This is a genomic window from Pseudomonas sp. 44 R 15, from assembly GCF_900004965.1.
Taxonomy (GTDB): domain Bacteria; phylum Pseudomonadota; class Gammaproteobacteria; order Pseudomonadales; family Pseudomonadaceae; genus Aquipseudomonas; species Aquipseudomonas orientalis_A.
In genome coordinates, this window is the sequence record NZ_CVTU01000098.1 from 42,600 (window position 1) to 100,270 (window position 57,671).

General features: G+C 60.5%; 49 protein-coding genes and 1 tRNA gene (1 of these 50 only partly in view). 16 read left to right on the forward strand and 34 right to left on the reverse strand.

Features of this window, described 5'->3' with window-relative positions; genetic code table 11:
* Positions 1-111: 111 nt before the first annotated feature.
* From BFP93_RS15860 to BFP93_RS15930, 15 genes are all read right to left on the reverse strand, one after another.
* A complete protein-coding gene (locus tag BFP93_RS15860; protein ID WP_065893809.1) occupies positions 112-2,313 on the reverse strand; it encodes a glycoside hydrolase in 2,202 nt (733 codons plus the stop codon).
* A 147-nt stretch (positions 2,314-2,460) separates the two neighbouring features.
* Positions 2,461-5,526 carry an efflux RND transporter permease subunit gene (locus tag BFP93_RS15865; protein WP_065893810.1) on the reverse strand — a complete coding sequence of 1,022 codons (3,066 nt, stop codon included), beginning with the start codon at positions 5,524-5,526 and terminating at the stop codon, positions 2,461-2,463.
* Entirely contained in the window at positions 5,523-6,593 is a 1,071-nt protein-coding gene (locus tag BFP93_RS15870; RefSeq protein ID WP_065893811.1) for an efflux RND transporter periplasmic adaptor subunit, read from the reverse strand. Before BFP93_RS15870 ends, BFP93_RS15865 begins: the two co-directional genes overlap by 4 nt.
* Positions 6,590-7,672, reverse strand: a complete 1,083-nt coding sequence (locus tag BFP93_RS15875) for an efflux RND transporter periplasmic adaptor subunit (protein ID WP_065893812.1) — start codon at positions 7,670-7,672, stop codon at positions 6,590-6,592. The genes BFP93_RS15870 and BFP93_RS15875 overlap by 4 nt, the downstream gene beginning before the upstream one ends.
* Before the next feature lie 229 nt (positions 7,673-7,901).
* A complete protein-coding gene (locus tag BFP93_RS15880; RefSeq protein ID WP_065893813.1) occupies positions 7,902-8,750 on the reverse strand; it encodes a transporter substrate-binding domain-containing protein in 849 nt (282 codons plus the stop codon).
* Positions 8,747-9,523 (reverse strand): amino acid ABC transporter ATP-binding protein, encoded by a 777-nt coding sequence (locus BFP93_RS15885; RefSeq protein WP_065893814.1) that lies wholly within the window; start codon positions 9,521-9,523, stop codon positions 8,747-8,749. Before BFP93_RS15885 ends, BFP93_RS15880 begins: the two co-directional genes overlap by 4 nt.
* Positions 9,520-10,179, reverse strand: coding sequence for an amino acid ABC transporter permease (locus tag BFP93_RS15890; RefSeq protein WP_065893815.1), 660 nt, complete (start codon positions 10,177-10,179; stop codon positions 9,520-9,522). Before BFP93_RS15890 ends, BFP93_RS15885 begins: the two co-directional genes overlap by 4 nt.
* Entirely contained in the window at positions 10,160-10,825 is a 666-nt protein-coding gene (locus BFP93_RS15895; RefSeq protein WP_065893816.1) for an amino acid ABC transporter permease, read from the reverse strand. The genes BFP93_RS15890 and BFP93_RS15895 overlap by 20 nt, the downstream gene beginning before the upstream one ends.
* 355 nt (positions 10,826-11,180) lie before the next feature.
* Positions 11,181-11,963, reverse strand: a complete 783-nt coding sequence (locus tag BFP93_RS15900) for a MetQ/NlpA family ABC transporter substrate-binding protein (protein WP_065893817.1) — start codon at positions 11,961-11,963, stop codon at positions 11,181-11,183.
* Between the two features lie 106 nt (positions 11,964-12,069).
* Positions 12,070-12,996 carry a sigma 54-interacting transcriptional regulator gene (locus BFP93_RS15905; RefSeq protein ID WP_065893818.1) on the reverse strand — a complete coding sequence of 309 codons (927 nt, stop codon included), beginning with the start codon at positions 12,994-12,996 and terminating at the stop codon, positions 12,070-12,072.
* Between the two features lie 47 nt (positions 12,997-13,043).
* Complete coding sequence (locus BFP93_RS15910) at positions 13,044-13,625, reverse strand: alpha/beta hydrolase (protein ID WP_065893819.1); 582 nt, start codon at positions 13,623-13,625, stop codon at positions 13,044-13,046.
* Between the two features lie 649 nt (positions 13,626-14,274).
* A complete protein-coding gene (locus BFP93_RS15915) occupies positions 14,275-14,676 on the reverse strand; it encodes an ExbD/TolR family protein (protein ID WP_065893820.1) in 402 nt (133 codons plus the stop codon).
* Position 14,677: 1 nt separating this feature from the next.
* Positions 14,678-15,397: a MotA/TolQ/ExbB proton channel family protein gene (locus BFP93_RS15920; RefSeq protein ID WP_065893821.1), complete on the reverse strand. Its 720-nt coding sequence runs from the start codon at positions 15,395-15,397 to the stop codon at positions 14,678-14,680.
* A 28-nt stretch (positions 15,398-15,425) separates the two neighbouring features.
* The gene (locus BFP93_RS15925) at positions 15,426-16,232 is read right to left on the reverse strand and encodes an energy transducer TonB (RefSeq protein WP_065893822.1); all 807 of its coding nucleotides are present in this window, start codon (positions 16,230-16,232) and stop codon (positions 15,426-15,428) included.
* A 223-nt stretch (positions 16,233-16,455) separates the two neighbouring features.
* Positions 16,456-17,322, reverse strand: coding sequence for a LysR family transcriptional regulator (locus tag BFP93_RS15930; RefSeq protein ID WP_065893823.1), 867 nt, complete (start codon positions 17,320-17,322; stop codon positions 16,456-16,458).
* Positions 17,323-17,424: 102 nt separating this feature from the next.
* Between BFP93_RS15930 and BFP93_RS15935 the strand changes: the two genes are divergently transcribed.
* Positions 17,425-18,612 (forward strand): CynX/NimT family MFS transporter, encoded by a 1,188-nt coding sequence (locus tag BFP93_RS15935; RefSeq protein ID WP_065893824.1) that lies wholly within the window; start codon positions 17,425-17,427, stop codon positions 18,610-18,612.
* Here the strand turns inward: BFP93_RS15935 and BFP93_RS15940 are convergent.
* Positions 18,583-20,907, reverse strand: coding sequence for a TonB-dependent receptor (locus tag BFP93_RS15940; RefSeq protein WP_065893825.1), 2,325 nt, complete (start codon positions 20,905-20,907; stop codon positions 18,583-18,585). The two genes, BFP93_RS15935 and BFP93_RS15940, sit on opposite strands and share 30 nt — an antisense overlap.
* 155 nt (positions 20,908-21,062) lie before the next feature.
* Here BFP93_RS15940 and BFP93_RS15945 point away from each other — a divergent pair, with 155 nt between their 5' ends.
* Both BFP93_RS15945 and BFP93_RS15950 read left to right on the forward strand, forming a co-directional pair.
* Positions 21,063-22,007: a LysR family transcriptional regulator gene (locus BFP93_RS15945; protein ID WP_065893826.1), complete on the forward strand. Its 945-nt coding sequence runs from the start codon at positions 21,063-21,065 to the stop codon at positions 22,005-22,007.
* 192 nt (positions 22,008-22,199) lie between these two features.
* The gene (locus BFP93_RS15950) at positions 22,200-23,807 is read left to right on the forward strand and encodes an alkaline phosphatase family protein (protein ID WP_065893827.1); all 1,608 of its coding nucleotides are present in this window, start codon (positions 22,200-22,202) and stop codon (positions 23,805-23,807) included.
* Between the two features lie 123 nt (positions 23,808-23,930).
* On the opposite strand, the gene BFP93_RS15955 is transcribed toward BFP93_RS15950, so the two are convergent.
* The gene (locus BFP93_RS15955) at positions 23,931-24,836 is read right to left on the reverse strand and encodes a TauD/TfdA dioxygenase family protein (protein WP_065893828.1); all 906 of its coding nucleotides are present in this window, start codon (positions 24,834-24,836) and stop codon (positions 23,931-23,933) included.
* 181 nt (positions 24,837-25,017) lie between these two features.
* Here BFP93_RS15955 and BFP93_RS15960 point away from each other — a divergent pair, with 181 nt between their 5' ends.
* Complete coding sequence (locus BFP93_RS15960) at positions 25,018-25,938, forward strand: LysR family transcriptional regulator (protein WP_065893829.1); 921 nt, start codon at positions 25,018-25,020, stop codon at positions 25,936-25,938.
* Between the two features lie 497 nt (positions 25,939-26,435).
* Here BFP93_RS15960 and BFP93_RS15965 read toward each other — a convergent pair whose 3' ends face one another.
* The gene (locus BFP93_RS15965) at positions 26,436-27,437 is read right to left on the reverse strand and encodes an ABC transporter substrate-binding protein (protein ID WP_065884686.1); all 1,002 of its coding nucleotides are present in this window, start codon (positions 27,435-27,437) and stop codon (positions 26,436-26,438) included.
* 278 nt (positions 27,438-27,715) lie between these two features.
* Between BFP93_RS15965 and BFP93_RS15970 the strand changes: the two genes are divergently transcribed.
* Together BFP93_RS15970 and BFP93_RS15975 are read left to right on the forward strand one after the other, a co-directional pair.
* On the forward strand, positions 27,716-29,290 hold the full coding sequence (locus tag BFP93_RS15970; RefSeq protein WP_065893830.1) for an ABC transporter permease: 1,575 nt from the start codon (positions 27,716-27,718) through the stop codon (positions 29,288-29,290).
* Positions 29,287-30,102, forward strand: coding sequence for an ABC transporter ATP-binding protein (locus BFP93_RS15975; protein WP_065893831.1), 816 nt, complete (start codon positions 29,287-29,289; stop codon positions 30,100-30,102). Before BFP93_RS15970 ends, BFP93_RS15975 begins: the two co-directional genes overlap by 4 nt.
* Here the strand turns inward: BFP93_RS15975 and BFP93_RS15980 are convergent.
* Positions 30,089-31,159 (reverse strand): fatty acid desaturase, encoded by a 1,071-nt coding sequence (locus tag BFP93_RS15980; RefSeq protein ID WP_065893832.1) that lies wholly within the window; start codon positions 31,157-31,159, stop codon positions 30,089-30,091. The two genes, BFP93_RS15975 and BFP93_RS15980, sit on opposite strands and share 14 nt — an antisense overlap.
* Positions 31,160-31,260: 101 nt before the next feature.
* Here BFP93_RS15980 and BFP93_RS15985 point away from each other — a divergent pair, with 101 nt between their 5' ends.
* A complete protein-coding gene (locus BFP93_RS15985; RefSeq protein ID WP_065893833.1) occupies positions 31,261-32,265 on the forward strand; it encodes an AraC family transcriptional regulator in 1,005 nt (334 codons plus the stop codon).
* 148 nt (positions 32,266-32,413) lie between these two features.
* Here BFP93_RS15985 and BFP93_RS15990 read toward each other — a convergent pair whose 3' ends face one another.
* Positions 32,414-32,779 (reverse strand): response regulator, encoded by a 366-nt coding sequence (locus tag BFP93_RS15990; protein WP_057725354.1) that lies wholly within the window; start codon positions 32,777-32,779, stop codon positions 32,414-32,416.
* Positions 32,780-32,879: 100 nt separating this feature from the next.
* On the opposite strand from BFP93_RS15990, the gene BFP93_RS15995 reads away from it, so the two are divergent.
* Both BFP93_RS15995 and uraH read left to right on the forward strand, forming a co-directional pair.
* Entirely contained in the window at positions 32,880-33,353 is a 474-nt protein-coding gene (locus BFP93_RS15995; protein WP_057725353.1) for a GlcG/HbpS family heme-binding protein, read from the forward strand.
* A 26-nt stretch (positions 33,354-33,379) separates the two neighbouring features.
* Positions 33,380-33,790 (forward strand): hydroxyisourate hydrolase, encoded by a 411-nt coding sequence (gene uraH, locus BFP93_RS16000; protein ID WP_065893859.1) that lies wholly within the window; start codon positions 33,380-33,382, stop codon positions 33,788-33,790.
* Here uraH and BFP93_RS16005 read toward each other — a convergent pair.
* Positions 33,785-34,471 (reverse strand): Crp/Fnr family transcriptional regulator, encoded by a 687-nt coding sequence (locus tag BFP93_RS16005; protein ID WP_065893834.1) that lies wholly within the window; start codon positions 34,469-34,471, stop codon positions 33,785-33,787. The two genes, uraH and BFP93_RS16005, sit on opposite strands and share 6 nt — an antisense overlap.
* 83 nt (positions 34,472-34,554) lie before the next feature.
* Between BFP93_RS16005 and BFP93_RS16010 the strand changes: the two genes are divergently transcribed.
* Positions 34,555-35,082: an Mpo1 family 2-hydroxy fatty acid dioxygenase gene (locus tag BFP93_RS16010; protein WP_065893835.1), complete on the forward strand. Its 528-nt coding sequence runs from the start codon at positions 34,555-34,557 to the stop codon at positions 35,080-35,082.
* Positions 35,083-35,229: 147 nt separating this feature from the next.
* Here the strand turns inward: BFP93_RS16010 and BFP93_RS16015 are convergent, their stop codons facing one another.
* From BFP93_RS16015 to dibA, 6 genes are all read right to left on the reverse strand, one after another.
* On the reverse strand, positions 35,230-36,210 hold the full coding sequence (locus tag BFP93_RS16015) for a sulfate/molybdate ABC transporter ATP-binding protein (protein ID WP_057725349.1): 981 nt from the start codon (positions 36,208-36,210) through the stop codon (positions 35,230-35,232).
* Positions 36,211-36,213: 3 nt separating this feature from the next.
* Positions 36,214-37,086: a sulfate ABC transporter permease subunit CysW gene (gene cysW / locus BFP93_RS16020; RefSeq protein ID WP_065883110.1), complete on the reverse strand. Its 873-nt coding sequence runs from the start codon at positions 37,084-37,086 to the stop codon at positions 36,214-36,216.
* A 13-nt stretch (positions 37,087-37,099) separates the two neighbouring features.
* Positions 37,100-37,918: a sulfate ABC transporter permease subunit CysT gene (cysT, locus tag BFP93_RS16025; protein WP_057725347.1), complete on the reverse strand. Its 819-nt coding sequence runs from the start codon at positions 37,916-37,918 to the stop codon at positions 37,100-37,102.
* Between the two features lie 141 nt (positions 37,919-38,059).
* Positions 38,060-39,070 (reverse strand): sulfate ABC transporter substrate-binding protein, encoded by a 1,011-nt coding sequence (locus BFP93_RS16030; protein ID WP_065893836.1) that lies wholly within the window; start codon positions 39,068-39,070, stop codon positions 38,060-38,062.
* Positions 39,071-39,135: 65 nt separating this feature from the next.
* Entirely contained in the window at positions 39,136-39,318 is a 183-nt protein-coding gene (gene oscA, locus BFP93_RS16035) for a sulfur starvation response protein OscA (protein ID WP_003170956.1), read from the reverse strand.
* Positions 39,319-39,618: 300 nt separating this feature from the next.
* The gene (gene dibA / locus BFP93_RS16040; RefSeq protein ID WP_065893837.1) at positions 39,619-41,532 is read right to left on the reverse strand and encodes a phosphodiesterase DibA; all 1,914 of its coding nucleotides are present in this window, start codon (positions 41,530-41,532) and stop codon (positions 39,619-39,621) included.
* Between the two features lie 165 nt (positions 41,533-41,697).
* Here dibA and desA point away from each other — a divergent pair, with 165 nt between their 5' ends.
* From desA to BFP93_RS16065, 5 genes are all read left to right on the forward strand, one after another.
* A complete protein-coding gene (desA, locus tag BFP93_RS16045) occupies positions 41,698-42,882 on the forward strand; it encodes a delta-9 fatty acid desaturase DesA (protein ID WP_057725344.1) in 1,185 nt (394 codons plus the stop codon).
* A 188-nt stretch (positions 42,883-43,070) separates the two neighbouring features.
* Positions 43,071-44,072 carry a sensor domain-containing diguanylate cyclase gene (locus tag BFP93_RS16050; protein ID WP_065883120.1) on the forward strand — a complete coding sequence of 334 codons (1,002 nt, stop codon included), beginning with the start codon at positions 43,071-43,073 and terminating at the stop codon, positions 44,070-44,072.
* A 277-nt stretch (positions 44,073-44,349) separates the two neighbouring features.
* A complete protein-coding gene (locus tag BFP93_RS16055) occupies positions 44,350-46,293 on the forward strand; it encodes a flavin monoamine oxidase family protein (RefSeq protein WP_065893838.1) in 1,944 nt (647 codons plus the stop codon).
* 115 nt (positions 46,294-46,408) lie between these two features.
* Positions 46,409-47,296 (forward strand): nitrilase family protein, encoded by an 888-nt coding sequence (locus BFP93_RS16060; RefSeq protein WP_065893839.1) that lies wholly within the window; start codon positions 46,409-46,411, stop codon positions 47,294-47,296.
* A 13-nt stretch (positions 47,297-47,309) separates the two neighbouring features.
* Positions 47,310-48,506, forward strand: a complete 1,197-nt coding sequence (locus BFP93_RS16065) for a hypothetical protein (protein WP_065893840.1) — start codon at positions 47,310-47,312, stop codon at positions 48,504-48,506.
* Between the two features lie 4 nt (positions 48,507-48,510).
* On the opposite strand, the gene BFP93_RS16070 is transcribed toward BFP93_RS16065, so the two are convergent.
* The 4 genes from BFP93_RS16070 to gabD form a co-directional block, all read right to left on the reverse strand.
* Complete coding sequence (locus tag BFP93_RS16070) at positions 48,511-48,699, reverse strand: hypothetical protein (RefSeq protein ID WP_065893841.1); 189 nt, start codon at positions 48,697-48,699, stop codon at positions 48,511-48,513.
* Between the two features lie 16 nt (positions 48,700-48,715).
* The gene (locus BFP93_RS16075; protein WP_065893842.1) at positions 48,716-50,050 is read right to left on the reverse strand and encodes an amidase; all 1,335 of its coding nucleotides are present in this window, start codon (positions 50,048-50,050) and stop codon (positions 48,716-48,718) included.
* A 356-nt stretch (positions 50,051-50,406) separates the two neighbouring features.
* Entirely contained in the window at positions 50,407-51,684 is a 1,278-nt protein-coding gene (gene gabT, locus BFP93_RS16080; protein WP_065883128.1) for a 4-aminobutyrate--2-oxoglutarate transaminase, read from the reverse strand.
* Between the two features lie 181 nt (positions 51,685-51,865).
* Positions 51,866-53,308 carry an NADP-dependent succinate-semialdehyde dehydrogenase gene (gene gabD / locus BFP93_RS16085; protein WP_065893843.1) on the reverse strand — a complete coding sequence of 481 codons (1,443 nt, stop codon included), beginning with the start codon at positions 53,306-53,308 and terminating at the stop codon, positions 51,866-51,868.
* Between the two features lie 370 nt (positions 53,309-53,678).
* Between gabD and BFP93_RS16090 the strand changes: the two genes are divergently transcribed.
* Positions 53,679-53,755: transfer RNA gene (locus tag BFP93_RS16090), tRNA-Arg, on the forward strand.
* A gap of 242 nt (positions 53,756-53,997) precedes the next feature.
* On the opposite strand, the gene BFP93_RS16095 is transcribed toward BFP93_RS16090, so the two are convergent.
* The 3 genes from BFP93_RS16095 to BFP93_RS16100 all read right to left on the reverse strand — a co-directional run.
* A complete protein-coding gene (locus BFP93_RS16095; RefSeq protein ID WP_065893844.1) occupies positions 53,998-55,101 on the reverse strand; it encodes a hypothetical protein in 1,104 nt (367 codons plus the stop codon).
* Between the two features lie 192 nt (positions 55,102-55,293).
* Positions 55,294-57,036, reverse strand: coding sequence for a UvrD-helicase domain-containing protein (locus tag BFP93_RS27540; RefSeq protein ID WP_083205675.1), 1,743 nt, complete (start codon positions 57,034-57,036; stop codon positions 55,294-55,296).
* A protein-coding gene (locus tag BFP93_RS16100) for an ATP-dependent nuclease (protein WP_065893845.1) crosses the window boundary here: on the reverse strand, positions 57,029-57,671 show its final stretch. 1,427 nt of this gene lie beyond the right edge of the window; the window shows 643 of its 2,070 coding nt (coding positions 1,428-2,070); the start codon falls outside the window, past its right edge; it ends in the stop codon at positions 57,029-57,031. The genes BFP93_RS27540 and BFP93_RS16100 overlap by 8 nt, the downstream gene beginning before the upstream one ends.

A 57,671-nucleotide genomic window follows, 5' to 3' on the forward strand; every position in this document is an offset into this window, starting at 1 on the left:
GGGGCGCCTGAGATCAAAAGCAGATCAAGATCAAGAGCGGCTCGCTTCGCATCGTGGTTACGGTGGGTGCTACGGAGTTGTGTAGATACCTATGGCTTGCCCCCGATGATCTTAAGGGCCCTGCTGATCCACCTGATACACCACCGGCTTTTCACCCTCCACCAGCGCCGTCACACTATGCGCGGCATACCCATCTTTTTGCGCGTCCGAAAAATTCGCCACCAACCGCGTCCCATCAGCGAACGTCGTTTGCTGGAGCAGTTTGTCCGCCGTCAGCCAGCGAAAATCAGTCATCGCCCGCGTCGCCAACCGCTCATGCAGCGGGCGGAAAAACCGGTCCTGGCGCTCAATCACCGGCAGCCGTTCCTTGAGCGTTGCTGCACTGACGTGATACAGCGGCGGCACGTTGTAGAGCAGTTGGGCCAGCTCATTCTCCGCCTGCACATTGCTTAACTTCAGGCTGTCGAACAACCAGTGATGGGTGGTAATCACCGAGCCGTGGAACACCGCCTGATACAGCGGCAGGCGCATCGTCGGATCGAAATACACCGTGCGCAGCGGCGCTTTCAAGGGCACCCGTTTGAAGAACACGGCCGGTTGCTCCGGCGGGTACCACTTGCCGACGTAGTTGGGTGACTGCAGGTCCTGGGTCATCTCCCGGTCACCCCAGCCGATCACCGGTGTTTGCATGCCATGGGCAAACAGGATGCCCTGGGCGGTGATGGCGTTGCCGTCTTCGGAGCCTGTGGGCAGTTTGAGCGAGGTGTTGATCCAGCGCGACGCGTCGATATTGGCCTGGGCATTTTGCGCCTGGGTCATCGGCGCACCGTCGCGGTAACTGTCATACAGCATGCTGGTGGCATAGGCATCGAGGAACCAAGCGTTGTAGCCCGCCGCGCCCTGCACCGCCTTTACCCGTGCCTCCAGCAAAGGCCGCACACAGCGCGGATCGGTGTAGTGACCGGACTGCTGGAAGCCGGTTTTCAACGTGCCGTCTTTCAACATGATTGCGCAGTCGCGGTAGGCCTTGCCGCCCAGATGGGCCGTGGTCCAGTCGGGATTTTCCGTAGCCGAAAGCGCCGTTCCATAGGAATCATAGGGGGCGACCAGGTAACCGGCATCCACCCCCGCGCGAATCGCTTCGGGATGCCACAGGCCGCCTTCCCAGCCTTCGCCGAGTGTCAGCATCAAGCGCTTGAGCCCAGCGTCGCGCAAGGCCTGGATGCTCGAATTGCCCCAGGTTTCGGGGCGATCAGCCAACGCGCCGGCGAAATCCACGGCCAGTTCGCGACGCAACTCGCCGTAGCGAGCGGCAAGGCGATTCATGTCGGGTTCCGCCACCTGCCAAGCCTGCCGGGCCTTCTTGTTGATAGCCCCATTGAAGCCGCGCAACAGCACGGTTTGCTCGTAGCGATTCAACGCGCCTGCCTGCGCGAGCACCTGTGCGGATTCCTTGCCCATCAGCTCACTGAGCTCGTGCGTGCGCAGGCGTTTGATCAACGCGGGCCAATCACGTACATCATCGAGCGTGAGCAAGTCGTTGCCCCACAGGTAAACGTGACTGGCGCCGAGCAATTTTACCGCCTCGGGGGTTTGCCGCAGCTTGTCCGCCAGTGACTCGTAACGGCCCTGCTCGACCAGCCACTGACGATAACGCCTGGCGCCGGCCAACGGGTCGGCCTCGCCCAGATGCAAGCGCAGGGTCATCGGTGTCGAAGGCTCGAGCGAGGTAAATTCATGGGACACGGACAGCGCCATACCCTGGCCGTCCGCCTGCCATTCGAGGCGATTGTTATAGGGGTTGGTCAGCAGCCAGTTGAACGTGAAGCGCCCATGATCCACGCCCCATAACGGCAGGCTGAGGTCCTGGGTGGTACTGAACTCGCCCCACCCGATCAGGAAATCTTTCCACACGGCATTAGCGGCAGGCACGTAATGCCCCTCGGCCAACGGCCAGATCAGCCCCTGGCCCATGGCGCTGGCCGGCTGGCGCAGCAGGCCCAGCTTACCCGCTGCACGGGCAGTGATCGTCAGGGACAATTCGCGCTGTTCAAGCCGGGCCGTCAGGCGATACGCGCCGTTGTCCCACTGCCAGGAGACCTGTTCGGCATCGGCTTGCAGCGCGTTGACCGCATGGGCGGCGACACCGCTGGACGCTTGTACCGAAGCTTCGCCCGCGGGGGTGACGCGCAACGCCAGGGTGGCGGGATCGAGTTCGATACGCCACTGGGTATTTTTCAGCACGTTGGTGGCGAAGGTCGGCGGCGCAAGCACAAGCGCGCAGAGTAAAAGGAGTGGACGCAGGCACTGCATGGGAATCGACCTGGATAAGAAGAAGGCCGAAAGAGTAGAACATGCTCAGGCTCGCCGGGGCGGCAAGCGGCGGTTTCGGAAGCTTCCCACAGCCTGACAAGATGCAGATCCAAATGTAGGAGGGGGCAAGCCCCCTCCCACATTTTTTTAACCGCGTTGTTCCTGAGATTCCTGCTTGGGTTCGCGGATTTTGTACCAGGCCACATACAGGGCCGGCAGGAACAACAGCGTCAGCAACGTGGCGATGATAATCCCGCCAATCATCGCGTAGGCCATCGGCCCCCAGAACACTTCCCGGGCAATCGGAATCATGCCCAGGCTGGCGGCCGCAGCCGTGAGCAGGATCGGCCGGCGCCGATGCTCGGTGGCTTCCACCACCGCATCCCACGGCGTGTAACCGGCCACTTCGTACTCATGAATCTGCGTCACCAGAATCACCGAGTTGCGGATGATGATGCCAATCAGCGCCAGGATGCCCAGGATCGCCACGAAGCCCATGGGCGTGCCCGTGGGAATCAGCGCCAGCACCACGCCGATCAAACCCAGCGGGGCGACACTGGCCACCAGGAACATCTTCTGCACGCTGTGCAACTGGATCATCAGGAAGGTCGCCATCAGGAACAGCATCAACGGCACCACGCTGGCGATCGGGCCCTGGGCCTTGCCGCTTTCTTCCACGGTACCGCCGGTGGCGACTTTGTAGCCCACCGGCAAACCGTCGCTGAACTTCTGGATAGTCGGCGCCAGCTGCTTGACCAGGTCGGTCGGCTGCATCTCGTCACGCACTGCGGCCTTGATGGTAATCGTCGGCTTGCGGTCGCGGCGCCACACCAGCGGTTGCTCCAGTTCGTAGCGCACCGTGGCGAAGGCCAGCAACGGAATCGAGGTGCCGTTGGGTGTGACGATCTGCAGGTTCTGCAGGGTTTCCGGCGTACCACGCTCGGCGTCTTCAGCACGGCCGACCACATTGATCAGGTAAATATCGTCATGCACCTGGGTGACCGACGCGCCGCTGACCACGCTGTTCATCAATTGCGCGACGTCTTCGGACGACAACCCCAATTGCCGCGCCTTGTCCTGGGCGATGTCGATGCGCAAGACTTTGCCCGGCTCGTTCCAGTCGTAGATGATTTCGCCCAAGTGGGTGTTCTGGTCGAGCAAGGTCGCCAGTTCGATGGCGTGCTTGCGCACCTGGTCGGTGTCCTTGCCGGACACGCGGTACTGGATCGGCCGGCCCACCGGCGGGCCCATTTCCAGCGGCTGCACGAAGCTGCCGATACCGACGAAATCATCGCGCAGGCGCTTCTGCAGACGCGTAATCAACTCGCCGCGCTCTTCCAGGCCTTTGCTGACGATCACCAGCTGCGCGTAGTAGGGGTTCTCCAACTGCTGGTCCAGCGGCAGGTAGAAACGGATCGCACCCTGGCCGATGTAGGTGCTCCAGCGCGCGATGTCCGGGTCGTCCTTGATGATGGCTTCGAGGCGGTCGACCGCCTTGCGCGTCTCGTTGATCGAGGCGTTCTGCGGCAGGTTCAGGTCAACCAGGATTTCCGGGCGATCCGACGACGGGAAGAACTGGTTCTGCACGAACTGCATGGAAAACACCGAGGCCACGAACAGCGCCACGGTGATGCCGATGGCCCACCAGCGGTTGCGCATGGCCCAGAGCATGCCGCCATTGAAGGCGCGGCCGATGCGCCCCGGCTCGGCGTCGTGCGGCTTCACCTTGGCGCTGAGGATATGCACGCCGATCACCGGCGCAAACAGCACTGCCACGACCCACGACACCAGCATGGCCACGGCGATCACCGCGAACAGCGTAAAGGTGTACTCGCCCGCCGAGCTGGCGTTAAGACCAATCGGCACAAAACCGGCCACGGTCACCAGCGTGCCGGTAAGCATCGGAAACGCCGTGGAGGTATAGGCGTAGGTCGCGGCCTGCTCCTTGGTTTCGCCTTTTTCCAGGCGTGTGATCATCATCTCCACGGTGATCATCGCATCGTCCACCAGCAGGCCGAGGGCGATGATCAAGGCGCCCAACGACACCCGCTGCATGGTGATGCCGCTGTATTCCATGAACACGAACACCAACGCCAGCACCAGCGGAATCGAGCACGCCACCACCAGCCCGGCGCGCATGCCCAGGCTGATAAAGCTCACCACCAGTACGATGATCACCGCTTCGAACAGCGCACTGGTAAAGCCGCCGACGGCCTCTTCCACCACTTCGGCCTGATCCGACACCTTGTGCACGCCGACGCCCACCGGCAGGTCGGCGGTCAGCTCATCCATGCGCCCGTGCAGCGCCTTGCCGAACGACTGGATATTGCCGCCCTTCTGCATCGCAATCGCCAGGCCGATCGCCGGCTTGCCGTTGAAACGGAACATCGGCCGTGCCGGGTCGACGTAGCCACGGCTGATCTCGGCAATGTCGGCCAGGCGATAGAAGCGGTCATTGAGGCGCAGGTTGACGTTGGCCAGGTCCTTCTCCGAGGCGAACTGCCCGGAGGTGCGCACTGAAATCCGCTCCGGCCCGGCCTCGATCACCCCGGCGGGCGTGACCGCGTTCTGCGACTGCAGGCTTTGCACCACCTGGCGCTGATCGATGCCCAGCGCGGCCAGTTTGCGCGTGGAAAAATTCAGGTAAATCACTTCGTCCTGCTGGCCGATCATCTCGACCTTGCCCAGCCCCGGCACCGAGCGGATCTCGGCGCGCACCTGCTCCACGTAATCGCGCAGCTGGCGCATCGACAGGCCGTCGCCGGTAAAGGCGTATACCGAACCGAACACATCACCGAACTCGTCGTTGAAGGACGGCCCCTGCAAGCCTTGGGGGAAGGTGCCGCGAATATCGTCGATCTTCTTGCGAACCTGGTACCAGATCTCCGGGATGGCCTTGGCGCTGGTGGTGTCCTTAAGGAACACGAACACCGTGGACTCGCCCGGCCGGGTGTAGCTCTTCACGTAGTCGAGGGAGTCGAGTTCTTCGAGCTTTTTCTCGATGCGGTCAGTGACCTGCTTGAGGGTTTCTTCCTGGGTCGCGCCCGGCCAGCGGGTCTGGATCACCATGGTCTTGATGGTGAACGAGGGGTCTTCCTCGCGCCCCAGGTTCATGTACGAAAACACGCCCATCAAAAGCGCGACGAACATCAGGTACCACACGAAGGACTGATGCTTGAGGGCCCAGTCGGATAAGTTGAAGCTCCCTTTCATCGCGGGCTGTCCTCGTCGATTTTGACTTTTTGCCCGGGTTTCAGGCTGTTCACACCGGCGGTGACAATGCGTTCACCGGGTTTGACGCTGCCGTTGAGCACGGCGCTGTCGGCATCCCGGCTGACGACCGTGACGTCACGCGGCTGCACCGTCTGGCTCTGGGTGTCGAGCAGCCAGATGCGGGTCTTGCCGTCGACGTCCTGCAGAGCGCTCAGGGGCAGTTCGATACGCGGCGCGATGGCGCTGCTCAAGGTGACGCTGATGGCGGTACCCAGGCGGAACGCGGCGGGCGTTTCGGTCAGGCTCAGGCGTGCGCGACGGGTACGCGTGGCGCTTTGGGCCTGAGGCTCGATCTCGCGCACGATGGCGGTGGTCTGCACGCTCGGGTCCAGTTGCCCGGCGACGAGGAACACCACATCTGCGGGCAAGCGTTCGGCCAGCCCGGCGGGCAGGTCGATCACCGCTTCCTTGACGTCCGGGCGCGCAAGCGTCACCACTTGCTGACCGGCGCTGACCACCTGGCCGGCCTCGGCATTCCAGGCGGTGACGATGCCGGCGTGGTCGGTGCGCAGTTCGGCGTAGTTGAGCTGGTCCTTGGCCTGGTTGACCGATGCGCGCGCCTGATCGAGGGTGGCCTGGGTGGTTTTCAGGTCAGTCTGGGCCACGTCGAGCTGGGCCTGGGCACCGACGCCACGGTTGAACAGTTCCTGCTGGCGGCGGGCATTGGCCTGGGCATTGATGAACTGCGCCTGTACGCGCGCCAGGTCGCCCTGGGCGGCGCGCAATTGGTTCTGCTGGTCGGTGGGGTCGAGCACTGCAAGCAGGGCGCCCTTCTCCACCTCAGCGCCCACGTCCACGGCGCGACGCGCAATACGCCCGGGGACACGGAAACCCAGGTTACTTTCGTAGCGCGCCTGAATGGTGCCGGCAAAGCGACCGAGGTTTTCCTGGTCTTCGGCCTTCACCTCCATGGACAACACCGGACGCACCGGTTCGGGCGGCGCTTCTTCTTTGGAGCAGGCCATCAGCAACAGGCTGGCGGCGACGATTACCGTCAGTTGCCTCATGGCTGGGCTCCTTGCTGGGCGATTTCAACCGGCATGCCGGGGTGCAGCAATTGCCCACCGGCCACCACAACTTTTTCGCCGCCTTTGAGGCCATCGCCGATGATCACTTTGCCGGTGAGGTAACGCGCCACCGTGACTTTATGCAATTGCGCCTTGCCGTCACCGTCCACCAGCCACACGGCGGGTTCACTGAGGTCCTTGGTCAAGGCCGACCACGGCAACTCGATGCTGGCCCTGGCCGGGCCATTGGCGGTGGCGCTGACCACCGAGCCCAACTCCATGCCAGTGGGCAGGCTTTGCAGGGCGATCTTCACCTGCACGGTGCCGGTATTGGCGGCCACGGCCGGGGTGACTTCGCGGACCTTGCCCACGGCCTTGATACTCGGGTTGTCCAGCAGACTGACGGTAATCGGCGCATCCGACGGTGGTTCCACCAGCAAGGACTCATAGACGTTGAACACCGCATCACGCTCGCCATCTCGGGCCAGGCTGAAGATCGGCATGGTGGCCTGGACCACCTGGCCGACTTCGGCCTGGCGCGCGGTGATGATGCCCGGCGCGTCGGCGATCAGCGCGGTATAGCCGAGTTGCTCACGGGCGTTGGCCAACTGGGCCTGGGCGGCGGCCAGGGCGCTCTGGCTGCCGCGCAGCGCGGCCTGGGCGGAATCGTATTCGCTGCGGCTGGTGTAGCCCTTGGGCAAGAGTTTTTCCTGGCGCACGAAGGCAGCGGCAGTCTGCTTGACCCGCGCCTGCTCGGCCACGACCTGGGCCTGGGCGGAGTCGACGTTGGTCTGCAGGTCCTTGGGATCGAGTTTGGCCAGCACCTGCCTGGCCGTCACCCGGTCGCCCACATCGACCATGCGCTGGATGATCTTGCCACCCACGCGAAAGGACAAATCGGTTTGCACCCGCGCCTGGATATCGCCGGTCAGCGTGACCGCCGCAGCGAAATCCGCAGGCTGCACGGTTTGCACGAACACCCGGGAATGGGCTTTGGGTTCGGTCTTTTCCTCACCACAGCCGCCAAGCAGCGTCAGTAAGCCAAATCCGAGTAAAAATGCCGAAATGCGACCGCCCATGCAGGCTCCTTTTGCGTGATGCCGACTTGCCAGTGTCTATGCGACTGTGAGCTTAGTTCAGGGTTCCTTATGTGCATGGAGGATCCCATACTCCAATGGAGGCCGCCATCGGGGGCAAGCCCCCTCCCACACTGAATTGGGTTCACACGTTCTGGCGTGTGAATACAGTCAAATGTGGGAGGGGGCTTGCCCCCGATGAGGCCGGTACAGTCAGCACAAAAGCCAGGAATCAGCCCTGCCACTTGCCGCCTTCAACAATCACACTCTCAGGCTTGGTGTCATCACTCAGCTCTTTACGCACATATTGGTCATACAGCTTGAGCAAGAACTTCTCTTCGCCCAGCTTCGCCAACTCCGCATTCACCCAGTCGCGCAGTTCGATATTGCCCTTCTTCACCGCCGGGGCAATCGGCGCTTCATCACCGAGTTTCTGCTCCAGCACACGGTAGCCCGGGTTCTGCTTGGCCCAGCTGAACAGCACCAGGTTGTCCTGCGCGTAGGCATCGCCACGGCCGGCCGACAGCGCTTGCAGCGACTCGGAGTTTTTCTCGAACTTGAGCAGTTTCCAGTCCGGGTGGTTCTTGGTCAGCCAGATATCGGCAGTGGTGCCCGTGGTGACGATGGTGGTGCGGGTCGCCAGGTCATCCAGGCTTTTGACCGCGCTGTCATTCGGCACCAGGGCCTGTACCGCGACTTTCAGGTTGGGATTGGTGAAGTCCACCGCTTGCTTGCGCTCCGGCGTGACCGTCATGTTGGCCAGGATCAGGTCGACCTTGTCGCTCTGCAGGAACGGGATACGGCTGGCGGGCTCCACGGCGACGAACTCGACTTTGTTCTCATCGCCCAGCAGGTCCTTGGCGAATTGGCGGCCAATGTCGGTATCGAAGCCCACATAGCGGCCAGCCTCGTCGACGAAGCCGAACGGTGGTTTGTCGGTGAAGACACCAACGATCAGCTTGTCCCGCGCCTTGATCTTGTCGATGTAGCTGACAGCCGCAGGTTTTACCGGCTCTTCGGCCTTTTTATCGCAGCCGGCCAGTAAGGCGACGGCCAACAGTGGCAGCAGTAACTTTTTCATATCAGCTCTGGTTCCTTGCTCTTTTTGGGCAGTGTTGAAACAAAGGAGAACTTCTCCAGGAACTGCTGCGCGCGTGCGGTCTGCGGGTTCGTAAAGAATGCCTCGGGGGTGTTGTGTTCGAGGATGCGACCGGCCTCCATAAACACCACGCGGTCGGCGACGGCGCGGGCGAAGGCCATTTCGTGGGTGACGATCAGCAGGGTCATGCCATCGCGGGCCAGGCCCTGGATGACTTCCAGCACTTCCTTGACCATCTCCGGGTCAAGGGCGGCTGTGACTTCATCAAACAGCATGACCTGTGGGTTCATGCACAACGACCGCACGATGGCGATGCGTTGCTGCTGGCCACCGGAGAGCTGGCGCGGGAAGGCGTCGCGCTTGTCGGCCAGGCCCACGCGTTCGAGTAATTGTTCAGCTTGCGCGCGGGCTTCACGCGGGTCGCGTTTTTGCACCTTGAGCGGGCCGAGCAAAATATTGTCGAGCACACTCATGTGCGGGAACAGGTGGTAACTCTGGAACACCATGCCAATGTCCTGGCGCACCTGGCGCCAGTCGGTGTGCTTGTCCAGAAGCTCACTGCCGGCAAACCGCAGGCTGCCGCTGTGAGCGACTTCCAGCCCATTGAGGCAGCGCAGCAAGGTACTTTTGCCGCAACCGCTGGGGCCGAGGATCACCACCACTTCGCCGCTTTGCACACTCAGGTCGATGCCCTTGAGCACCTGCGCCTGGCCGAAGAATTTGTTGAAACCCTGAAACTCGATCAATGCGCTCATGCTTGGGCCCAGCGCCGTTCCAGCACCTTGGAGGCAGCCGACAACGGGTAGCAGATAAAGAAGAAAAACAGGAACAGCGCGCCGTAGATCAATACCGACTCGTAGGTGCGCTCGATGATTTGCTGGCCGACCTTGATCACATCCACCACACCGATCAGCACCGCCAGCGAACTGGTCTTGATGATGCGCGTGTAGACGTTGATGGTCGGCGGCGTCATGCGCTTGAGCGCCTGGGGCAGCAGTACGTAGCCGTACAGCTGCGGGGCGGACAACCCAATCGACAAGCCCGCTTCACGCTGACCGCGCGGCAGTGAATGCAACGCGCCGCGCACCACTTCACCGACCTCACTGGCGCCCCACAGCGACAACACCAATACCGCGCACCAGAAACTCGGCAGGCTCAGACCAAAGAAGATCGGCAGGCCGAAAAACAGCAGGTACAACCACACCAGCACCGGAATCGCCCGGAACAGCTCCAGGTACACCCGCAGCACAGCGTTGATCACCCTGCTGTTCAGCGTTCGCAGTACGCCATACAGCACGCCGCCGACCGTACTGAAGGCGATGCTCAAAAACGAAATCGACAGGGTTTGCGCAGCGCCCTTGCCCAGTTGCGGCAACGACACCCACAACAACTCAAGACCCGAACTGGCCATGCTGGAGCCTCCTTTCCAGGCGGCTGAGCAGCAGCGACAACGGCAGGAACAGCAGCACGCAAATCAGTGTCAGCACGGCGAGCATTTCATAGGTCTTGTAGTAGAGCGCGATGTAGCTCTTGGTGGTGTACAGAATCTCCGGCACCGCCACGGCGGAAACCACCGTGGTCTCCTTGAGCAGAAAAATGAAATTGGCGAACAACGCCGGCAGGCTGAGAATGCCGGCCTGGGGCAAAATCACATGGCGCAGCAGTTGCCAGTCGGACAGGCCGATGGACTTGCCCGACTCGATCTGCGCCTGCGGCACCGCCTCCACGCCGGCGCGCAGCACTTCGGTGAGGTAGGCGCCGCCGAGAAAGGTCATGGTGATGATCGCCGCCCAGAACCCGGAGATATTCAGGCCCAGGGCCGGCAGCGCGAAGTACACGAAAAACAGTTGGATCAGCAGCGGCGTGTTACGCGCCAGCTCCACGTACAACGCCACCAGGCGTGACAGGTACGGCGTGCGAAAGACCAACAGCGCCGCATTGATCAGCGCCACCAGCATGGAGGTGGCAATCGCGATCAAGCCGACTTGCAGCGTCACCCCGACCGCCTTCAGAAACGCGGGCAAGGTGCTGATGATAAAAGCGAAATCGAAGGTCATGTGCAGTCCATATCGCCGCATGGATAATGCCGCGAGCGCAGTCCGTTCCGGCGTGGATAACGTCGGGTAGCGCGAACTTTAAAGGTATAAAAAGCAAACTTTAAATACCGAAATAGCATATTGATATCACCCAAAAAGCTAACCTGTGGATTTCTGGTTCGCAGCGCTCCCAATGTGGGAGGGGGCTTGCCCCCGATGGCGGAGTGTCAGTGACAAATATGCCGGCTGATACACCGCTATCGGGGGCAAGCCCCCTCCCACAGTTTTGGTTGCGTTAAAAAATTCAGCGCCAAAAAAAACGCCGACGCTGTAATAGCCGCCGGCGTTGAAACCTTGAAGGGGGTTTTGGCTTACATCAGAACGCCGGCACGACCGCGCCGCTGTACTTCTTCTCGATGAAGGCTTTGACTTCCGGGCTGGTCAGCGCCTTGGACAGTTTCTGGATAGCGTCGCTGTCCTTGTTGTCCGGGCGGGCGACCAGGAAGTTCACGTAAGGTGACTTGGCGTCTTCGATGATCAGCGCATCTTTGGCCGGATTCAGGCCGGCTTCCAGCGCGTAGTTGGTGTTGATCACGTCCAGGTCAACCTGGTCGAGTACGCGTGGCAGCAGAGCCGATTCCAGCTCCTTGAATTTGAGGTTTTTCGGGTTGTCCTTGATGTCCTTCGGCGTGGACAACGCGTTGGTCGGGTCTTTCAGGGTGATCAGACCGCTCTTCTGCAGCAGCAACAGGGCGCGGCCACTGTTGGAGCCTTCGTTCGGGATGGCCACGGTGGCGCCATCTTTGAGCTCGGAAATATTCTTGATTTTTTTCGAGTAACCACCGATGGGCTCGACGTGTACGCCGACCACGGTCACCAGGTTGGTGCCTTTACCTTTGTTGAAGTTTTCCAGGTACGGCAGGGTCTGGAAGTAGTTGGCGTCCAGGCGCTTCTCGGCCACTTGCACGTTGGGCTGTACGTAGTCGGTGAAGACTTTGATCTGCAGGTCCACGCCTTCCTTGGCCAGGGTTGGCTTGATCAGCTCGAGGATTTCGGCGTGCGGGATCGGGGTGGCGGCCACCACCAGTTTCTCGTTGGCCTGGGCGAAGCTGGCCGTCAGGGCAGCCGCCAGTGCGGTAAACAACAGAACCTTTTTCATGCAATGTCCTTTTAACGACCGTTTTCATGTGAGGTGCCAGCGAAGTGCTATCGCGGCGTGGAGTGGACAATACCTAGATTTTTTATTCCCGAACAATATCTTTTATTCACGTTGATATTCCATTTTGCTCATACAGGAATGTTCGCAGCGTCTCCTGTTCCGCAGGGCTGGCACTCGCGAAAATCCGCTGCACCTGCTCCAACGGCGAGCCGGCGCTGGGCAAGTTCAGATGCTCGGGCAGAATTTCATCGCCGCTGCTCACCAACAGCGCAAAGTGAATGACGTTTTCCAGCTCACGGGTGTTGCCCGGCCAGCTGTGATGCTCCAGCACTCGCTGGGCGGCGTCGCTGATCAGCGGCACCGGCAGGTCCAGGCGCTGGCTGTAGATGCCCAGGAAGTATTCGGCCAGGGACAGGATGTCGCCGACCCGCTCGCGCAGCGCCGGCAGGTCCAATTGACCTTCGCTCAAATAATGGAACAGGCGCTCATGAAACTTGCCCGCCGCCACCGCCTGGGCCAGGTCGATGCTGGTGGCTGCCACCAGGCGCACGTCCACCGGGCTTGGCTGCTGGGCACCGACGCGGGTGACTTCGTGGTTTTCCAGGGCGGCGAGTAACTTGACCTGGATCGGCAACGGCAAATCGCCGATTTCATCCAGGTACAAGGTGCCGCCATTGGCCGAACCGAACCACCCGGCCCGGCTGCTCGCCGCGCCGCTGTGGCTGCCGGCGGCATAGCCGAACAATTCCGCGTCGGCGTACGTCGGGCTGATCGCACCGCAGTTGACCGACACAAACAGGCCCGTGCGGTCACTGCCCCGGTGGATATGCCGCGCCAGCAGCTCTTTGCCGCTCCCCGTCTCGCCATGAATCAACACGGGCAACGCACGCGGTGCCAGATTTTCCAGGTCTTCGCGCAGCTGCCGCGAACGTGGATCGACGAACACCAACGCTTTGGCGCGGATGCTCAGTGGGCTTTTTTCGGCGTCGGGGAAGGTCAGCAACGGCTGGCCGTAGGTTTCATGCAGACTCATGGCAGGCTCCCGCCCCATCCACTCAAGGGACGGGGCGTTGAAATATTTTATGCGCGGCGTCGCGCGTGATGCTCGAGGCGACTTTGCAGGCGATAGAGGTAGGCAAATCCCTGCTCCCAGCGCTGATGGCCGGACTTCACATTGATATGCCCGGCGTCCGACAATATGCCGGCTTCAGCCCCCCAATGACGCGCCAGCTCCAATGCCCGTGGCGCACTGACGGCACTGTCGTTGTCGGAGCTGACCACCTGGCTGGGAAACGGCAACAGGTCGGTAGGAATCGGCGCAAAGTTGCGCAGGGCGGGGGCACAGGCCGGACGTTCGACATCCGCCGGCGCCACCAGCAAAGCACCGCGCACCTGGCGGAGGAACTGCACAGGCGCGGTGGCCGCCCAGTGCGCCACGGTGATGCAACCCAGGCTATGGGCGATCAGGATCACCGGCGTGCTGTCGGCGGCGATGGCCTCGGCCAGCGCGGCCACCCAGTCTTCACGGCGCGGGGTCAGCCAATCGTCCTGCTCCACGCGCGCACTGTTGGGCAGGCTGTTCTGCCAGTGACTTTGCCAATGTTCTTCTGGCGATCCTTGCCAGCCCGGCACGATCAGGTAACGAATCGACTCGCTGTGCATGGGTGTGCCCTCCTGCAGCGTTTAACGTTGCTGACCAGTATAGGGATGCGGTTTATATTCGTTAAGGAATAAGAAGCTATTTATTAATAACCAAAACCCCAATCCCGCATGCAGTCAGTGTGTGAGGGGGCTTGCCCCCGATAGTCATAAGTATCTACACAACTCAGCAACGCCCAACCGTAACCACGATGCGAAGCGAGTCGCTCTTGATCTTGATCTGCTTATGATCTCAGGCGCCCCGTTAAACCACGCTGGCCGAACGCAGGCTTGAATCCGTGGGTAACCCGGCAGGACGCCGGGTTAGCCGCACTGGGCCATGGATGGCCCATTGCGGCGGCCCACGGATTCAAGCCGGAGAGAGGGCACACCGAGCCTAGGCGAGGTGCCGAGTGGTGGGGCAAGAGGGTTTTGCTTACTTTTGCGCTTTTCAAAAGTGAGCCGCCGTCAGGGCGGAACCCTAAGTGGCCGTGACCGCAGTAACGGATATGTACTCGTTCCAATCCAACATCCTGGTCGGCCCAGAGGCCGCCATCGGGGGCAAGTCGAATCGTCGCACCGCCCCTCCCACATTTACCTCATCGGCCATACATAAAAAAAGGCCGCACCCTGCCAAGGAAACGGCCCAAAAATCGTCGAGGCTGTTGTGCAACTAACGAGCGGTTATCACCGACAGCTTGGTAATCCCCGCGCGCTCGATAGACGCCATGGCTCGCGCCACTTCGCCGTAGTTCACTCCATCGTCAGCCTGCAGTTGCACCCGCACATCGGGGTCCTTGGCCTTGGCCGCCTGCAGGTTGAATTCCAGCAGGTCCGGCTGGATTTCGTCCTTGTTGATAAACAGCTTGCCGGCACCGTCGATGCTCACCACCAACGGGTCTTTCTGCTCGACCGGGGCCACGGCCTCGGTCTTGGGCAGGTTGATCGGGATCGAGTTGGTCAGCAGCGGCGCGGTGACGATAAATACCACCAGCAGCACCAGCATCACGTCCACCAGCGGCGTGACGTTGATCTCGCTCAGCACCTCATCACTGTCTTGCGTGGAAAAGGCCATCTCAGGACGCCTCCTTCACTTTCTGCGGGTTGCCGACGCTGGCTTTGTTCAGCGCCGGATGCAGCAGCACACGGAAGGCGTTCTTTTGCGCCAGGCTGTAGAAGTCGTGGGCAAAGTCGTCAAGGTCGGCAGCCGTCAGCTTCAGGCGGCGCAGGAAATAGTTGTAGACCAGCACCGCCGGCACCGCGACGGCAATCCCCACCCCCGTTGCGACCAGCGCCGCACCGATGGGCCCGGCCACGGTTTCCAGGCTGGCTGAACCGGCGGCGCTGATGCCCTTGAGCGCCTCCATGATGCCCCACACGGTGCCGAACAGGCCGATAAACGGCGAGGTACTGCCGATACTGGCGACCACCGCCAAGCCGGTTTCCAGGGAGCGGCGCTCACGCACGATTTGCTGGCGCAAGGCCCGCTCGAGGCGGTCCTGGTGATTGATGGCCTGGCTCAGGTCAGCCGCGTGCTGCGTATCGCCAACCTGGATCGCGGCATACCCGGCCCGAGCCACCCGTGCCGCCGCACCCGGTTGGGTGTCGGCCAACTCGGCGGCGGCGTCGAGGCTCGATGCGGCCCAGAACTGTTTATGAAACTTGCGATCCTGGGCCTTGAGACGCCCGAACTGCACGCCCTTCAACAATGCCAAGCCCCAGGTGGCGACTGAAAAGACCACCAGCAACCAGATCACCGCGCTTTCGATGGATTCAAGTGGAGATGCCAAAGCCATGATGTTTTCCCTCTGTGCCGCTGAATAATTAATGAATCTTGAAATCGATCGGTACGCTGACCCAGCCGTCCTGGGCTACTTCACCCTGCTTGGCCGGCACGAAGTTCCAACGCTTCACGGCGGCCAATGCGGCGTCATCGAGTTGCTGGCGACCGCTGCTTTTCTGCAGCTGGATCTCACCGGGTTTGCCGCTGGCCAATACGTGTACCCGCAGCAACACAGTGCCTTCCCAACCCCGCCGCTGAGCCAGTGACGGGTATTCCGGCGCCGGATTTTTCAAGTACGCGGCGTTGGCCGAAGCGGGCGTTACCGGTGCCGGCGCTGGTGGTGCAACCGGTGCCGGGGGCGCCGGTACCGGTGGCGCGGGCGGTTGTTCGACGGCCTTGGGTGCCGGCTTGGGCTCAGGTTTGGGCACAGGCTTGGGTTTGGGCTTTACTAGCGGTTTCGGCGGCGCCGGCTTGGCGGCCAACTCATCCACCACCGGCGGCGGTGGCTCGACCACGGGAGGTGGCGGCGGCACTGGCGGCGGCGGTGCAACCACCGGCGGCGCCGGCCGGGAAAACTCGATGGTCATCGGCGGGATTTCCGGCGGCACCACCGGCAGCACCGGGGTGGGCTTCTGGCTCACCCAATAGATCACCGCGCCGTGCAAGGCCAGCACCAACAAGCCCAACAGAATGCCTTCGCGCCGGCTGGAAAATCGCTTGGGGGTCTGCTGCAGGCGCAGCTGCCCCAACGGCGCGCGGTGCGGCCGGCCAAGGTCGACCAACTCACCGCTCGGTGCCAGGCGCCCTTGCGCCTCAGTGGCACGGGCGGCGGTCTGGACATTGCCCATTAATTCACTCCCTACGATTTTCAAACCTAAAAACCGACGGGCCTGCGTGGCAGGCCGTCCAGGGTTGAATCATCGGGCTGGGTGCTTATCTCTTAAAGTAATCTTTAAAGTTATGCTTATGCCTAATTTGAATAAATAAAACTGACTCATACGCCAAAGCCACGGTCTGCGCGGCCTGGCGCCGAGGTGGCATTTTTCAATGCGTTTCAGGCATGCAAAATATTCAGTAGAGGCATGGCCCAACGGGGCTGTTGGCGCACAAATCGAACAGTTCAGCCTGTAAGCACTGCCCTGCCGCACTGAGGCCGCTGCGGGCATACAACGCCAGGCGCACGCCTTGCACCACGGGCAAACCGCTCTCTGCGCCCAGCACCACATGCCCGGCCTGCACCACCCGCAGCGGCAACAGACTCACGCCCAACCCCGCCGCCACGGCCGAACACACGCTGGCCAGGCTCGCGCTGGAATAGCCGATACGCCAGCGCCAGCCGCCCACTTCAAGGTGGTGCAGCATTTCATTGCGGTACAGGCCGCCCACGGGAAACGCCACCAGCGGCAACGGGTCGCGTCCCAGGCACGGCGTGCTGCGGCTGTCCACCCAGCACAGCGGCTCGGGCCACGAGGCCAGGCAGTCATCGCTGCTGCCCATCTGCTTGACCAGCAACACGTCGAACTCACCGCTGCGGTATTGGCGCTGCAGCTCGGGGCCCAGGCCGCTGGTGACCTCCAGGCGCACCCGTGGATAGGCCAGCACAAACGCCGAGAGCAACGGCATCAACCGCTGCGCTGCGAAATCCTCCGGCACACCGAGGCGCAACACGCCGTCGCTTTGCTGGTTGATCAACACATCGGCGGCTTCTTCATGCAGCGCCAGGATGCGTCGTGCATAGCCCAGCAGGCGCTCGCCTTCGGCAGTGGCGACGACACGGCGTTGATCGCGGTCCAGCAACTGGCACGCCACGGCATCTTCCAGGCGGCGGATCTGCTGGCTGACGGTGGATTGGGTCAAGTGCAGGCGCTCGGCGGCGCGGGTGAAGTTGCCGCAATCGACCACAGCGACAAAGCTGCGCAGTAATACGGGATCGAACATGGTCATTCTCTTTGCCACTGGCTGGCATGGTTATATTTAATTTCAGAATACCCGGGGCGCTGGCCATACTCACGCCACATTTACCGGGTGCACAGGCGCTGCATGACCCTCAATAAGTCCTTTGCAGGCTGGTGCCTGCTGGTAGTGCTCGGCCTCAACCTGCGGCCGATCCTCAGTTCCATCAGCCCGTTGCTCGGCGAAATTCGCCAGGCCACCGGCCTGAGCTTCCAGAGCAGCGCCCTGCTGACCAGCCTGCCGGTCATCTGCATGGGCCTGGTGGCGCTGGTGGGCGTGCGCGTGGAAGCGCGGCTCGGTGAACGGCGCGGTATCGCCCTGGGCCTGGTGATGATTCTGCTGGCGTGCCTGGCGCGCTGGCTGATGGGCCAGGCGTCGGCGCTGCTGGTCACCGCGTTGCTCGGTGGTGCGGGCGTGGCGCTGATCCAGGCGCTGGTGCCGGCGATGATCAAGCGCGAGTTTCATCAGCGCGTACCGGTGGCGATGGGCGTGTATTCGGCCTCACTGATGGCCGGCGGCGGCCTGGCGGCGTTGCTCAGCCCGGTGGTGGCGACGCACTTCCAGCAGTGGCAGGCCGGGTTGGGTGTGTGGCTGTTGCCGGCGCTCGCAGCCTTGTTGCTATGGACGTGGCTGCCGCTGGGCGCCGCCAGGAGTCCACACGTGGCGCCCGCCTTCAAGGGGCTGCGCAACCGTCGCGCGTGGTTGCTCGCGCTGTATTTCGGCCTGGTCAACTGCGGCTACATGAGCATGGTGGCCTGGCTGCCTGCCTACTATCAGCAACTGGGGTGGGGCGTGCTGCCCAGCGGCTCGCTGCTGGCGTTCATGACCATTTTCCAGGTGATCGCCGCGCTGCTGATGCCGGTGCTGGCACAACGCGGCATCGACCGCCGCCCACTGCTCGGCATCAGCCTGGTGGCGCAGACCCTCGGCTACCTCGGCCTGATCATCGCGCCGCAGGCCTTTCCCCATGTGTGGGTGGCCCTGTGCGGCTTCGGCCTGGGCGCGTGCTTCGCCCTGAGCCTGCTGCTGACCCTCGACCATCACCGCGACCCGCGCCAGGCCGGGCAACTGGCCGCCTTCGTCCAGGGCGTGGGCTTTTTGATCAACGCCGTTTCGCCCTGGCTGACCGGTTGGCTGCGCGAACTGACCGGCAACTTTGTCAGCGCCTGGATCGTGCTGACACTGACCGTGCTGGCCATGCTGCTGGTGACGCGGGTGTTCAGCCCGGCCACCTACCGCACCGGGCTAGAAGTCGTAGCGCCCGGTCACGCCTAGGGTACGCGGGGCGCCCAGCAGGCCTTCGTATCCGCCGTTGCCGCCGGTCCACAGGGTGGTGTAGTAGGTTTTGTCGAAGGCGTTTTTCAGCCACAGCGACACGTCCCACTGGCCCTGTTGGTAATTGCCGCGCAGGCCGGTGGAGAGATTGACCAACGCATAGGCCGGGATCTGCCCGTAGTCGGAATCTTCCACGGTGCCCACCGCCTTGGAGCGGAAGGCATAACTGGCGGTGACGTAGGGTTCAAAGCCGTTATCCAGGTTCCACTTGTACTCGCCGTTGGCGTTGGCGATCCATTTCGACGCGCCCACCACCTGGTGGCCGGTGAGGTCGCAGGACGTCGGTGCGCCGGGGCGCAGGCTGACTTCCGGCGGGCATGGCGCGTCCTTGTAAGACAGGTAACTCACATCGTTGAAGGAGCCGTTGAGGTTCAGCGTCAGGCCCTTGATCGGCACCAGCGTACTTTCCACTTCCACCCCCCGCGAGCGCACGGAGCCGGCGTTGGTGAGGTACTGCACACGGTTGTCCTGGTCGTAGGCGTTGGTCTGGTAGCCATTGACCTGGGTCCAGAACAGGTTGGCGTTGAGTTGCAGGCGGCGATCCCACAACGTGCTCTTGAAACCCAACTCGGCGTTGTTGGCGCGCTCGGTGCCGATCAACAGCGAGTCGGCCCCCGCCGTCGGCGCCGAGCCCACCGCCAGGTTGACGCCGCCGGACTTCTCGCCGTGGGACAGCGTGGCGTAGCCCAGCAGGTTGTCATTGAAGTGGTAACTGAGGTTGAGCAGCCCCGACGGGGTGGCACTGTATTGCGTCAGGTCACCCGAGTCATACGCCCCGGTACGTCCGCGTCGCGCCGTGGCTGCGGCGCCGCTGACCGCAGCGCCGCCCAGCGGGGCATTGCGTGTCACCCAGGCACTTTTTTCTTCGTAAGTGCCGCGCAGGCCGGCGGTGAAATCCAGGCGTTCGGTCAGGTGCCAGGTGCCTTGGGCGAACAGCGCAAAACTGTCGGTGCGGATATGCCCGTTGCCGATGCTGCTCACGTTGCTCAACGCGCCGCTCGGCGTGCCGTTCCAGATGTCGGCCTGGGGGCCGTAATAGGCGAAGGACTTGTTATCCAGGTCAGAGCCGAAGTAGTAGGCGCCGAGCACGTAATCGAAAAACCCGCCTTGGGGTGAAGCCAGGCGAAATTCCTGGGACCACTGCTTGTCCTCCACCGATACGCCGGCGTTATACGAGGCCGGCACGTTAAGACCGTCATCGTTGCGCGGGGTGAAATTCCACCAGCGATAGGCACTGACCGACGTCAGGGTGAAATCGCTCGGCAAGGTCCAATTGGCCTCCAGCGAGGTGCCGCCCTGAAACACGGTGACGTGCTGGTCGTTGTCCAGGTTGACCTTGCGGTGGGTGCCATCGACCAGGGTCGCACCCGCGGCGTTGGCCCGGGACTGATAGAGGTTGGTGCCGTTGATGGTCGGCCCGGTGCTGTAGAGCACACGTGTACCGGCGCTGGAATCCTCCTCGTTGTAGTCGCCGATCCAGCGCAGGTTGAAGGCCTCATTGGGCTTGTACAGCAGTTGCCCGCGAAAGCCCTGGCGCGAACCGCCATTGAGGTCGTGCCCGTCATGTTCATTCTTGATGTCGCCGTCGCTGCGCGTGCGATAGGCCGAAAAGCGTCCCGCCAACTCATCGGTAAGCGGCCCGGAAATCGTGCCCTTGGTCTGGAAATAACCGTCCTCGCCCAACGAGGTTTCGATGCTGCGCTCCGGGGTGAAACTCGGCGCGCGGGTGCTGATATTGATTACCCCCGCCGTGGTGTTCTTGCCGAACAGGGTGCCCTGCGGGCCGCGCAATACCTCAAGCTGCTCGATGTCCATCAGGTCGAACACGGCCATGCCGGGGCGCCCGAGGTAGACGTTGTCGATATACAACCCCACGCTGCCCTCCAGGCCGTCGCTGGCCGGGTTGTTGCCCAGGCCGCGAATCGACACGCTGGACTGGCGCGCATGCATATAGGCGACGTTGACGCTGGGCACCAGCTGCTGCAGGTCCTGAATCCGATACACCCGCTGGCTCTCCAGCGCCTGGCCGCCGACCACGCTCATGGGCGTCGGTACCGCCTGGGCGCTTTCGGTACGCCGCCGCGCGGTGACCGTGACGGTTTCCAACTGGCCACTGGCGCTCTCGCCTGCCGGAGCCGGCTCGGCAGCATGACTGGGGGTCCAACTGGCACTGCCCGCCAGCAGCATCGCCAGGGGCAGGCGCTTGAAGGGTACAACGGGCTTGAACAGACTCATGGGCGGCTCCGGAACCCAGGAATATCCAGCAAGGCATATTCCTTAAGGTTATTTATTTATGGTTTTAAGAACATTTACTGCATAAGAGATAGCCTTTATAAGGAGTCGACCTAATGCATAGCCAATGCATTTCCCGGATATTTTTGATGTGAAAAATGCATATCGACCTGCGCCAACTTCGCCACTTCATCGCCCTCGCCGAACAACGCAGTTTCGTCGCGGCGGCGTTGACGGTGAACCTGTCGCAATCGGCCTTCAGCCGCAGCATCCAGGCGCTGGAACACAGCACCGGCTGCCAGTTGGTCGACCGTGGGCGCAAAGACCTGGCGCCGACCAAACAAGGCCAGGTGCTGCTCGAACATGCCCGGCGCCTGGTCAGCGGCGCGCAGCAACTGGCCAATGAGATCAGCCAGTTCAAAGGCCTGGAGGCCGGCGAGTTGCGCTTCGGTTGCGGCCCGGCGCCGGCCGGTGGCTTGATCCCCCGCGCCATCGGCAGTTTTATCGGGCGCTACCCCAAGGCCCGCGTACAGTTCCAGGTGGACGACTGGGAAAGCCTGAGCAAACGCCTGCTCAGTGAAGAGTTCGAGTTTTTCGTCGCCGACACCCGCCACTTCGAAGCCAACCCCGACTACCACACCCACCGCCTGCGCTCACGCCGCTGGTATTTCTGCTGCCGCATCGGGCACCCCCTCGCCACCCACGACAGCGTCAGCCCCGTCGAACTGATGAGCTACCCGCTGGCCGTGACCATCCGCCCGCCGAACCTGCGCAAAGTCATCGTCGACCTCAGCGGCCGACCGGATTACCAGCCCAACGTCGAATGCGAAAACGGCTACAGTCTGCTGGGCGTGGTACTGCGCTCGGACGCCATCGGCATCGTCAGCGCCAACAGCGACATGCTGCACATGGCCCGGGGCGAGTTGGTGTGTTTGAAGATTGATGGCCTGGATGAAAACCTGGAGGAGCGTTACACCCGCTACGGGATTGTCAGCCGTGCGGGGTATCGGCTGTCGCCGTTGGCGGAGGCGATGATTGAGCAGATCAAGGAAGTGGATGAGCTGGATGAAGATAGTTATACGCTTGAGAATATCGCGGTCTGAACCGACGCCATCGGGGGCAAGCCCCCTCCCACATCTGGAATGCATTTCAAGTGTGGGAGGGGGCTTGCCCCCGATGGCGCCGGTAGCAACACCCATGCATTCATTGCATGAAACCCAGACCTCAAATGCACTTGCCAGCGCCCCACCCAAACAGCGAAAAAACCTCACCTATCTTCCATCCGGTGAGCCTCCATGTCCCAACCCCAACCCGTACGCAACGTGCTCTACATCATGTGCGACCAACTTCGCCGCGATTACCTGTCGTGCTACGGCCACACCCATTTGCACACCCCGAACATCGACCGCCTCGCCGCAGCAGGCGTGCGTTTCAGCCGCGCCTACACCCAGGGCACCATCTGCGGTCCGTCGCGGATGTCGGCCTACACCGGGCGCTATGTCAGCAGCCATCAGGTGGCGTGGAACGCCGTACCGCTGCCCCTGGAGGAACTGACCATCGGCGACTACCTGCGCCCCCACGGCATCCGCACCGCGCTGGTGGGCAAGACCCACGCCACGCCAAACCTGGATGCCCTGCAGCGGCTGAATATCGACCCCGAAAGCGCCCAGGCCGAGGTGCTGAACGAAGTGGGCTTCGACACTTATTTCCGTCACGACGGCATCTACCCCGACAGCCCGCTGTTCGAGGACAAACGCGAGTCCGCGCCCTACACCCATTACCTGCGCGAGCAGGGCTACAGCGGCAGCAACCCGTGGCATGAATGGGCCAATGCCGCGCAAGGTGAAAACGGCGAAGTGCTCAGCGGCTGGCACATGCGCAATGCCGGGTTGCCGGCGCGGGTTGCCGAGCAGCACTCGGAAACCGTCTACACCACCGACCGCGCCATCGACTTTATCCAGGAGCAGGCCGAACAACCCTGGTGCCTGCACCTGTCCTATATCAAGCCGCACTGGCCCTATATCGCCCCGGCGCCGTACCACGCGCTGTATGGCGCCGAGCATATCCAGGCGCCGATTCAACCGGCGCACACCAGCGATCACCCGGTGTACCAGGCGTTTCGTCAACACCAGGAGAGCCTGAACTTCTCCCGCGACGAGGTGCGGCTCACGGTGATTCCAACCTACATGGGGCTGATCAAACAGATCGACGACCAGCTCGGGCGGCTGTTCGATTTCCTGCAAAGCAACGGGCGCTGGGATGACACGCTGATTGTGTTCACCAGCGACCACGGCGACTTCCTCGGCGACCACTTCCTCGGTGAAAAGGAATTCCTGCTCGAACCTGCCGTGGGCATTCCCCTGATCGTGCGCGACCCGCGTACCAGTGCCGATATCAGCCGTGGCTCGGTGGACGCGCGCCTGGTAGAGACCATCGACGCGCTGCCAACCTTCCTCGACGCCCTGGGCCTGCCTGCCGCCGAGCACCGCCTGGAAGGCCGCTCGCTGATCCCGCTGCTGCACGGTGAACCGACGCCTTGGCGTGACTATGCGATTGCCGAGTACGACTACGCCTTCCAGGCCCCCGCCCGCGAGCGCCTGGGCCAGCCGATCGACCGTTGCCGCATGACCATGGTGCGCAGCGAGCGCTGGAAATACCTGGCCTATGACGGCTTCCGCCCGCAGCTGTTCGACCTGCACAACGACCCGCAGGAAGTACACGACCTGGGCGCCGACCCGGCCTATGCCGACGTGCGCGAGGTGCATGTGGGTTATCTGTTCGACTGGCTGCGCGGGTTGAAGCGGCGAACCACCATCAGCCACACCGAGATCGAAGTGCGTGGCCAATGGTTTCGCTACGGTGAGCCGGAGGCGGAGAAGGTGGTGCAGATTGGCGTCTGGTAGAACGATGCAAATCACTGTGGGAGGGGGCTTGCCCCCGATGGCGGTGTGTCAGCAACTGAAAGGTTGACTGACACTCAGCTATCGGGGGCAAGCCCCCTCCCACATTTTAATCTGCAACCTGACTTAGAGACCTTTCGTGGTTCTGCTGGTTTGCCCCTGCACGCCCACCGGCACATCGCCCTTGAGCGTCACCCGGCGCACGATACGCTCCTGGGTGCCGTAGTCGTCCACCGCGTAATGCTGGGTGGCGCGGTTGTCCCAGATCGCTACGTCGCCGCTGTTCCAGCGCCAGCGCACGGTGTTTTCCAGGCGGGTAACGTGGCTTTGCAACAGGTTGAACAGTTGCGTCGAGTCGGCCTGGGAGTAGCCTTTGAGGCGCTTGACGAAGTGCCCCAGCAGCAGGGTTTTCTCACCGCTGACCGGGTGCACGCGCACCACCGGATGCTCGGTTTCATACACCGTCGAGGTGAACACCTTGCGGTACTCCTCGAGCCGCTCCACCGCCACATCCGGCTTGAGCGCGGCGTAGTCGTATTCGTTGCTGTGGATGGCCCAGAGGTTATCCGCCAGGGCGCGCAGCTCGACGCTGAGGTCGTTGTAGGCCGCCGACGTGTTGGCCCACACGGTGTCGCCACCGGATGCGGGCGCCAGCACCGAACGCAGGATCGAAGCCTTGGGGTAGGCATCGACGAAGGTCACGTCGGTGTGCCAGGAGTTGGCGCGCTGGCCGCGCGTGCCGTCCAGCTCCATCAGGAAACGCGTGCCGTCACGCACCGGCACGGTCGGGTGGGCAATCGGCTCGCCGAGCAGATGGGCGAAGGCTTCCTGGCTCTGGTCGTCGAGGTGGGACTGTTCGCGAAAGAAGATCACCTTGTACTGCACCAGCGCTTGCTGGATGGCGTCGACAGTGGCGGCATCGAGATGACCGGACAGTTTGATGCCACGGATCTCGGCGCCGATGCGGCCGGCGACCGGATGAATGTCCAGTGCCTGGGCGATGGGTTGAACAGCTAATGCGGCGTTGCTCATTGTGGTGACCCTCATGTGCCTGCGGATGGTGGAACGCTCGCCGGCAACGCTCTATTCATATGCATTTTAGATCTAGCAAATGAACTAATGCTTCGTTGACGGAATAAGAGCTTGCATTTAAAACCTCAGCTCCGTCGCTCGCAAATGCCTTCGACCTATTTTTCAAATGCCGGGAATGCATATGGATCTGCGTCAACTGCGCTACTTCATTGCCCTCAACGAACACCGCAGTTTCGTACGCGCGGCGGACGCCATGGGCATCACTCAACCGGCGTTCAGCCGCAGTATCCAGGGGCTGGAACAGGAGTTCGGCTGCGTGCTGGTCGACCGTGGCCACAAGGACCTGCGCCCTACGCCCGAAGGCCAGGTGGTACTGCAGCACGCCCTGAGCCTGGTGCATGGCGCCGCCTTGCTGAGCAGTGAAGTCACGCGCATGACCAAGCTCGATGCCGGCGACCTGCGCTTCGGCTGCGGCCCGGCGCCGGCGGTCAAGCTGGTGCCGGATGCGGTGGCGCGGTTTATCGGCGCGCACCCGAAAATCCGCACCAGTTTCCAAGTGGATAACTGGGAAAAACTCAGCCGCGCCCTGAGCCGCGAGGAGATCGAATTCTTCATTGCCGACATCCGTCAGTTCGAAGCCGACCCGAACTTCCAGACCCGAGCGCTGACCGCCAAGCGCGGCGTGTTTTTCTGCCGCCCGGGGCACCCGCTGCTGGCCAAGGACAGCCTGTCGACCAATGACATGTTCGACTACCCGCTGGCGGCGCCGCTGATCTCCCAGGGCATTCGCAAACTGCTGGCAAACCTGAGCGGGCGCATGGATTTTTCGCCGAGCATCCAGACCGAACACTTCCCGGCGCTGGTGAAAATCGTGCTGCAGTCCAACGCCATTGGCGTGGGCACCGAGGAAGCGTTCGCCGAGGACATCGCCAGCGGCACGCTGGTGCTGCTGCACTGGCGCAACCTGCCGCAGAACATGGAGACCCTGAGTGCGCGGTGCGGGATCGTCAGCCGCACGGGGGCGCGGTTGTCGCCGGCGGCTAAAGCGATGATTGAGGTGTTGGTGGAGGTCGACAGGCAGGAGGTGAGTGTGGCGGTCTGAACGGCCTCATCGGGCCATAGGTATCTACACAACTCAGCAGCGCCCACCCGTAACCACGATGCGAAGCGAGCCGCTCTTGATCTTGATCTGCTTTTGATCTCAGGCGCCCCGTCAAACCACGCTGGCCGAACGCAGGCTTGAATCCGTGGGTAACCCGGCAGGACGCCGGGTTAGCCGCCCCGCGCCATGGATGGCGCGTGGCGGCGGCCCACGGATTCAAGCCTGCGTTCGGGCACACCGAGCCTAAGCGAGGTGCCGAGTGGTGGGGCAAGAGCGTTTTGCTTACTTTTGCGCTTTTCAAAAGTGAGCCGCTGTAAAAGCGGAACCATTAGCAGCCGTTACCGCAGAAACGGATATGTACTCGGTCTGATCCAACATCCTGGTCGGCCCCGAGGCCGCCATCGGGGGCAAGCCCCCTCCCACAGTTGAACTGTGAATACCTTCAAAGTGTGGGAGGGGGCTTGCCCCCGATAGCTATAGCCCAGGCACCACTGGACTCAAAGCCCCGCCGCAGCCAACCCAGGCGCCACCCAATCACTCACCTGAAACGACCGACGAATCAACTTCTCCCTGGAAGCCAGATCCACCGCATCCTGTAACTTGCCCAGGAACACCGGGTCCAGCGTCGCCGGGAAAATCTGGCTGAGCTGCTGGTCCTTCAAGTCATTGCTCAGGATCACTGGCGGATAACTGGCCAGCCCCGACACCAGCTCGATGTAGGCCTGTTTGTTATTGTCATCGGTCAACCATTGCACCGCCTGCTGCTGGGCCTTGAGCAACTTGGCCACCGCGTCGGGATGCCCGTCGACAAACTGTTTGCTGCCCACCAATACCGCCTGGATGCTGCCGGCGCCGTTCAGGTCCTTGGTGGTCAGGGCGATCTCGGCCAGCCCCTTGGCTTGCAGCGCCGTGAGGTTCGAGCCGCCCCAGGTCGCATCGATCTGCTTGGCGGCCAACGCCGCACCGGCCGCGTTGTAATCCAGGTTGATGACTTTCAGGTCCTTTTCACTCAGGCCCTGGCTGGCCAATGCGCTGTCGAATGACAACTGGCTGGCCGTGCCGCGAAACACCGCGACGCGCTTGCCCTTGAGGTCGTGCAAGGTCTTGATGCCCGAGCCCGGCACCACGCCCAGGTACTGCTTGATGTCACGCGCGGTAGCGCTGAGCAGGCGGGTATCCAGCCCATTGGAACGGCCGATGATGGCCGCCAGGTCGCCGAGATAAGCGAGGTCCACCTGGCCATTGGCGAAGGCTTCATTGATCACCGGGCCCGCGCCCTTGAAGTAATTCCATTGAATCGTGATGCCCTGGTCGGCAAAGGCCTTTTCGAAGATCTGCTGTTGGCGCAACACATCAGTGATGCCGCCGCCGCTATGTTGGCTCCCGGCACTGAGGTCGGGCACGGCAATACGGATCTCCTTGAGCTCGGCGGCCTGCACCAGACCCGCCAGCGCGGTAGCGGCGAACAGCGTGATCAGACGTTTGAAGGGCAGTTTCATAAGGGCAGCTCCTGGTGGGCGACGGTCGCCTGGGGAGCTGAAAGTAGCCATAGGCAGATAGAAACTTTAAATACTATAAATTCACAATTTAATAACCTTTTGAACTATGCGAGACAAACCGCAGGCTGCAGCGGGCTATGCATAAACAGCATCGAAAATATTCTCCGAATGCATTGGATGCGTGCCGGGCACGGGCTTTAAATGGACTCTCTTATCGCACAATCATCTTGATTACGTTTTTATAAGATCGGAATCACATAACGAAAGGAAGGTCCCCGATGGCCCGGACCGCACGGTTAAGCCCGCCTCTGACAACCCCCACACTGCGCTGGCCGGCGCTCAGCCCCTGGCTGTTACCGCTGACGCTATTAGCCTTGTGGTGGCTGGCCAGCCGTCATCAGTGGATGAGCGAGCAAATCCTGCCGCCGCCTGCATTGGTGTGGAGCAGCGCCGTGGAACTGGCGGGCGGCGAGCTATGGAGCCACCTGGCGATCAGTGTGCAGCGCTTGTTCTGGGGCTTGCTGGCGGGCATCGGCGCCGGGGCGTTGCTCGGCGCCTGGCTGGGCTTCAGCGCGCGCGCCGAGCGCCTGGTGTTCCCCACGTTCAGTGCGTTGGCGCAAGTGCCGACCCTGGCGTGGATCCCGTTGTTCATGGTGTTTTTCGGCATCGGCGAAACCCTGAAACTGGTGGTGCTGGTCAAGGCGATCGTGGTACCCGTGACCCTGCATACGCTGGTTGGTGTACGCGATGCGCAGCCGCAGTTGCGTGAAGCCGCGCGCGTGCTGCGGCTGCCCACCCATCTGCTGATTCGCCGGCTGATTCTGCCCGCCGCACTGCCGGCGTTCATGGCCGGTGTGCGCCTGGCCCTGGCGGCCGGTTGGACGTCGCTGCTGGCGGTGGAGCTGCTGGCCTCCAGTGAAGGCATCGGCTACCTGATGGTGTGGGCACGCCAGTTGTTCATGCTCGACATCGTCTTTGTGTGCATCGTGGTCATCGGCGTGCTGGGCGTGGTGATGGACCGTGGCGTCGGCTGGCTGGATCGCAAATGGGTGCACTGGCCGCATCCGGCCACCGCGCACATCCGGCGCGGCCCGCGTTACCAGGGCTGGCAGCGCCTGCAGCCGTGGCTGCTGCCCATGGGGTTGCTGGCGCTGTGGCAAGTGGCGACGCAGCAGGGCTGGGTCGATGCGAATATCCTGGTGAGCCCATGGACTGTGCTGCAGACCACCGCCACGGGCGTCGTGGATGGGACGCTGTCGGGCGCGCTGGGCAAAAGCCTGGGGCGCACCCTGGGCGGCTTGGCATTGGGCGCCAGCCTGGGGTTTGCCATCGGCTTGTGGCTGGGCTTGTCACCGCGCAGCGAGCGAGTCCTCGGCCCTACCCTGGCCGCCTTGCGCCAGATCGCAATTTTCGCCTGGGTGCCGTTGCTCACGGCCTGGTTTGGCCTGGGGGAATTGGCCAAATGGGTGTTTATCGGCCTGGCGGCGTTTTTCCCGCTGTTTATCGCCACCCAGCGCAGCGTGTTGAACCTGTCACCGCAACTGAGCGAAGCCGCACAGGTGCTGCGCCTGAACCTGTTCCAACGGCTGCGCCGCCTGATACTGCCGGGCGCGGCGCCGGGCATTTTCGCCGGGCTGCGCCTGAGCCTGATCTACGCCTGGCTGGGCACCATCGGCGCGGAATACTTCATGCCGTCCAATGGCGGCATCGGCAGCCTGATGATCGGCGCCCAACAGCTGCTGCGCATGGATTTGATCATGAGCGGCATGCTGCTGGTCGGCCTTACCGGCGCCACCCTCAACCTTATCGGCCAACGCCTTGAAAGCCGCGTCACCGGCTGGAGACACGCATGAACGCACCGATTGTCAGCTTCAACCATGTGGGCAAGTCCTTCGAGGTGGATGGCGTCGAGCTGGAAGCCATCCGCGAATTCAACCTGGAGATTGCCGAGGGCGAATTTGTGGCGATTGTCGGTTCGAGCGGCTGCGGCAAGTCCACGCTTTTACGCTTGCTGGTGGGGCTGGATACGCAGTTTCGCGGGCAGATCCAGGTCGATGGCAAAGCCGTGAGCGGCATCGGCAGCGAACGCGGCATCGTGTTCCAGGAACACCGCTTGTTCCCCTGGCTGACGGTGGCGCAGAACATCGGCCTGGGCCTGGTCAATGAACCCTTGAGCGAGGCCGAGCGCAGCCGACGCATTGGCGACTTTATCGAACTGGTGGGCCTCACCGACTTCACCCGCGCCTATCCTCACCAACTGTCCGGCGGCATGGCGCAACGGGTGGCCATCGCTCGTGGCCTGGTGGCCAGCCCACGGATTCTGCTGCTGGACGAGCCGTTCGGCGCGCTGGATGCGCTGACCCGCCAGCAGATGCAGGACGAACTGCTGGCGATTCGCGCCCGCGCCAAAATCACTACGGTGCTGGTGACCCACGATGTGGAAGAGGCGATTTTCCTCGCCGACCGCGTGGTGGTGATGGAGCCCCGGCCCGGGCGGATCAAGCAGGTGGTCGAGATCGCCCTGCCCCATCCGCGCCAGCGCAGCAGTTTCGAGTTCCACCAATTGCGCGAAGAACTGCTGCATGAATTGATCAGCGACGATCACTACCAGCCACCGGTGCGCGAACAGATTCGCGACCTGCCGCTGGCATTCATTGCTTGCTGAACGCGAGGTCGCTGTCCGGTTGCTCTTCGCGTTCAAACCGATTGGCCCGCGCAAAGGTGCCGAAATCATTGAAGCGCACGCCCATCTCGGCCATGACCTTGTGCGCCACCCTGACCGTCATCTGGCGGATATAGAACGGCTCCTTCACCACGAAATGATGGATGCCGTGGGTGCTGCCGAAATTGAAACAGAACGCCTGCAACGGCCACATCCACCAAGGGTTGAGCACCTGGGTCTGCTGGATCACATTGCCCGGTTCCACATCGCCGTAGTAATGCATGTTGGAACTGACGAAGTGCAGGCAAAAGGTGCGCAGCACGTTGGGGCCAATGATCACCACCGCCGCGATATCGATCACCTGCATCATCTGCAGCGTCCCGGCTGACCAGTCGATGGGCGCGCCCACCAGACCGGCGATGCCGTTGGCGGCATGAAAGCCGAGGAAGATGTACCACGCGCCCCAATGCAGCAGCGCCAGCGGTGCGTACACCAGCAACACGCGCTTGAGGATGCTGAACCTGTGCGGCCAGGTCCTGGCGCGCAGCAGGCGGATCATGGCGGACATCATGTTGTCGCCCACCATCAGCAAGCGCGCGATGCCCCAGGGCTCGCCGTTGGTGATGGCACGCTCTTCCATATCGGCCTCGGTGCCGGAGACCTTGTGATGATTGAGGTGCAGGTGCCGGCGAATCCACGGGTTGATCGTGCTCGGCCGCGCCAGCCACACCAGGCCCATCATCAGGTTGTGGGGCACGCGCTGCTTGCGAAAGTACATGCTGTGGATCAGGTCGTGTTCCAGCTCATGGGTGAGTGAGGCAAAGAACGCATTGAGCAGCAGGCATACCCACCAGGCCATGTGACCGCTGATATACAGCGCCGCCGAACCGAGCATGCCGACCCATGCGAACGCCAGGATGCCCGCGCCCAGCGCGTCCTGATGCAGCAGCCAGGGGTGCCGTTGGCGCAGGCGCGCGCCCTCGGCCAGCACCACCTCGCGGATATGCGCCGAACGCTGTTGCGCGTTCATCTGCTGGGGACTTGCACAAGTACCGTCCATGCTTCCATTCTCTTGTGGAGTGATGCCTGCATCCTGCACCCAACCCTGGCGCAGGCCGCTAGCTCCGCACGCCAACCTGTTGACCGCAAGCGCCAATCGCCATGACTGAACCGACTTCCCTCGCCAGCTGGACCCGCGCCCTGCGCAAGCAACTCGAGGCCCTGGGCCTGGACAGCGCCGCGCTGTGCCTTGAGGCCGGGCTCGACCCGTTGCTGATGGACGACCCGAACGCACGCTACCCGTTGTCGGCCACCACGCGCCTGTGGGCACTGGCGGTGCAGGCCAGTGGCGATCCGGCGATTGGCTTGCGGGTGTCGCGGTTTGTCAGCCCCACGACCTTTCATGCATTGGGTTACGCGCTGGTGGCCAGCGGCAGTTTGCGCGAAGTGTTCGAACGCATCGTGCGCTATCACCAGGTGGTCAGCGATGCCCTGAGCCTGGAGTTGAGCCGACACGGCGACTGCTACCGTTTTCGCCTGCTGCAACCCGAAGGCAGCCCGGCGCCGGCGCTGGAAGCCATCGATGCGTTTGCGGCGATCTATGTGCGCACCTGCCGCAATCGCCTGGGGCGCGACTACGCACCGCTGGCGGTTTACCTGCAGCGCCCGGAACCGGTCGACCCCGCGCCCTGGCACACGGTGTTTCGCGCGCCGGTGTTCTTTGGCGCCGAGGAAGACCGCCTGGAGTTCGCCGCCCAGGACTTCGACAGCCACCTGGACGATGCCAACCCGGAGTTGGCCGAACACAATGAAACCGTGCTCAAGCGCACCCTGGCGCAACTGCAGCCGCTGACCTGGGAGCGCAAGGTGCGCGCCGCCATCGAGGCGCAACTGCCCGACGGCGAACCCGGCGCGGAGCGGATCGCCCAGGCGTTGCATTTGAGTCTGCGCAGCCTGCAGCGACACCTGGCGGATGAAGGTTGCCGGTTTGACGCGTTGCTCAATGAATGCCGGCAGAACCTGGCGCTGTTGCACCTGCGCGATCCGCAGTGTTCATTGGCCGAGATCAGTCATCTGCTGGGGTTTGCCGATACCAGCAGTTTCAACCGGGCGTTCAAGCGCTGGACGGGGATGACGCCGGGGCAGTTCAGGGATGGGTTGCGGTAGGTGAATGGGGGGTGTTTTTGAGGGCCTCATCGGGGGCAAGCCCCCTCCCACATTTGAACTGTGAATACATTTAAGTGTGGGAGGGGCGGTGCGACGATTCGACTTGCCCCCGATAGCGGTCTTTGAGGCTCTGCAAATCCCGGATCAATCACCGCCCCCGATCACGCCGCAACAATTTCCTCACCCGCGCCACCAACACTTTGGCGTCAAACGGCTTGAGCAAGTAATCGTCTTCATGCAATTCCAACCCACGCAGCCGATCTTCAATGCCGTCAGGCGTGGTCAGGAACAGCACCGGGGTTTCTCCGCGCTGGCGAATCGCCTGCTGCAACTTCCACGCATTCAGGCCCGGCAGCATCACGTCCAGGATCACCAGGTCGTACTCGGTGCTTTCCACAAAGCGCTGCGCCGCCATGCCGTTGGCCGCCACTTCCACGCCGAAACCCGCTTCGCTCAGGCCCTGGGCCATGCGTTGCGCCAGTTGCGGCTGGTCTTCCACTAACAACACCTGCATGCCTTACCTCTGGGTTTGATTACAAACCTGTCATCAAATTGTGCGGCTTTTGACCACGTCCACTGGCTACCGTGACGGCCTGCCTTTTGGAGCCCTCACCATGTTTCGCACTGCCTTGTTCCTGAGCCTCGCCGTGGCGACTGCCGCCCAGGCCACGCCGCAACTGCCACGCCACGCCGAGCTGGATCTGCGCACCGCGCGCCAATTGGCCGATGCCGGCCTGGCGCACTGCACCGCCGCGCTGACCGTGCTCGACCGTGGCGGCAACCTGTTGCTGAGCCTGCGCGCCGACGGCGTCGGCCCACACAACAGCCTCGCCAGCCAGCGCAAGGCCTACACGGCGTTGTCGAGCAAAACCCCGACCCGGCTGTTCGCCGAGCGCGCGCGCAACAACCCCGAGGCCGCCAACCTTAACAGCTTGCCCGAGTTGCTGTTGCTCGGCGGTGGCGTGCCGCTGTTTGCCGACGCCGAGCTGGTCGGCGCGCTGGGCATCGCCGGTGCCGGCGGCGCCGCGCAGGACGAAGCCTGCGCCGTGCAGGCCGCCGAACAACTGGGCCTGAAAATCACCCCATGATTACCCCTGTCAAAAAGGACTTCACGATGAAAACCCTCAGCATGACCCTCGCCGCCCTCAGCCTGAGCGGCCTGTGCACCCTGGCCATGGCCGCCGGCAACCCGCTGAGCGTGCATGTGCTCAACCTGGAAAACGGCCTGCCCAGCGCCGGCGTCAACGTCACCCTGGAAGAACACGTGGGCGACCAATGGCAATCGCTGTCCCAGGGCGTGACCAACGAACAGGGGCGCATCGCCGAACTGTTTCCCGCTGATCGCAGCATGAAGCCGGGCGAGTACCGCGTGGTGTTCAAGACCGGCGACTATTACAAGAAGGCCAACCGCGAAACCTTCTTCCCCGAAGTGCCGGTGATTTTCCAGGTCAAGCAGGCTGATCAGCACTACCACATCCCGCTGCTGCTCAGCCCTTATGGCTTCTCCACCTATCGCGGTTCATAGGCCGGCAGCCAGCCGCAGGCCATTGAGGTCGAGAATCTCGATGGCCCCGTAGCTCAGGCCGAGCACGCCCTGTTGCTCCAGTGCCCTGAGCAGGCTGTTGGTGGTCTGGCGCGACAGGCCGAGCATCGCCGCCAGGTCCTCTTGGGGCAGTTGCAACACCCGGCGCGCCTGCGTTCGCTCACCGTAGCCCTGAGCAATCATCAGCAGCCGATGGGCCAGCCGCGCCGACGCGGGCATCAGGCTCATCTGTTCGATATTGATCAACGACAGGCGCAGTTTGTGGCTCATCAACAGGGCCACATCGCGCCAATACGCCGGATGCCGCTCGAGCATGCCGAGCATCGCCGCCTGCGGCACCTGCGCCAGCGTGCAAAGGCCCGTGGCGAGTGCATCGTGGGTGCGCGGCAGGTTGTCGAACAGGCAGATCTCGCCGAACCAGTGAGGCGTCTCCACCAGGCTCAGCACCGCTTCCTTGCCCTGGGCATTCACCGCGCTGATGCGCACCGCCCCTTCCAGCACCGCATACAGGCCACACGGCGGATCGCCGCGCTTGAACAGAAACTGCCCCGCCGTCAGCGTGCGCACCCGCGCCGCCGCCAGCAGGCTATGCTGCAAGTCTGCAGGCAGATGGCCAAACCAGTGGCCGCCGGCCAGGTGCGCGTGCCATTTGCCTGTGTCCATGGGAACTCCGAAGATTGTCGCCCAGTTGACAGTTAGGCGCCGACTGACAGGGCATGATCAAACATCCTACAGGAGGAACAACAATGAAAAGCCTCGTCGACCACCTCAGTCAATACGCCGCCTACCACCGCGACCCACGCAATATCGCCAGCCATTTCATCGGCATTCCCTTGATCGTGGTAGCGGTGGCCGTGCTGCTGTCACGCCCCGAATGGACGGTGGGCGCGCTGTGGATTTCCCCGGCGGTGCTGCTGGCGCTGTTTTCGGCATGGTTTTACCTGCGCCTGGAACGGGCCCTGGGAATCTTGATGACGCTGCTGATGGGCTTGTCGGTATGGGCCGGCCACGTGCTGGCGGCGCAGAGCACGACCGTGTGGTTGAGCAGCGGTATCGGGATGTTTGTGGTGGGCTGGGTGATTCAGTTTGTCGGGCATTACTACGAAGGCCGGAAGCCGGCGTTCGTGGATGACGTATCCGGGCTGATCGTGGGGCCGTTGTTTGTGGTGGCGGAGCTGGCGTTTGCGCTGGGGTTGCGCCAGGCGCTGAAGCAGCAGATTGAGCAACGCTCAGGCCCGGTGGCACGCCGCGATCTCAAACCCAGCGGGATCTAAATGTGGGAGGGGGCTTACCCCCGATTGATCGTTCCCACGCTCTGCGTGGGAATGCAGCCCAGGACGCTCCGCGTCCAAAGCGTGACGCAGAGCGTCACCAGAGGCATTCCCACGCAGAGCGTGGGAACGATCGGTTCCGGAGTGTGCTCAGGCTTTTTGCCAGACCTTGGGTTTGAAGAACAGGGTCTCGCCACGGGTCAGGCCGGTCAGGCTGTCGTGGTCCTTCACCACTTCCGCTTCGATCAGCTCGGGCTGGCCTTCGACCTTCAGGGTCACGCGAGTAGTCGCGCCCAGCGGCCGGATGTCCCGTACCTCAGCTGCGTGGTGATCTTCAAGCTCATGCCGTGACAGCGACACCTCGTGCGGGCGGAACAGCAGGTGTTTGTCCTCGCCCAGATGCAAGCGGTTGGAGTCGCCCAGGAAGTGGTACACAAAGTCGCTGGCCGGGTTTTCGTAGACGTCGCCCGGTGAGCCGATCTGCTCGATCACGCCCTTGTTCATCACCACGATACGGTCGGCGACTTCCATGGCCTCTTCCTGGTCGTGGGTCACGAACACCGAGGTCAGGTTGATATCTTCATGCAGGCGCGCCAGCCAGCGGCGCAGCTCTTTGCGCACCTTGGCATCGAGGGCGCCGAAGGGTTCGTCCAGCAGCAGCACCTTGGGCTCCACCGCCAGGGCGCGGGCCAGGGCGATACGCTGGCGCTGGCCACCGGAGAGTTGTTCCGGGTAACGGTCAGACAGCCAGTCGAGCTGCACCATGTTCAGCAACTCGTGAACCTTGCTCGCGATCTGGCTTTCGGTCGGGCGCTGGTTTTTCGGCTTCATGCGCAGGCCGAAAGCAACGTTGTCGAACACGGTCATGTGGCGGAACAGCGCGTAGTGCTGGAACACAAAGCCCACATTGCGATCACGCACATCGTGACCGGAGACGTCCTCGCCGTGGAACACGATGCTGCCGGCGTCCGGGGTTTCCAGGCCTGCAATGATGCGCAGCAAGGTGGTCTTGCCGCAGCCGGAGGGGCCCAGCAACGCCACCAGCTCGCCACTCTGGATATCCAGGTTGATGCTGTCCAGGGCCTTGAAAGCGTTGAAGTTCTTGCTGACATTACGGACTTCGATCGACATGACTTATTCCTCACCGGCGCTGTTGCGCAGGCGGTTGATTCGGTTCTCGCTCCACTGCTTGAGCAGCAGGATGAAGAGCGCCAGGATCAGCAACAGGCTGGCCACCGCGAAGGCGGCGACGTGGTTGTATTCGTTGTAGAGAATCTCGACATGCAGCGGCAGCGTGTTGGTCACGCCGCGGATATGGCCGGACACCACCGACACCGCGCCGAACTCCCCCATGGCCCGCGCGGTGCAGAGCACCACGCCGTAGATCAGGCCCCACTTGATGTTCGGGACGGTGACATGCCAGAACATCTGCCAGCCGTTGGCACCGAGCAAGCGCGCGGCTTCTTCTTCCTGGGTGCCCTGCTCCTGCATCAGCGGGATCAGCTCACGGGCCACGAACGGCACGGTGACGAAGATGGTCGCCAGCACGATGCCGGGCAAGGCGAACACAATCTGGATGTCGTGGTCCTGCAACCAGGGGCCGAAAAAGCCCTGGGCGCCGAACATCAGCACGTAGACCAGGCCTGCAATCACCGGGGACACCGAGAACGGCAAGTCGATCAGCGTCACCAGGATGCTTTTGCCACGGAATGAATATTTGCTTACGCACCACGCGGCGCTGACGCCAAACACCAGGTTGAGCGGCACGGAGATCACCACGGCGATCACCGTGAGTTTCAACGCCGACAGCGCATCCGGTTCAAGGATCGCGGTGAAGAACGCGCCGAGGCCGTTCTTCAGGCCCTGGGACACCACGATCAGCAGCGGCAGCAGCAGGAACAGGGCAAACACCAGCCAGCCAAGGCCGATCAGGACGCGTCGCGAGGTCGCGCTGCCACGCCGGGCGGCGTTGGCCGAGGACGCGGCGGATATAGACGATTGGGACATGTTCCGCGCCTCCTTATGGACGTTCGATGCGCCGCTGCAACAAGTTGATCAGCAGCAGCAGGACAAAGGAAACCACCAGCATCAGCACCCCGATAGAGGTGGCGCCACGGTAGTCGTACTGGTCGAGTTTGACCATGATCAGCAACGGCAGGATTTCGGTTTTCATCGGCATGTTGCCGGCGATGAAAATCACCGAGCCGTACTCACCGACGCCCCGGGCGAACGCCAGCGCGAAACCGGTCAGCCAGGCCGGCAACAGGGCCGGTACGAGGATATGGCGGAACACTTGCAATGGCTTGGCGCCCAGGCAGGCGGCGGCTTCTTCGACTTCCCGCGGGATATCGGCCAGTACCGGCTGCACGGTGCGCACCACGAACGGCAAGGTCACGAAGGTCAGCGCCAGGGTGATACCCAGCGGCGTATAGGCGATCTTGAAACCCAGGTCGGCGGCGAACTGGCCCACCAGGCCGTTGGGCGCGTACAGCGCGGTCAGCGCGATACCGGCCACGGCGGTGGGCAAGGCGAACGGCAGGTCGATCATCGCATCGATGATCTTGCGGCCGGGGAAGGTGTAGCGCACCAGCACCCAGGCCAGCAGGGTGCCGATCACGCCGTTGATCAGCGCGGCGTACAAGGCGGTGCTGAAGCTCAATTTCAACGCCGCCAGCACGCGGGGTGCGGAAATGATGGCCCAGAACTGATCCCAGGTGAGTTGAGCGGCGTGCACAAACATCGCCGCCAGGGGGATGAGTACGATCAGGCTGAGGTACACCACGGTGTAGCCCAGCGTCAGCCCGAAGCCGGGTATGACGGGGGAAATACGACGCGACATAAGAGTCCTTGGTTAAAGGGTAGAAACCATTGTAGGAGCGAGCTTGCTCGCGAAAGAATCAAGGGCACCGCGCTCATTCAGAATGTACGCGTTATCGTTGACGACCTTCGCGAGCAAGCTCGCTCCTACAGGTACTTTGGTTTATTGCGCCGTGTAGATCTGGTCGAACACGCCACCGTCGTTAAAGAACTTCGGTTGGGCAGTTTTCCAGCCGCCGAAGTCTTTGTCGATGGTGACCAGATCCAGTTCAGGGAACTGTTGAGCGTATTTGGCGGCGACTTTCGCATCGCGTGGGCGGTAGAAGTTTTTCGCCGCAATCTCCTGGCCCGCCGGGCTGTATAGATGCTTGAGGTATTCGGTGGCGATCTCGGTATTGCCCTTTTTCTCGGCGTTCTTGTCGACCACGGCCACCGGCGGCTCGGCGAGAATCGACAGGGACGGCACGACGATGTCGAACTTGTCGGCGCCGCCGTCTTCCTTGAGGGCCAGGAACGCCTCGTTTTCCCAGGCCAGCAGCACGTCGCCCTGACCGTTGTTGACGAAGGTGATAGTCGAACCGCGTGCGCCGGTGTCGAGGATCGGCACGTGCTTGAACAGCTCTTTAACGTATTCCTGGGCCTTGGCTTCGCTGCCGCCGGTCTTCAGGCCATAGGCCCAGGCGGCGAGGAAGTTCCAGCGCGCACCGCCGGAGGTTTTCGGGTTAGGCGTGATCACCGACACGTCTTTCTTGATCAGGTCGCCCCAGTCCTTGATGCCTTTGGGGTTGCCCTTGCGCACCAGGAACACGATGGTCGAGGTGTACGGGGTGCTAGCGTCCGGCAGGCGGGTTTGCCAGTTTTCCGGCAGGGTCTTGCCCAGCTTGGCGATTTCGTCGATGTCGCCGGCCAGGGCCAGGGTTACCACGTCGGCGCGCAGGCCGTCGATCACCGCGCGGCCTTGCTTGCCCGAACCACCGTGGGATTGCTGGATCTTCACGTTGTCGCCCGGGTGGGACTGTTTCCAGAAGCTGGTGAACTCAGCGTTGTAGTCCTGGTACAGCTCACGGGTGGGGTCGTACGAGACGTTGAGCAACTCGTAGTCCTTGGCAACGGCGGAACCGGCAAACACGGCACTGGCCAGCGCGGCCAGGGCATAACGGCGAATCGACGACATAGAAGCTCCTGAAAATTCTTGAGTGTTGGCTTTTTTTATAATTGCGGGTCTATCGCCGTTGCTGCTCAGCTCGGTTTGTTACCCGGGTTCTGCAGGCGGAATTTTTCCTTGCGTTCGATCTGTACCACTTGAGCGTTGTGTACGGTGATTTCCACCGCGCCAAACCGCAGATCGCGCAGGGCGCTCTGGATCTCACGCAAAATGGCTGCTTCGTCCTGGCCGTCGACGCTACGTAGAGATGCGCTCATGGTCTCGCTCCTGAAATGAATAGTGCCTGGCAGTGGCGGCACTGCTTGCGGCGTGAGAGCGATAGTAGATAAGCGGGGATATTCTTAAAAATACTATTTAAGAATGTTTATATAACCAGAAAGAATTTTCTGTTGGGGCGTGGGGTTGCGCGTGGGTTTTGAACCACAGCACTGAAATAAAGCCTTGTGCAGTTCCAATGTGGGAGGGGGCTTGCCCCCGATAGCGGTGTGTCAGGTTAGTCAGTCTTGGCTGACACACTGCCATCGGGGGCAAGCCCCCTCCCACATTTTGACTGTATTTCAACTCTGGATAGGGGGTGCCCGGGTCCAATCTATCTCATCGGCCGGCACCGGCTTTCCAAACCAGTACCCCTGCCCCATGTCGCATTCCTGGTCCAGCAGGAACCGGGCCTGCTCCACCTGCTCGATCCCTTCGGCATGCACCTGCATGCCCATGCTTTTCGCCAGGGCGATGACCACGCGCACGATGGCGGCGTCGTCTTCATCCCACGGCAGGCCTGCGACAAAGCCCTGATCGATCTTGAGTTTCTGCACCGGCAGGCGCTTGAGGCGCAGCAGCGAGGAATAGCCGGTGCCGAAGTCGTCGATGGCCAGGCGTAACCCCAGCTCGCGCAGGCGGTGCAGCTGTTCAAGGGCCACTTCCGGGTCGTCCATCACCGCGCTTTCGGTGACTTCCAGCTCAAGGAAGACCGGGTCCAGGCCTGTATCGTGAAGCACCTGGCCCACGTGTTCGTAGAGTTCGCGCCGGGCAAACAGCCGGCTGGACACGTTGATCGCGATAAACCCCAACGGCGCGCCGTCCGCCAGCCATTGGCACATCTGGCGGCAGGCCTGGTTCATCACCCAGGCATCGATGTCGGCGATCAACCCGGTGCGCTCGGCGATGGGGATGAACTCGCCCGGCGGCACCAGGCCGCGCTCCGGGTGCTGCCAGCGCACCAGCGCTTCGACGCCAATCAGGCGGCCGTCCTGCAGACCGTGCACCGGCTGGTAGTAGACGCGCAGTTCCTGTTGCTCAAGGGCGCGGCGCAGTTCGCTGGCGATTTCCACCCGATTCTGCGCGTGAGCGGTCAGCTCCTCGGTGTACAGGGCGTAGCCTTCACGGCCCGCATGCTTGGCCTTGAACAGCGCCGAATCAGCGTTGCGCAGCAATTGCTCGGCGCTCAGCGCATCGCTGGGGAACAGGCTGATGCCGATGCTGGCGCTGATAAACAGCTGGTTGCCGTCGAACACAAACGGCTCCTTCATGGCGTCGAGCATGCGCTGCGCCAGGGCCGCCGCCTGCATCACCTGCGGGCAACTCTCCGCCAATACGGCGAACTCGTCGCCGCCCAGACGCGCCAGGGTCACCCCAGGCCTGAACAGCCCCTTCAGACGCTCGGCCACCAGCTTGAGCAGTTGATCGCCCACATTGTGGCCCAGGCTGTCATTGATGATCTTGAAGTGGTCCAGGTCCAGCAGCAGCAATGCACAGCCACGTTTGTGCACTTGCGCCGAGGCCAAGGCCTGCTCGGCGCGATCGGTGAACAGCAAGCGGTTGGGCAAGTCGGTGAGCGGGTCATGATGAGCCAGGTGCGCCAGTTCGTGTTCGGAGTCCTTGATGGCGCTGATGTCCGAGAACACCGCGACATAGTGGCTGATGCGGCCTTGCTCATCGCGGATGACGCGGATGGTTTGCCACTGTGGGTAAATTTCTCCGCTTTGGCGTCGGTTCCAGATTTCCCCGCTCCATTCACCGCTGCGCTCGAGGGTCTGGAACATCTGCCGATAAAAATTCGACGAATGGCGCCCGGACTTGAACAGGCTGGGGGGCTTGCCCATGACGTCTTCGCGCCGGTAGCCGGTGATCTCCATGAACGCCCGATTGACGTGCACGATCAGGCCTCGGGCATCGGTGACCAGCACCCCTTCACGGGTGCAATCAAATACCGCAGCGGCCTGTTGCAGGCGCTCATGGTTTTCCTTCAGGGGTTGTTGCAGCTGGTGGACACGGGCGAAACGCACGCCCATCAGGTAGATAGCCAGCGCGCTCAGGCCCACCCAGACATAGCTACGCAGTTGCAGCCAATGCGCCAACGCCTGGGGTTCATCGATAAAGTTGATCAATAAGTGGTGGCTGAGCCTGAGCCATACAATGGAAATCAGCAGGTATACCAGCCCCGCACGTAGGGCTCCTCGGTATGTAAACAGCATATGGTCAGTAATCCTTACCAAAAAACAGAATCGCCCTACGAAGGCTGAGGATTATAGAATAAGAAACATCCAGTCACTCCTATCTGAAAGAGCGGCTGGTTTTCTCTGTAGGCTTAGTGATAATGCGTGAGCTGTTCTTTACTTTATCTGAGGGCCATACAGCCTATGTGGTACAACGGTTTTCTTGACCTGTCAGCCTGGCAACTGGTGGCAGTCACGCTGTTGATGACCCACGTGACCATTATTGGGGTCACGGTCTATCTGCACCGTTATTCAGCCCATCGCTCGCTCGAGCTCAATGCCGGCCTGAAACACTTCTTCCGCTTCTGGCTGTGGCTGACCACGGCGCAGAACACCCGCGAGTGGACCGCTATCCACCGCAAGCACCACGCCAAATGCGAAACCGTCGATGACCCCCACAGCCCGGTGATCAAGGGCCTGTCCACCGTGCTGCGCAAAGGCGCCGAGCTGTACCGCGCCGAGGCGGAAAACCCCGAGACCCTGCGCATCTACGGCAAGAACTGCCCGGACGACTGGATCGAACGCAACCTGTACACGCGTTTCCCGCTGCTGGGCGTGGCGCTCATGGGCGTGATCGACCTGCTGCTGTTCGGCACCATCGGCATCACCATCTGGGCGATCCAGATGATGTGGATTCCGTTCTGGGCCGCCGGTGTGATCAACGGCCTGGGCCATGCCGTGGGCTATCGCAACTTCGAATGCCGCGATGCCGCCACCAACCTGGTGCCATGGGGCATCATCGTGGGCGGTGAAGAGCTGCACAACAACCATCACACCTACCCCAACTCGGCCAAGTTGTCGGTCAAGAAATGGGAGTTCGACCTGGGCTGGGCCTGGATCAAGGTGTTCAGCTTCCTGCGCCTGGCCAAGGTGCAGCGCGTCGCACCGATCGCCCACCGCGTCGAAGGCAAGGGCCACCTGGACATGGACACCGCCATGGCGATCCTCAACAACCGCTTCCAGATCATGGCCCAATACCGCAAATTGGTCATCGGCCCGCTGGTCAAGCAGGAGCTGGAAAAAGTCGATCACTCGGTCCGCCACCAGTTCCACCGCGCCAAGCGCCTGCTGTCGCGGGAAACCAGCCTGCTGAGCGATCGCCACCATGTGCGCATCCAAAGCATGCTGGAGCACAGCCAGGCACTGAGCGTGATCTACGAGAAGCGTCTGGCGCTGCAGCAGATCTGGCTCAAGACCAGCACCAACGGCCACGACATGCTCGCGGCGATCAAGGAATGGGTACATGAAGCCGAAGCCAGCGGTATCCAATCCCTGCGCGATTTTGCCCACCAATTGAAGACCTATTCACTGCGCCCTGCGGGGGTCTGACGCGACGGCGGGAGGGCTCGCCCTCCCGCACATTGGCTTTCTGACGCCATTTTCCGGGCACCGCCAATCGAGCCCGATCACGGAACTTCACCGCAATTCCCCTCTCTCAAAGAACACTTCGCCATCATGGTGACCGCTTGTAGTGACCGCTGTTCCATCCTGCGGCGCGCCCAGAGAGAGTTGTTCCGATGGTTCACGAAAAGCCCTGCACGCCTGATGTGTCCTCTGCCCAGCCACCGCGCCCGGCGGCCGCGTCGACGCTGTTGGCGCTGATGCATGCCCAGGGTGAGGTCGAGCGCCTGAGTGCGCGTGAGCAGCTGCTCAGCTCGCTGCTGGTGAGCGTGAACGCCGTGCTGTGGGCCATCGATTGGGAAACCCGTCGCGTGCTGTACGTCAGCCCCGCCTACGAACGGATATTCGGCCGCAGCGCCGGTTTGCTCCTGGCCGACCATCGGGAATGGCGCAACAGCATCCACCCCGAAGACCTCGACTATGCCGAACACAGCCTGGCCCGTGTATTGGAGCAGGGCGCCGTGGAAGACCGCGAATACCGCATCGTCACGCTCGACGGGCAGATCCGCTGGCTCAGTGACAAGTGCTACATCAACCAGCAGGCCGAGCCGGGCAAGCCGATGATCGTCGTGGGCATCGCCGAGGACATCACCGAAAAAAAGCACCTGGAGCTGGAACTGCATCGCCTGGCCACCACCGATGTGCTGACCCAGAGCAGCAACCGCCGGCACTTCTTCGAGCTCGCCAACCAGGCCTTTGACAGCGCCTGTGCGCAGGGCACGCCGCTGGCATTCCTGCTGCTGGACATCGACGATTTCAAAGACATCAACGACACCTACGGCCATCTGGAAGGCGACCAGGTGCTGCGGCGCATCGCCGAAAGCGGGCGTGGTGTGTTGCGTCGTGGCGATCTGTTCGGGCGCATCGGTGGCGAAGAATTCGCCGCCATACTGCCCGGCTGCGCCCCGGAGATGGCCCTGCAGGTGGCCGAGCGACTGGGCAAGGAAATCCAGGCGCTGAGTTTCAGTGTCGAAGGTCACGCGTTTACCGTGACGGTCAGCCAGGGATTGACCAGCCTGCGCGAAGATGACTCAACCCTGGACAAACTGTTCGGCCGCGCCGATGCGGCGATGTATGAGGCCAAGCGTCAGGGCAAGAACCGCGTGATTGCGGGTTAGGTCGGGGCCAATACGGGGCTTGCCCGCAGCTTTTTTCAAGGTCTCTATTCCACACTGCGCAGCTTGCGCCAAAACGCATTTTGCGCTTGGGCTACAACAATCACTCATAGCATTTTCTCTGTAGGACGACCGTCGAAAGATGGCAGCCCCGCGCTCCAGCCGACTCCCAACCCTCACCACAAAGATCTACCCCCCCGCCACCTCCTCGCGGTACTAAATTCATTCGCCATTGCCGCCGGTCATTCCTCCCGACCGGGCAGACTCTGGAGCATGAACCATGACCATCGGATCCACCTACGACTACCCCGCCCTGGTCGCCAAGCACTTAACAGCCCACGCCCCATCGTCATGGCGAGGCCGGTTCCCAAGTCCTCCGGACTTGTGCTTCAACTATCGCAAATTGGTCGAACAAGATTTTGGCATCGCCCAGGCAACCCAACCCGATTACAAAATCTGCATCGTTGGCGCTGGCATCACCGGATTGACCGCTGCGCGCGAATTACTCCGGTGCGGATTCAACAACGTCACATTGTTGGAACAGTCTCACCGGGTTGGCGGGCGTCACCTATCGATGCTCAATCGCGGCCAATCTCCACTGCTGGGCCAGACCCCCTTCGAGATGGGCGCCATGCGCATGCCCATGTTCAATCAGGCAGGTGAATCGCCTTTAGATGGGCAAACGCTGCTGGCCTACTATTGCAAATTCTTTGAACTGCAGCTGTCCGACTTTCCCAACCCAGGCACATCGCATGTACGCAACACCGGCATTTACCTGCGCGAAGGGTTACTTGAGGGAACGCCACAGCCACAGATGCTTATCTGGAAAAACCCGCAAGGCCACACGCCACCTCCAACAGAAAAATTGCAGGAGGTGTATGCCAAGTGGCGCCGTTTTGCCGATCAGATGACGCACGAAGTCGCCCAGATGTATGGCACGCCACTATGGGAATCCTTATGGGCCGCTATCGTCGCGCGTTACCAGAGCCTGTCCTTTCGTGACTTGGTGGCGTTGGCGAGCGTTACGTGGAGCGCCCGTACTCCTGAGGACTTTGGCGGTCTCGGCATGACCCAGGAAGAGTCCACCCTTTTCTATTCCATCGGTATCGGCGATGGCAGTTGGGGGGCGTTTTATGACGTGTGCTGCCTCTACCCTTTACGTACTGCGATCTTCGGTTTCAGCAGTCAACTCCAACTGGTGCATGGGCGCGTCGGCATTAACGGCAATCCCGCTCCGTCACCGTATCTAGGGGAAACCACCCTCAAAGACTGCAATGACTTACCGTTCGATGCGCCGCGCTACCTGGGGCTAACGGCACTGGACGAGTGCCTGCTTTTTATGGAGGCCAAGTTAGACGGCAAGTCCTTCTATGATCACAGTCGGCAACGCGGGAAGGGCTTTCTTACCGACACCTCAGTGACTCGCTTGACCAAGCTTGAAAACGGCCAAATCCGCTTGACCTATGACTGGCAGGTCAGCAGTCCCACAGCCACATCAGAACGCCATGAAGATTTCGATGCCGTGATCATGACACTGCCATCCTGGATTATCGAAACACACATTCAGCTGGAAAACTTCAGCCAGGCGATGCTGCCGTATTCCGTCACCAATGCTTACAAAACCGCCCACTGGGAAACCAGTTGCAAGGTCTATGCGCCGCTCAAGAAAAGCTTTCTGTCGAAAAACAAAAAAATCCCCCAGATCATGGTCACCGACAGTTTCATCCACGATGTGTACACCTACCGCTACCACAACGCCTATCCCTATGACTGCATCTTGCTCAGTTACACCTGGGAGGACGACGCGACCAAACTGGCTTCTTTCGACGACCAAACCTTGGTCGATAAGTGCGTCACGGAACTGGACCGCATCCTCTTACGCAGCGCCAATATCAAAACGGCGATATCGCCCTACATCGACAAACAAAACGCCATCGTCCAACGCTGGGTGACCGACAAGAACGCACTAGGGTGCGCCAAGCTCTATCGCGCGGGGACCTACTACGACGCAGTCAGCTTGATGCAGTACAACCGGGACTATGCCCATGTCAGCGGCCTTTATCTGGCCGGGGAATCGTTTTCCGTGGATGCGGGCTGGACCGAGCCGTGCCTACGTGGCGCCGTCGACGCAGTGATCAACCTCTGCAGTACCACCCTCGCCAAGTTCAATGGGGGCTTTACCCTGGATGAATATCCCCGGTACCAAGGGCCGCCAAATCGATAGAGCAGCTGCCTACGACCCTAACGGAAACAGCCTACTGACGCACAAGCAAAAAAGACTTTCTATTAAACGCCCACCTGATCCGGTGGGCTCATAACAATAAAAAGAGGTCTACACGATGAACGATTCCACGAGCCCGGTACGCGTCGCCGTTGTGCAATTTGATCCGCAAGTCGGTACCCACAATCGCGCCTCCAACCTGGAAACCAGCCTCAGCCTTGCCCTGCAAGCGATGAACAATGGCGCCAATCTGATTGTGCTTCCGGAGTTGGCCAATACCGGTTATCTATTCAACAATCGCCATGATGCCTATCTACATGCCGAACCCGTTCCAGGCGGTCCCAGCCTGCGGGCGTGGATGGACTTCGCCCAGGCTCACCAAATACATCTTGTGGCGGGCCTGGCCGAGCGCGAAGGCATGCAGCTGTTCGACACGGCAGTGCTGCTGGGCCCCGATGGCCTGATTGGCAAATACCGCAAGGCCCACCTCTGGAACAAGGAAAAACTCTGGTTCACCCCTGGCAACCTTGGATTCCCCGTATTTGAAACATCCATAGGCCGCATAGGCTTACTGATCTGCTGGGACATCTGGTTCCCCGAAGTCCCACGCATACTGACTCAGCAAGGCGCCGACATCATTTGCAGCCTGAACAACTGGGTGTGGACCCCGCCGCCCCTGTTCGACGAAGCGGGCAAATGCATGGCCTCTTACCTGACCATGACCGCCGCCCACGCCAACAACGTGTTCATTGCTGCCGCCAACCGCATCGGGGAAGAACAGGATGCGCGTTACCTGGGGTGCTCGCTGATTGCCGGCACCAACGGTTGGCCCATCGGCAAAATCGCCTCATCCGACGAGCAAGCGATCATTTACGCCGACATCGACTTGTCCAGCGCCCGCAGCGCGCCGATCTGGAACAGCCTTAACGACCTGCAACGGGATCGCCGGAGCGACCTGTATGACACGATGCTCGGCTACCACCTTCACCCGTGCCTGCCACGCTGACGGAGGGTCGATCATGGATTACATACCCACAAAAGTGTCATCGGACTCATCTGTTCGCCACCTTGTCATGCTGATCTCGGCCACGCTCATCCTGATCGCGTCACTCACTGCGTTGTCGGTGTCTTACTCCACCTCGGCACCGGTACTCTGGCCAGGTTACAACGACATGATGGACAGCCTGCCCTCGCCAATAGCGTGGTTACGTTGGGTGGTCGGCGATATCAGCGAAGTGGCCTTCTACAAACACGAGTTCGCATCACTCGGTCTGCTGCTCGGTGGTGCTTTCGGTTACTGGGCCAGTCGGTACGCGCAAGCCTGGCAAGGCTTCAGCATCGCCTACGGCACGGGGCTCTGGCCTTGGTTGGTGACCAGTTCATTGCTGGGACTGCTGCTGAGCAACGCGATCTGGGGCTGGACCCTGACAGCGGATTCCTGGCAACCAACGTTCGCTGCATTTGTGTCACTTCCGGCGGCCATGGTGTTGCTGTTTGGCGGGGGATGGAAGGTCACGCTCAACGGCGCCTTGCTCGGCGCGATTCTGGTGACGCCGAGCTGCCTGTTGATGGTCAACTACTTCTGTATTCCCCTGGGTTTGCCAGTGGTGATTGGCAATGTCCTGGGCATGGCGTTAGGTAGCGTGGTCGCATTTTTACTCTGCCGCGCACTTCCGGCGCTGGTCAGCCGTGCAACTGAAACCAAGGCCGGCATCCCTCCCCCCGCCCCGCTGAAAACACCCGACTACGGCATACGCTGGACGTTACGTCGCGTGCTGGCGGACTTCTCCGAAGCCCCATTCTTTGGCAATGAGTGGGCCAGCCTGGGTTTGCTCGCCGGGGTATTGCTGGCCTATGCATTAAATCCAATGAGCCCCGCTTATGGATCTGGATGGTTGCCACACCTGATTGCAGGTCAAGCGCTGACTTCTCTGATCGGCATCATCCTGTGGCGCCGGCAATGGCGCGAGCGTGGTTGGTACCCAACCTATGTACCTCTCGTGTCTGTGGTGCCCGCTGCCGTCTTGACCTATGGCGGAAACGCGACAGTGATTGTAACCAGCGCATTGCTGGGAGCCCTGATCGCCCCGCCGCTGGCCTGCGCAATTGCCGGGCGCCTGCCTGACTACATGCATCCGTATATCGGCAACGTATTGTCCATGGCGATCAGTACGGTGTTGATCGTACCTTTGATCGGTATGGTAATTGCGGATTAACGCATCAGAATGGGCTGGTTTCCTGGTGCGTCACCTGCATCAGCGCCAAGGCAATGGCGTGGATCTGGCCCAGCATCCACAGTGCGTTTAACCAGACCTGCAGAATGCCCTGCGCACCGTAATACACACCTGCAACCTGACCTACGATGGCGGCAGTGATGCCTGCATCGTCGCCCAGGTTCGCAGCCGCCAACCCCGGAGCGCGCAGACTAAACCTGCAGCGCCGCCAGCCACGCCAACAACTTTTCATCCTGGTTCGGGCCAGCAATGATTTGCAACCCGCAGGGCAGACCATCCACGGTGCCAGCGGGGACATTGATGGCGGGTAAACCAAGCAGGTTCCAGACGCTCGTCAAGCCATTGATGGCCTCTCGAATGGGATGTTCAACGCCGTTGACAGTGATGCTCTTGAGACCAAACCGTGGTGGCGTAATCGCGGTGGATGGCATTACCAGCAAATCGGTTGCTTTGAATAGTTCAGCCACTTGGCTCTGCAGCAACTTGCGGCTTCCCAGCGCATTCAGATACTGCCAGGCGCTAATCGCTTTGCCGGGTGCGAGGCGAGTTCTCAGCTCACTGCTGAAATGGCTGCCCTCATCCTCCAGGTACGCCCTGTGCACGGCGTAAGCCTCGGCGAGCAGAATGGTTTTAAAAGCACTTTGAACCGCTGGAATCAGCGCTTCGAAATCGACGGTCCGTTGTCCCGTATCAAATATCGCGTGGAATCGTGCACGGCAGCATGCAAGCACGCGCTCGTCCACATCGTGGATCGCCCTGGGGTCCACCCATACCGCCCGAGGTTTGTCGGCAGGTTTCACGCAGCTTATTGGCGAGACGCTAAGTACCTCCAGCAGTATGGCAATGTCTTCTACACATTGAGCCAGTGGACCGACATGGTCCAGGGTGGCGCTGACAGGGTAAACCCCCTCAAGAGAAATGCGCCCGTAACTAGGCTTGAACCCAACCACGCCACAAAAAGACGCTGGAATACGAATGGACCCTGCGGTATCAGTGCCGATCGCGATGGGGACCATGCCCCCGGCAACCGCTGCGGCACTCCCTGCGCTGGACCCACCCGTGACCCTGTTCAGGTCGTGAGGATTGTGAGACGGCCCCTGAAATGAAAATTCGCCCGTTGGGCCGAGCGCAAACTCACTGGTCAGCGTTTTACCAACCACCACCGCCCCGGCTGCCCTGAGCAGGGCGACACAACGCGCATCAGTCGTAGGCCAGTGGTTTTGAAACAGGTGAGAACCATACGTCGTAGGCATGCCCCGAGTATCGATGTTGTCCTTGATTGCGATGGGGATACCGTGCAGCGGCCCGCGATACTGACCCTCGTCGATCTCCCTATCGAGCAATTGTGCGGTGTGGAGTGCCTCAGCCACGTTAAGCGAGACGAAGGCATTGATCGCAGGGTTCTGTTGATGGATAGCGTCCAACGCCGCCTGAGTGAGTTGAACGCAACGTACCTCTTGGTTGCGCACCTGTCGGGAAAGCTCTGCGACAGTTTTGCCTTGGAAGAAGCAATGAGGTTGAGCCATGAGTGAAAAACCTCCTGCACATACGGGTGGATAGCAGGAACTCTGCCTGATCCGCAGGCAGATGTATGTCATCCGCTTCGCTTAATGAGTTGGGATGAGCCCGTCAGATAAAGACACCGGCAGGAAAGCCTCGTGCGATGTTCCATCGGCTTGCCGGCGCCAGGTCGGCCCTGCCCCGTCCTGGATGTGGTAAGAGGTGCAGCAGGCCAGCGGTAATGCCTGCACATCACGCAAGAAGCCGCCCCGTGAACAAAAAACCGCATATGCGTTTTTTGCTCACGGGGCGGCTTCTTTGCGCAGCAAGGTGGGAACGACTAGCTGCAAGCGTTTATTACTTGCAGCTTGTGGCTTGCCGCTTACAGCTCGGCAAAGCACTCTTCAATGATTGCCAGGCCCTTGTCCAATTGCTCGTCCGGCGAGGTCAACGGCACCAGCACGCGCAACACGTTGCCGTAGGTACCGCAGGACAGCAGGATCAGGCCCTTGTCACGCGCCTTGGCCACCACCGCAGCAACGGCTGCGGCGTTCGGTTTGTGGCTGTCGCCATCTTCGAACAGTTCCACCGCGATCATCGCGCCCAGGGCACGCACTTCGCCGATCACCGGGTATTTGGCCTGGATGGCCTTGAGGCCAGTCACCAGGCGCTCGCCGACGGCCTTGCAGCGGTCCAGCAGGTGCTCTTCTTCGAACACTTCCATCACCGCCAGTGCGGCGGCGCAGGCAATCGGGCTGCCGGCATAGGTGCCGCCCAGGCCGCCCGGGGCGATGGCGTCCATGTATTCGGCCTTGCCGCACACACCGGCCAGCGGGAAGCCGCCGGCGATGGATTTGGCAAAGGTGGTCAGGTCGGCGGCAACGCCCATCTGTTCCATGGCGAAGAAGGTACCGGTACGACCGGCACCGGTTTGCACTTCGTCGGCGATCAGCAGGATGCCGTGCTTGTCGCACAGCTCGCGCAGGCGCTTCATGAACGATTTAGGCGCGACGTAGAACCCGCCCTCACCCTGCACCGGCTCGATGATGATCGCAGCGATATCACGCGGCTCGGCGTCGTTCTTGAAGATGCGCTCGATGCTGGCGATGGCGTCGTCGTCGCTCACACCGTGCAGTTCGTTCGGATACAGCGCACGGAACACACCGCCTGGCATCAGGCCCATGCCGGCCGAGTAAGGCACGACTTTGCCGGTGAGGCCCAGGGTCATCATGGTGCGGCCGTGGTAAGCGCCGGTGAAGGCGATCACCCCAGCACGGCCAGTGGCGGCGCGGGCGATTTTCACGGCGTTTTCCACCGCTTCGGAACCAGTGGTGACCAGCAGGGTTTTCTTGGCGAAATCACCTGGCACCTTGGCCGCGACTTTTTCGCAGACTTCCACGTAGGGCTCGTAGGCCAGTACCTGGAAGCAGGTGTGGGTCAGCTTGTTCAGCTGCGCGGTCACCGCCGCGATGATTTTCGGGTGCACGTGGCCGGTGTTGAGCACGGCGATACCGCCGGCGAAGTCGATGAACTCGCGACCTTCAACGTCGGTCACGGTGGCGTTCTTCGCCGATTCGGCGAAGATCGGGTGAATCTGGCCAACACCGCGCGGTACAGCGGCTTCGCGGCGTTTCATCAGGGATGCGTTGGTCTTGCTCATAAAGTCCTCATTCGCCGCTCATCGGGCGGCGTGGTTCAAGGATAGGTGACGGGGAGGCAACTACGGCAGCATGCGATGATCGACTGCCACAGCTTTCCCGGCCACTGCGAATAACGACGTGAAACACGCAAAGGGACAGCGCTCTCGTGCCCTTTGCGTCTGTTGCAATCTCTTACAGGGCTTAGATGCCCAGGCAGAGGTATTTGATTTCCAGATAATCCTCGATCCCGTACTTGGAGCCTTCACGGCCCAGGCCCGAGGCCTTGATGCCGCCGAACGGCGCCACTTCGTTGGAGATCAACCCGGTGTTGACGCCGACCATGCCGTATTCCAGGGCTTCAGCCACACGGAACACACGGCCCAGGTCGCGGGCGTAGAAGTACGAGGCCAGGCCGAATTCGGTGTCGTTGGACATGGCGATCACTTCGGCTTCGTCTTTGAAACGGAACAGCGGCGCCAGTGGCCCGAAGGTTTCTTCCTTGGCCACAGCGGCGTTTTTCGGCACGTCGGTGAGGATGGTCGGCTCGAAGAAGTTGCCTTCCATCGCCTTGCCACCGGCCAGCAGCTTGGCGCCTTTGCTCAGGGCATCGGCAATGTGCTCTTTGACCTTGGCCACGGCTTTTTCGTCGATCAGCGGGCCGGTGGTTGTGCCTTCTTCCAGACCGTTGCCGATCTTGAGCTTGGCCACGGCCACTTTGAGTTTTTCGGCAAACGCGTCGTACACCGAATCCTGGATATACAGGCGGTTGGCGCACACGCAGGTCTGACCGTTGTTGCGGTACTTGGAAATGATCGCGCCTTCGACGGCCTTATCCAGGTCAGCGTCGTCGAACACGATGAACGGCGCGTTGCCGCCCAATTCCAGGGAGACCTTCTTGATGTCCTTGGCGCATTCAGCCATCAACTGGCGACCGATCTCGGTGGAGCCGGTGAAGGACAATTTACGCACGATCGGGTTGCTGGTCAGCTCGCCGCCGATGTCGCCGGCGCTGCCGGTGACCACGCTGAGCACGCCTTTGGGAATACCGGCACGGTGCGCCAGCTCAACCAGGGCCAGGGCCGAAAACGGCGTTTGCGAGGCCGGTTTGATCACCATGGTGCAACCAGCGGCCAGGGCCGGGCCGGCTTTGCGGGTGATCATGGCGGCGGGGAAGTTCCACGGGGTGATGGCTGCGGTCACGCCGATCGGCTGCTTGATCACGATCAGGCGCTTATCGGGCTGGTGGCCGGGAATCACGTCGCCGTAGATGCGCTTGGCTTCTTCGGCGAACCACTCGATAAACGAGGCGGCGTAGACAATTTCACCCTTGGCTTCGGCCAGCGGCTTGCCTTGTTCGAGGGTCATCAGGCGGCCGAGGTCGTCCTGGTTTTCGATCAGCAGTTCGAACCAACGACGCAGCTTGTTGGCGCGCTCCTTGGCGGTGAGTGCACGCCAGGCCGGCAGGGCCTTGTCGGCCGCTTCGATGGCACGGCGGGTTTCCGCGGCGCCCATCTTTGGCACAGTACCGAGAATCTCGCCCGTGGCCGGGTTGCTGACCTTGATGGTCTGACCATTGTCCGCATCGACCCAAGCGCCATCGATGAAGGCTTGCTGGCGGAACAACTGGGTATCTTTGAGCTGCATGTAGGCTTTCCTTAACAGCACCGCGCGCACGCGGAGCGAATTAGAGTTATTGAAAGGCGCCTGGTGGGCTGCCGTCAGGGAAATCAGCCTCGGTGCGTAACATCAATAAAGCGCGCACGGGAGACAGAGCGTTTGAAATCTCAAACGAATCCTAGGATCAATGGGGGGAAGGGGCAATAGGCTGTTCGAAAAAAAGAACGTAAACGGGGCTTTTGCCGGATTTTTCTGATCAGCGTAACTGGCCCAGATTTCATTGCGTCGTTCAGTGGCGCCCAGCGCAGGGCCTCTATACGGCAGATTCCTACACTCAAACGCCCAAAGACCAGCATGGACGCCCAAGGTCGACATGGGTATGATGTCGCCCGCACAAGCATCCGTAGCTCAGCTGGATAGAGTACTGCCCTCCGAAGGCAGGGGTCGTGGGTTCGAATCCCGCCGGGTGCACCATATAGAGATGAAAAAGCCCCAGGTCGGAAGAGCTGGGGCTTTTTTGTGGGCGATTTTTGTAAGCCTTGGAGGTCAACTGGGCGGCAGTTGGCTCTGCTCCGAGCCTGCAATCCTGCGTGAGGTGGGGTGTCACGCAATGAATGGGGCTTTGGTCTGAACGTAAATAAATCTGTCCCCATTTTCCTACGGCCGTCATATTACCAAAACAAAAAAACGAACACTTTAAACACAACGCAATCAAATCAGTCTTCGTGATCGATGCTATTTGAACGTCGATCCGAAAACTCTTGCGCATAAATGATAACCCTATCATCCCCTCCACTTACCTGATGCTCCTCGTAAAACGTCTCCAACTCATCATAAGAGAGAAGTCGCGAACCAATTTTAGCCTTATTGAATAGTTGCTCAAACATTTCACTAGAAAGAGAAATATCTCGCATCTTTGAATACTCAAGCACTTCGGCACCACGAGGTCCAACCGTTTTACATTCGTTTATGCGGCATATTGGAAGATGCTCCCCACTCGACAAAAAGCTTTGATCAGGTCGCTGCAATTTATCCGTAGGCCTAAGAAAGCCAGCGCAACAAGGAAACCTATAGGGATTTTCGATTGAAGCTTGCTGACATATAGCCTTGTCGCATGTAAAACCTTTCAGACGATCTAACTGAGTTTGCATCCGTTCTTCTGATAAATACATAGTCTTTTTGTCCCAGATCTTATATTGAACTGCGACAATTCTGACACTCTCCTCATTAGGGCTGTGCCTTTCATAAATTATATCAGCCCCAGTGATGTGCTCTGGTTTATCAGGGTGAAGCACTCGAACCCTGAGAATATTTCCATCCGGCAATTCAAAGTCCCGGTAGGCTTTTCCGGATCTAATCGCTGGGACAATCCGCTCTACCGATAACGCGTCACGAAAGATAAGCTGATTTTCAGTGTGAGGTATAGGGTTAATCTCTTTCTCAGCATCTACGAGAACAGACAATCTGCGTTTCAGCTGGTCAACCTTTGCTTTTTCATGCTTTTCTTGTTTTGCAACACCTAGTAAGTCTTTTAAATCATCGATATCCTCTGTAATAAGCTCACCGGCTGTAACTAATACGCCATTCCTTATCGACTTCAAACCTGCTCGCTGGCGATATTCCTTTGCTGTATCACTCTCTCTTTCCCGTCTTAATATGCTTGCGTCAGGTCCAAGCAGCTCGGGATATAGTTCTCCACCAAGCTCTAAAGCAGTGTCATATGTAGACTTCCTAGCATCGCCTTTTGTAGCAATTTTTGTAAGTCCACGAATTGCATTTAATGCAACCCATTCGGAATCGAGTCGAGAAAGTTCCGTCATTATTGGTCATGCCTAACGAAAATAAAAATCTATCAATAACACCAAAAGATTGGTGCATGGAGCTTCAGTACCCATCAGGCCATACCCTTGCAGGTAATGCAAGCAAATGGCCATCCTGGTGACTGATGGCCATTTTTTTAACGCTATCGCCTCACTGTCTCCAGAGCTAGCCCAACGCTAGGCAAGCTTTTTTCATTGAGGTAAATTGATAGCAGTTATGTTTTCTGGAAGAAACCAATTATTCAATGTGCCCAATGCTTCCGGTGAGAGCTTCTGCGTAAATAGTAGTGCCAGGCGACGTTTGGGACGAGAGCAAGCCACATAGAAGAGATTACGATTTCGTTGGAAAGCTTCTTCTCTCGCGGCTGGCACAGCACGGGCTCCCGCCAATTGCAGCATTTCACCAAAGTTATACCTATTCCAGCCACGACCTACAACAACTAACACATTTTCAAACTGAGCCCCCTTGACACCGTGTTTCGTTTCAAATGGCGAGTGTCCATCCAAATAAGAACGCAGTGCGATAACCTCCGAATAATCGATAGTTCGAAATCTCTCTATTTCCGCAAGTGTGTTTGGAAGTTCTTCGCCCGTGGAACGATCAAACTCTTTTAATTCTCGCTCACGTGTTTCTATTTTTTCGGGCAGCCTAGGTTTCCGATGGGATTGCAGGTGATCTAAAATCTCTCCTACAGTTCCAGATCTTCTGAGTTTTACCAGCTCATCCATTGCTGAAAACCATGAAACTTTGTCCGCATGACTTCGAAGAAGTGGCTTGGCACCACCTAGAGCCTCAAACATCGGCCCAAATCGATTCGCAACAAAAGCATCGCACGCCGGCTCAAGCTGATCGACAAAAAACGCTACGTATGGATGTTCCTTTTTTGTAAATGATTCATTATAGCGAAAGACCCCTGGCAAACTTGCATACCCCTGTTCAGTTGCAAGTAAGCGATGGGTCAGCATCAGTACCTTTGTGTATTCAGAAGATAAATTCCAGCCTTCATTTTTCAATGTCGCCCTAGTCAGTTCTAGAGCAGTATGTCCAACCTCAGTCGGAAGGTCACCTCCCCAATGCCCGCCTGTTCTACGATCTCCAGCCCATCCGTTTGTATGAAAGACGTGGACGTACCCTTCGGCCTCGGCATCCTTAACAAATTGACGTAGTTCGGGACGCATTCGATTTAGACAATCTACAACTGTCTTCACAGATCGAAAGTTCGCTCCTTTTCCGATTTCAGTAACAGCCGCATGCTTAAGTTCGCCACATCCACCATCATAGATTTTCTGCCAATGATCACCAAAAAAACCGAATAGAGGACGATTCGGATCATCTAGAAACAATTCCTTTATAGCATCAACCCACTCCCTATCAGTGTCCTGATATTCATCCACCAAAATTATTGGATAGCGATCAATAACCATGTTACGGAACTTCGCATGCTTCATAAGCGATACAGTTAAGGGAATGACGTCATCATGATGAATAGAGACGCCACCCTCTCGGATAGAGCGATAACCTAACAAATACTCAATCGAAAAAGAATCTATGCTTCCTCCAGCTTCGGCTATTTTTTCCTGCCATATTGGCATTTCCGCTATCAACTTTCGTAGTTGCTTTTGAAAACCGCTTATCAATGACCAACAAAACGCGTGATTAGTATCGCAATATACAATAGGGTTTCTATCGATTCTCGACGCTATTTCACCCTTTGCCACGTTGGTAAAAGTGATACAAGCTATCTTTTGACTTCTTCTCGAAAACGCATACTCGTTGTGTTTGATCAGATATTTTAAAGCTTCGATCAATGAATATGTTTTACCTGCGCCCGCCCCAGCTTCTAGTCGAAAACTTTGACCAGCATCAAGACACTTATACATTGACTCAAGAGCTTGCTGACTCGCCTCCTCAGCGGGTGATTGGGATTTACACATTTAGTGGTTCCTCCGCTTCACTGGCGATAGCCTCTGCAACCATTGCCAAGCCAGGATCTGGTACATCTGGTTCAATTACAGCAGCCAGCCATCGCAACCCATCAACAATGTAATTGGGAGGAATCCATGCTGTTTCTTGAATAGCATGTTTTAAGGCGAATTCAGATTTTTTAAATTCTCCGGCCTTGTTACGTGCCTCTATTTCGCGTTCCTCACGAGTTTTTCCGGCAAGTCCGAACAAATCATGATTAGCCAAGATGAAGGCATCCTCGAATGTTCTCCCACAAGGCCCATCTTTCTCCTGACTGCATTGATAGGCAATGCGATTGCCACTCTGTATTTTTTCTGCCTCCCCCTTCGCCAAAAGACCAGCAAGAGTGAAAGGCTTATCCTTAGAAAACCAAGCTTTCAAACATGCATTACTAGAGTAAGTACCTTTGTGAACTTCGCAAGCCTTCCCTCCTGCTCGCTCGACAGAATCAAGATCGGTAATAATTAAGCTTCGTAGTTCTAAAAAGCGTAATAATTCGAAGAATAAATGCGCGTAAGCTCCTCCAACTTCCATTGTGGCAACATACTGGATTGACAGTTTTGGTTTATCAGGCTCAGCCGCTTCAATTTTATCAATAATAACA

Coding starts and splice junctions, on each gene's coding strand:
- dibA (WP_065893837.1), bottom strand. CDS start 41,532: ATGCTGTTTACATACCGAGGAGCCCTACGTGCGGGGCTGGTATACCTG.
- BFP93_RS16015 (WP_057725349.1), bottom strand. CDS start 36,210: ATGTCGATCGAAGTCCGTAATGTCAGCAAGAACTTCAACGCTTTCAAG.
- BFP93_RS15985 (WP_065893833.1), top strand. CDS start 31,261: ATGACTGAACCGACTTCCCTCGCCAGCTGGACCCGCGCCCTGCGCAAG.
- BFP93_RS15875 (WP_065893812.1), bottom strand. CDS start 7,672: ATGGGCGGTCGCATTTCGGCATTTTTACTCGGATTTGGCTTACTGACG.
- uraH (WP_065893859.1), top strand. CDS start 33,380: ATGAAAACCCTCAGCATGACCCTCGCCGCCCTCAGCCTGAGCGGCCTG.
- BFP93_RS15915 (WP_065893820.1), bottom strand. CDS start 14,676: ATGGCCTTTTCCACGCAAGACAGTGATGAGGTGCTGAGCGAGATCAAC.
- BFP93_RS16095 (WP_065893844.1), bottom strand. CDS start 55,101: ATGACGGAACTTTCTCGACTCGATTCCGAATGGGTTGCATTAAATGCA.
- BFP93_RS15955 (WP_065893828.1), bottom strand. CDS start 24,836: ATGAGCAACGCCGCATTAGCTGTTCAACCCATCGCCCAGGCACTGGAC.
- BFP93_RS15870 (WP_065893811.1), bottom strand. CDS start 6,593: ATGAGGCAACTGACGGTAATCGTCGCCGCCAGCCTGTTGCTGATGGCC.
- BFP93_RS15945 (WP_065893826.1), top strand. CDS start 21,063: ATGCATATCGACCTGCGCCAACTTCGCCACTTCATCGCCCTCGCCGAA.
- BFP93_RS15995 (WP_057725353.1), top strand. CDS start 32,880: ATGTTTCGCACTGCCTTGTTCCTGAGCCTCGCCGTGGCGACTGCCGCC.
- BFP93_RS16065 (WP_065893840.1), top strand. CDS start 47,310: ATGGATTACATACCCACAAAAGTGTCATCGGACTCATCTGTTCGCCAC.
- BFP93_RS16050 (WP_065883120.1), top strand. CDS start 43,071: ATGGTTCACGAAAAGCCCTGCACGCCTGATGTGTCCTCTGCCCAGCCA.
- BFP93_RS16060 (WP_065893839.1), top strand. CDS start 46,409: ATGAACGATTCCACGAGCCCGGTACGCGTCGCCGTTGTGCAATTTGAT.
- BFP93_RS15890 (WP_065893815.1), bottom strand. CDS start 10,179: ATGGCCAGTTCGGGTCTTGAGTTGTTGTGGGTGTCGTTGCCGCAACTG.
- BFP93_RS15920 (WP_065893821.1), bottom strand. CDS start 15,397: ATGGCTTTGGCATCTCCACTTGAATCCATCGAAAGCGCGGTGATCTGG.
- oscA (WP_003170956.1), bottom strand. CDS start 39,318: ATGAGCGCATCTCTACGTAGCGTCGACGGCCAGGACGAAGCAGCCATT.
- BFP93_RS15865 (WP_065893810.1), bottom strand. CDS start 5,526: ATGAAAGGGAGCTTCAACTTATCCGACTGGGCCCTCAAGCATCAGTCC.
- BFP93_RS15975 (WP_065893831.1), top strand. CDS start 29,287: ATGAACGCACCGATTGTCAGCTTCAACCATGTGGGCAAGTCCTTCGAG.
- BFP93_RS16005 (WP_065893834.1), bottom strand. CDS start 34,471: ATGGACACAGGCAAATGGCACGCGCACCTGGCCGGCGGCCACTGGTTT.
- BFP93_RS27540 (WP_083205675.1), bottom strand. CDS start 57,036: ATGTGTAAATCCCAATCACCCGCTGAGGAGGCGAGTCAGCAAGCTCTT.
- BFP93_RS16010 (WP_065893835.1), top strand. CDS start 34,555: ATGAAAAGCCTCGTCGACCACCTCAGTCAATACGCCGCCTACCACCGC.
- BFP93_RS15930 (WP_065893823.1), bottom strand. CDS start 17,322: ATGTTCGATCCCGTATTACTGCGCAGCTTTGTCGCTGTGGTCGATTGC.
- BFP93_RS15900 (WP_065893817.1), bottom strand. CDS start 11,963: ATGAAAAAGGTTCTGTTGTTTACCGCACTGGCGGCTGCCCTGACGGCC.
- BFP93_RS15910 (WP_065893819.1), bottom strand. CDS start 13,625: ATGCACAGCGAGTCGATTCGTTACCTGATCGTGCCGGGCTGGCAAGGA.
- BFP93_RS15980 (WP_065893832.1), bottom strand. CDS start 31,159: ATGGACGGTACTTGTGCAAGTCCCCAGCAGATGAACGCGCAACAGCGT.
- BFP93_RS15990 (WP_057725354.1), bottom strand. CDS start 32,779: ATGCAGGTGTTGTTAGTGGAAGACCAGCCGCAACTGGCGCAACGCATG.
- BFP93_RS15950 (WP_065893827.1), top strand. CDS start 22,200: ATGTCCCAACCCCAACCCGTACGCAACGTGCTCTACATCATGTGCGAC.
- BFP93_RS16030 (WP_065893836.1), bottom strand. CDS start 39,070: ATGTCGTCGATTCGCCGTTATGCCCTGGCCGCGCTGGCCAGTGCCGTG.
- BFP93_RS15880 (WP_065893813.1), bottom strand. CDS start 8,750: ATGAAAAAGTTACTGCTGCCACTGTTGGCCGTCGCCTTACTGGCCGGC.
- BFP93_RS16055 (WP_065893838.1), top strand. CDS start 44,350: ATGACCATCGGATCCACCTACGACTACCCCGCCCTGGTCGCCAAGCAC.
- BFP93_RS15965 (WP_065884686.1), bottom strand. CDS start 27,437: ATGAAACTGCCCTTCAAACGTCTGATCACGCTGTTCGCCGCTACCGCG.
- desA (WP_057725344.1), top strand. CDS start 41,698: ATGTGGTACAACGGTTTTCTTGACCTGTCAGCCTGGCAACTGGTGGCA.
- BFP93_RS15895 (WP_065893816.1), bottom strand. CDS start 10,825: ATGACCTTCGATTTCGCTTTTATCATCAGCACCTTGCCCGCGTTTCTG.
- cysW (WP_065883110.1), bottom strand. CDS start 37,086: ATGTCCCAATCGTCTATATCCGCCGCGTCCTCGGCCAACGCCGCCCGG.
- BFP93_RS15885 (WP_065893814.1), bottom strand. CDS start 9,523: ATGAGCGCATTGATCGAGTTTCAGGGTTTCAACAAATTCTTCGGCCAG.
- BFP93_RS16075 (WP_065893842.1), bottom strand. CDS start 50,050: ATGGCTCAACCTCATTGCTTCTTCCAAGGCAAAACTGTCGCAGAGCTT.
- gabD (WP_065893843.1), bottom strand. CDS start 53,308: ATGCAGCTCAAAGATACCCAGTTGTTCCGCCAGCAAGCCTTCATCGAT.
- BFP93_RS15935 (WP_065893824.1), top strand. CDS start 17,425: ATGACCCTCAATAAGTCCTTTGCAGGCTGGTGCCTGCTGGTAGTGCTC.
- BFP93_RS15970 (WP_065893830.1), top strand. CDS start 27,716: ATGGCCCGGACCGCACGGTTAAGCCCGCCTCTGACAACCCCCACACTG.
- BFP93_RS15860 (WP_065893809.1), bottom strand. CDS start 2,313: ATGCAGTGCCTGCGTCCACTCCTTTTACTCTGCGCGCTTGTGCTTGCG.
- BFP93_RS15940 (WP_065893825.1), bottom strand. CDS start 20,907: ATGAGTCTGTTCAAGCCCGTTGTACCCTTCAAGCGCCTGCCCCTGGCG.
- BFP93_RS15925 (WP_065893822.1), bottom strand. CDS start 16,232: ATGGGCAATGTCCAGACCGCCGCCCGTGCCACTGAGGCGCAAGGGCGC.
- BFP93_RS15960 (WP_065893829.1), top strand. CDS start 25,018: ATGGATCTGCGTCAACTGCGCTACTTCATTGCCCTCAACGAACACCGC.
- cysT (WP_057725347.1), bottom strand. CDS start 37,918: ATGTCGCGTCGTATTTCCCCCGTCATACCCGGCTTCGGGCTGACGCTG.
- gabT (WP_065883128.1), bottom strand. CDS start 51,684: ATGAGCAAGACCAACGCATCCCTGATGAAACGCCGCGAAGCCGCTGTA.
- BFP93_RS15905 (WP_065893818.1), bottom strand. CDS start 12,996: ATGAGTCTGCATGAAACCTACGGCCAGCCGTTGCTGACCTTCCCCGAC.